Source organism: Streptomyces sp. SolWspMP-5a-2 (assembly GCF_900091845.1).
GTDB lineage: Bacteria > Actinomycetota > Actinomycetes > Streptomycetales > Streptomycetaceae > Streptomyces > Streptomyces doudnae.
On record NZ_FMCI01000204.1, the window covers coordinates 1 to 56,781 of the forward strand.

Sequence of the window (56,781 nt, forward strand, 5' to 3'; positions counted from 1 at the left end):
GGGGTCACTCGTCGATACCGGCGGTGGCCAGGGCCGCCAGGTCGACCTTCTCGCCCCGTGCCTCGTCGCGGAAGAAGGCGATCGCCGCGACACCGGCGATCGCCATCAGCACGGCGGCGATCTGGAAGGCGAGCTGGAACCCGTCGGTGAGCGCGCTGTCGGGGCTCTGGCCGCCGCCCAGCAGGTCGCTGGTCTTCGAGGCGGCGACGGTGGAGATGATCGCGAGGCCGAGCGAACCGCCGATGGTGCGGGTCACGTTGACCATGCCGGAGGCGACACCGGTCAGCGCGGACTCGACGCCGTGGACGGCGGCGACCGTGATCGGGATGGAGGCCAGCGCCATGCCCAGGCTGAGGAAGAGCGACGGGACGATGAAGTTGCCCATCACGCCCTTGTCGATCGAGATCCCGGAGTACAGGTACAGGCCGACGCTGGCGATGGCGCAGCCGATGGCGGTCACCCAGCGCACGCCCAGCTTCGGCAGCAGCGGCGGGACGGCCGCGGCGAACAGCACGAGCGAGACCGTGCAGGGCAGGTAGAGCACGCCGGTCTTGATCGCCGAGTAGTGCAGGACCTGCTGCATGAACAGGGTGGCCACGTAGAACATCACGAAGAGGCCGGAGGTGGCCAGCGCCTGCACCACGTTGGCGCCGGTCACCGTCCGGTTCCTGAACAGCACGAACGGGACCAGCGGTTCCTTGCTGAAGACGTTCTCGTGGACCACGAAGTAGGCGAGCAGCGCGACCGCCGCGATCAGCAGGCCGATGGTGCGCCCGGAGGACCAGGAGTGGGTGCTCGTCTGCACCACCGCGTAGGTGAACACGCACAGGCCGAGGGTGGAGGTGATCGCGCCGACGACGTCGAAGTGCCCCTGGTTGCGGGCCGGTCCGTCCGGCGCCAGGTAGCGCAGCGCCCCGAGGACCATGAGCACGCCGATCGGGATGTTCACGTAGAAGACCCAGCTCCAGCCGGGACCGGCGACGAACAGGCCGCCGATGATCAGGCCGAGCGAACCGCTCACGGCGGCGACGGCGCCCCAGATGGCCACGGCCTTGTTGCGGGCGGGACCCTGCGGGAAGATCTGCGCCAGCATCGCGAGCGTCATCGGCGCGATGAAGCCCGCGGCCAGCCCCTGGAGGGCGCGCGTGCCCACCAGCATCCCGGCGTTCATCGACAGACCGCAGGCGAGCGACGCGACGGTGAACAGGGAGAGTCCGCCGATCAGCACCCGGCGGCGGCCCAGCAGGTCGCCCGAGCGGCCGCCGAGCAGCAGGAACCCGCCGAACAGCACGGTGTAGGCGTTGACGACCCACTGCAGATCGGCCTCGGAGAAGTCGAGGCTCGTCTTGATCGTCGGGAGAGCCACGTTGACGACGGTGACGTCGATGGCTTCGAGCATCTGCGCGGCGCAGAGCACGAGCAGGGCCATGACGTGCCGCTTCGTCCAGACGAACGCGCCGGCCTGACCAGGTGGCGACTCAGGCCCCAGATCCGGGGTGAGGGGGGTCTTGCTCGCCATGGTGGGCTCTCCATTCATTGAACACCCGTTGATTCAACGACCATAGAACGAAATTGTCAGCTCGGTCAACGGCTGTAGAATCAAGGTATGGCGAACGATCCCGCACGAGTGACACGTGCTCAGAAGCGCTGGCAGACCGAGTCGCGCATCCTGGTCGCGGCTCGTGAGGGCTTCGCGCGCTCCGGCTACGAACGCACCACCATCAGGGCCGTCGCGGAGGCCGCGCAGGTCGACCCGGGCCTGGTCATGCACTACTTCAACTCGAAGAAGGAGCTGTTCCTCAAGGCCACCGCCGTCTCCGACGACGAGACGGTGAGCGACGCGTCGCCCGACGTCGCCGAGGCCCTGCTCGCCTCGCTCACCGACCGGCTGGTGACGGAGCCGACGGCCTCGCTCGCCCTGCTGCGCTCGATGCTCACCCACGAGGAGGCGAGGGAGGGGGTGCGCCGGGTGACGGCCGATCAGCTGGAGCAGATCAGCCGGTCCATCGACAGCGACGACGCGGAGCTGCGCGGAAGCCTGCTCAGCGCCACCATCCTCGGGGTCATCCTGGGCCGCCACCTGCTGGAGCTCGACGGGCTCAAGGACGCGCCGCCGCAGGAGATCATCGACCTGCTGCGGCCCGTCGTGCGCGGACTCGCCGCCGCCGACCGGGACCCCGGGAACCGCGGGAGCTGAGGGCGCCGCGCGCGGGCCCGACTCGCTCCGAGGCGGTGGAAAGCGGCGCCCTAGAACGGTGCAAGGCGGGCTGGGTAGCGTTCACCTCGCCCTGGTCACGGGGTTTCGGTGCCGCCCGGGTGCGGGTGCCGTCGGCGGCCGGGGCGAGGCCGTGCGGCGTGGACGCCGGACGGCCGCACCTCTGAACCCACCTTGATCCCCAGGGTGCGCTCCCTCGGCACGTGACAAGGCGCGGCGTCGTCGTCCCCGGCGGCCGGAGCGTCCCCGGACGCTCCGAAGGAGTCTGTATGCCCATCACCGTCGCCGTCGTGGGGGCCGGTCCGGTCGGCCTGATGCTCGCCGGCGAACTGAAGCTGGCCGGCGTGGAGAGCGTGGTCCTCGACCGGCTCCAGCGGCCGAGCGGGCAGTCGCGCGCCCTGGGGTTCAACGCGCGCACCGCCGAACTCCTGCACCAGCGCGGCCTGTTGGAGCGCTTCCTGGCAGAGGGCAGGCCGGTGCCCGTCAGCCACTTCGCCGGGCTGCCGATGGACCTGACCAAGCTGGACAGCCGCCACAAGTACACGCTGTCCATGCCGCAGTTCAAGGTGGAGCGGCTGCTGGAGGAGCACGCGGTCGCGTCGGGCATCGAGATCCGGCGCGGGCACGAGGTCGTCGGCCTCCGCCAGGACGACGACGGCGTCGCCGTGGACGTCGTCGGCCCCGACGGGGAGTACGAGCTGCGGTGCGCCTACCTGGTGGGCTGCGACGGCGGCGGCAGCACGGTGCGCGGGCTGGCCGGGATCGGCTTCCCCGGCACCGGCCCCAAGGTGCACGGCATCCTCGGCGACGTGGAGTCGATCGAGACGTCCGTCGAGTACCGGACGCCGCTGAGCTACCCCGGCGGCATCTTCGGCGTGGCCCCGATCGAACCCTCGGGCTTCCGGGTCACCACCGTCGAGTACGAGGTCACGCCCGGGGAGCAGGACACCCCCACCCTGGACGAACTGCGGGAGTCCATCCGCCGGGTCACGGGGGAGGAGGTCGAACTGGGGCAGGCGCGCTGGCTCTCGCGGTTCAGCGACTCGGCCAGGCTCGCCGACCGCTACCGGGCGGGCCGGGTCCTGCTCGCCGGTGACGCGGCGCACATCCACTACCCGCAGAGCGGCCAGGGCATGAGCCTGGGCATCGCGGACGCGGCGAACCTCGGCTGGAAGCTCGCGGCGGTCGTCCTGGGCCGGGCCCCCGAGAGCCTCCTCGACACCTACCACTCCGAACGGCACCCGGCCGGGCGGTCGGTCCTGACCAACACCGAGGCGCAGAAGGCGATGACGTTCCCGGCGGACTGGGTGCGCGACCTGCGCTCCTTCTTCCAGGAGCTGATGGCCTACGACGACGTCCACCGGCACATCATGGAGGAGGTCACCGGCGTGGGCGTGCGCTACGCCCTGCCGGGGGAGCCGTCCGACGGCGGGGACCGGACGTCGCTGCCGGGACGCCGGATGCCCGACCTCGACCTCGTCACCGCGGCCGGGGAACCGGTCACGGTCGCCGAACTCCTGCGCGGGGGACGGGGTCTGCTGCTCATCCTCTCCGACGGCGTGACGCTGCCCGGCGCGGCCCGGGGCTGGGCGGACCGCGTCGACCTGGTCACCGCGAAGCCGGTCGAGCCCGCACCCGCGGCGGCCGTGCTGGTCCGCCCGGACGGACATGTGGCCTGGGCGGGCGACGCGACGGACGGCGAGCGGCTGCTGGCGTCGCTGACCACCTGGTTCGGGCCCGCGCGCGGGTGACCGCGCCAAGCCCCTGAACACGGAACGGGCGCTCCGCGGACCGAGGTCCGCGGAGCGCCCGTCCGCCGTCGTTCACCGGAGATCGTGCCCCGGCGGCAGCCGGTGCCCCGGCCGGAGCCGGGGCAGCGGACTCAGCCGCAGAGGACGAACGCCAGCTTGAACAGGAAGGGGTTGGTGACGTCGTAGAAGAACTCGTAGCCCCTCTTGCCCTTGTAGCGGCCGCTGGTGCCGACCGCCGGAACGACCTGCCACTCGTGCGCGAGCGTGGAGGTCAGGTCGTAGTTGCCCTCGGCGTGGATCGAGCCGTCGTTGAGCTTGAAGTCCTCGACACCGTGGACGAGGAAGTGCCCGTTGGGCGCCTGGGCGTAGACGTCGGTGGTGCCGTCGCGCTGCTCACCGATGACCTCACCGGCGGCGTTGTAGACGCGCATCGAGTAGACGCCGTGCTGCCCGATCTGCGGCTTCGTCGGGTCGGGACCGGCACCGGTCACCGTGCCCTCGATGAACTGCTCGGTCAGGCCGGTCATGACCACACAGCCCCGCTTCGAGCCGCGCACGGACTCGATGAGGGACGTGAGGGACGACGGGACGTGCGACGCTCCGGCCGACGTCCTCGACGCGGTGGACCGGGCGGGCGCCGAGCTGTCGGCCGAGGCCACGCCGACGGTGAGGGTGCTCGCGAGGAGCGCGATCGCCGCTGTGGTGAGGATGCGCGGCTTTTTTGCCGTGAGGCGCATATTCGGCCCTTCTCTCCTATAGTTTTAACACTCTCGCGCCCATACTCGCCATCGCCTCTAAACGGCTACTAACCTGCGTCTGGTTTTTGGCTTGGGCAGTCGTTTCCCGCCGCACGGACGTCGCCCACCAGGAGCTTTACCGACGCTTGAACACCGAATGGAGTCGGGGGCAAGGTGCGATGCGTCAAGTTTTTAGGATGCGCTCCGAGTATGGGTGCCATGCCATCCTCTGAGATCCGCATCCTTTCGGTCGGAACCGCACTCCCGGGCGAGCCTGTCGACACCGCGATGCTCGCGAAGGCGTTTCGAATGGACGCGCTCTGGCAGCAATGGGTCGACACGTTCATCGAGACGCGGACCCGCCACCTGGCGACCGACCTCGGCACCGGCGAGCAGTACTGCTCGCTCGCCGACCTGGCGACGTCCGCCGCCGAGCGGGCCCTGGCCGCGTCCGGGACGTCCGTGGACGACATCGACCTGGTCGTCATGGGCACCGCCATGCCGGACATGCTGATGCCGGCCACCGTCAACGTCGTCGCCGACCGGCTCGGCGTGAACAACGTGCCGACGTACCAGCTCCAGTCCGGGTGCTCGGGCGCCGTGCAGGCCATCGAACTCGCCCACGACCTGCTGAGCACCGGCCGCTACCGCACCGCGCTGGTCATCGGCGGCGAGGTCACCGCCAAGCACTTCGACCTCAAGCGGGACCTGCGGGCGCTGCCGCCGGGCCAGTTGGTCAACCTGGTCCTCTTCGGCGACGGCGCCGGGGCCGCCGTGCTGAGCAGGGACGCGGACTCCGGGGCGGCGGCGATCCGGCGGGTGTTCACCCGGCTCACCGGGCTCGGCCGCGAGTCGGGCCAGTCGCTGGAGTGGTACGGCGCGGCGGACCGCGGCGGCGAGCGCAACCCGGCGAGCGAGAACTACAAGATGATCGAGGACTCCGTCCCCGGGATGGCCGTCGAGATCCTGGAGGAGCTGCTCGACGACCTCGGCTGGAAGCGGGCCGACATCGACTACCTGCTGCCGCCGCAGCTCTCCGGCCGCATGACGCCGCGGATCGTGGAGCGGCTGGCGGTGCCGGGGGCGGAGGAGGTGTCCGTCGTCGACGTGACGGGCAACACCGGCAACTCGCTGCCCTTCCTCCAACTGGAGAAGGCGTTCGCGGAGATGGCGCCGGGGGAGCGCGGCCTCTGCGTCGCGGTCGAGTCCAGTAAGTGGATCAAGGCGGGGCTCGTCTTCGAACGGATCTGACCCCGCGTTTCCTCTGGCGCCCCGTAACGGGGTGATGGTTATTGTTGTCGAGTGACAAGCACTTCCGAAGAGGCTTGCGGCGACATCTCGCCTTCGGCTTCCAGTGGGTCTGTTCAGTTGGCGGAGAAATGAGAGATCAGCGGTTCCGGAGAGGCTCTTCTTGGCTTCCTGTCGTAACTGATGCCTAAGCGGGTCATAGCTCCCACTGGAGAGATTATGCGTTACGAAATTTTAGGATCATTTTGCGTTGTCGTCGGTGACGAACAGGCGCTCCTGGAGTCACGCAAGCTGGAGATCCTGCTCGCCGTCCTGCTGATCCGCGCCGACCACGTGGTCAACTGCCGTTCCCTGATGACGGAGTTGTGGGACGCGGAGCCGCCCACCCGGGCAGCCGCGGGCATCCACGTCAACATATCCAGGCTCCGCAAGTTCCTTAAGCAGCGCAAATGGGCCGGAGGGCAGATCATCACCAGGTCCCCCGGCTACATGCTGCAACTCGGGTCCGACGAGGTCGACGCCCGCACCTTCGACAAGATGGTCAATTCCGGGCGGGAGCAGCTGCGCAGACAGGAATATGCCGCCGCCTCGACGGTCCTGAGATCCGCCCTCGGCCTGTGGCACGGTTCCTCGCCTTTCGGCGGGCTCCAGGGCGGCCCCATTCTCGCCGGGTATTCCCGGCGGATGGAGGAGTCACGGCTCGAATGCCTGGAGATGATGATCGAGGCGGAACTCGCGCTCGGCCGGCACCGCGAACTCGTCAGCGAGCTGTACGCGCTGACCACCGAGCACCCGCTCCAGGAGACCTTCTACCGGCAGTTGATGCTGGCGCTCTACCGCTCCGACCGGCAGGCCGACGCCCTCTCCACCTTCCACAGCGCCCGCCACGTGATCAACGCCAACCTCGGCCTCGAACCGTGCCAGGCCCTGCGCGACCTGCACCACGCCATCCTCGTCGAGGACCGGCGCCTCGATCCGCTGTCCGACCCCGCCGGACTGGCGGCGGCCACCCGGTGACCTCGGCGCCCACCGGCGCGACCCGCAGGAGACCGCCCGCGGGCCGGCGCTCCCGACCCCGAAGGATGCCATGAACAACGTCGAGGAACTCAAGCAGTTCGCGGTCTCGCACGCCCGCGCCCAGCGCGTCCCCCAGGAGCGCACCGCCGCGGTGCTCGCCCGCATCGAGCACGACGGCGAGGGCCCCGGGTCCTGGACCGCCGAGTGGTCGGCCGCCGCCGCGGAGTCCGAACGCGGGGGCAGACTCCAGGAGGCGTGCAGCCTCTCCTACATAGCCAGGTTCCCGTTCGTCGACGGACCCGGCCGGGAAGCCGCGCTGACCCACAGCCAGGAGACCTTCGCGCGGTGGATCCGCGAGTCCGGCGCCCCCCTGGAACACCTGGACCTCGAACTCCCCGAAGGCCGCGTCCAGTGCTACACCAACGGCCTGCCGATCCGCGGCGACCGGCCCTGCGTCATCCTGATGGGCGGGATCGTCAGCACCAAGGAGCAGTACGCGCCGATCCTGCTGCGCCTCGCGAAACTGGGCCTCACCGGGATCGCCACCGAGATGCCGGGCACCGGCTCCAACACCGTCCCCTACGGCCCCGACAGCTGGCGGATGCTCAGCGGCGTCATCGACGCCGTCGAGGACTGGGTGGGCCGCTCCCGCATCTACGCGATGGCCCTCAGCTTCAGCGGCCACATGGCCCTGCGCTGCGCCCTCGAAGACCCCCGGATCAGCGGCGTCGTCACCATGAGCACCCCCGTCAGCCACTTCTACACCGACCCCGAGTGGCAGCGCGCCCTGCCCGCCGTCACCGTCGACACCCTCGCGCACATGGCGGGCACCTCCTCCGACAAGGTCGGCCACCACATGCGCGACTGGGGCCTGACCGAACCGCAGCTCCAGGCCCTCGAAGCGCCCGTCGCCTACGTGTCGAGCCGCCGCGACGAGATCATCCCCGTCGCCGAGACCGACCTGCTGCGCCGCACCGTCCGCCGGCTCACCGTGCTCGACATCGACGACGTGCACGCCGCGCCCGCCTTCCTCGACATGTCCGGCCCCTGGCTCACCCTCTCCCTGCTGCGCATGCACGGCACGCACCTGCCCCAGCGGGCGGCGCTGCGCTCCGTCGTCTCCCTGGCCGGGCTCCGGCACCGGCTGGCCGGTCACGGCGACGTGCGCGTGCACCGCTCCACCGGGATCTGAGCGTTCACCACCCATCACGTACGTGAGGACGATGACCGATGGCCGACGAGCAAGAACTGACCGACGCCCTTCGGTGGATGGCGGCCGACCTGCACCGGACCCGCCAGCAGCTCGCCGAGGCCGAGGCGAAGGCGCACGAGCCGATCGCCATCGTCGGCATGGCGTGCCGCTACCCCGGCGGCGTCCGCAGCCCCGAGGACCTCTGGGACCTCGTCGCCACCGGACGGGACGGCACCGGGGACTTCCCGGCCAACCGTGAGTGGGACATCGACCGGCTCTACGACCCCGACCCCGACGCGAGCGGCACCAGCACCACCCGCCGCGGCGGATTCCTGCACGACGCCGACCAGTTCGACGCCGCCGCCTTCGGCCTGAGCCCCCGCGAGGCGACGGCCATCGACCCGCAGCAGCGGCTGCTCCTGGAGACCGCGTGGGAGGCGTGCGAGCGGGCCCGCATCGACCCCGCCGCGCTGCGCGGCAGCGACACCGGCGTCTTCGCGGGCGTCCTCTACAACGACTACGCCACCCGGCTGCGGCAGATCCCGCCCGAGTACGAGGGCTTCGTCGCCAACGGCAGCACGGGCAGCGTCGCGTCCGGCCGGATCGCCTACACCCTGGGCCTCGAAGGCCCCGCCGTGTCGGTCGACACCGCCTGCTCCGCGTCCCTCGTCGCCATCCACCTCGCCTGCCGGGCCCTGCGCGGCGGTGAGGTCTCCCTCGCCCTGTCCGGCGGGGTCACCGTCATGTCGACCCCGCGGATGTTCATCGAGTTCAGCCGCCAGCGCGGCCTGTCGCCCGACGGCCGCTGCAAGTCCTACGCCGCCTCGGCCGACGGCACCGGCTTCGGCGAGGGCGTCGGACTGCTGGTCCTCGAACGCCTCTCCGACGCCGTCCGCAACGGCCGCCGGGTCCTCGCCGTCATCCGCGGCTCGGCCACCAACCAGGACGGCGCGAGCAACGGCCTGACCGCGCCCAGCGGACCCGCCCAGCAGCGCGTCATCAAGCGCGCGCTCGCCGACGCCCGCCTCGAACCGGGCGACGTCGACGCGGTGGAGGGCCACGGCACCGGCACCCTGCTCGGCGACCCCATCGAGGCCCAGGCGCTGCTGGCCACCTACGGCCGCGGGCGCCAGGGCGCCCCGCTCTACCTCGGCTCCGTCAAGTCGAACATCGGGCACACCCAGGGCGCCGCGGGCGTGGCGGGCGTCATCAAGATGGTCATGGCGATGCGGCACCGCACCCTGCCCTCCAGCCTCTTCGCCGAGAAGCCCACGGACCAGGTGGACTGGTCGGCGGGCGCGGTCTCCCTGCTCACCGAGGCGCGACCCTGGCCCGGCACCGGACGTCCGATGCGCGCGGGCGTCTCCGCCTTCGGCATCAGCGGTACCAACGCCCACGTCGTCCTCGAAGAGGCCCCGGCGCCCGCACCGCCGGCGCCCGCGGCCGACGGCGACGGCGAACCCGCCGTCCACGCCCCCGTCCTGCCGTTCGTCGTCTCCGCCCGCGACGGCGAGACGCTGCGGGCCCGCGCCGTCCACCTCCGCGACCTGGTGCGCGCCCAGCCCGCCCTCGACCTGGGGTCCCTCGCCCGCTCGCTGGCCACGACGCGCTCCCTGCTCGACGAGCGCGCCGCCGTGGTCGCCGCCGACCGCGACGAACTCCTGCGCGGGCTCGACGCCCTCGGCCGCGACGAGCCCGCGGCGGGACTGCTCACGGTCGCCGGACGCTCCGCCAAGTCGGCCGCGTCCGGCCTGACCGCCTTCATGTTCACCGGACAGGGCAGCCAACGCCTGGGCATGGGCGCCCAGTTGTACCGCCACTTCCCCGAGTTCGCCCGGCACTTCGACGCCGCGTGCGCCCACCTCGACGCCCGCCTCGAACGCCCGCTGCGCGACGTGGTGTTCGCCGCGCCCGGCAACGCCGCCACCGCCGAACTGGACCGGACCCTCTTCACCCAGCCCGCCCTGTTCGCCTTCGAGACCGCGCTGTTCAGGCTCTACGAGAGCTGGGGCATGGTCCCCGACTACCTGATCGGCCACTCCATAGGCGAGTTGGCCGCCGTGCACGCCGCGGGGGTGCTCAGCCTGGAGGACGCCTGCGCCCTGGTCGCGGCGCGCGCCCGCGCCATGCAGGACGCCACGCCCGGCGGCGCGATGGTCTCGGTGCGCGCCTCGGAGTCCCAGGTCATGGAGCACCTGGCCGGACACGAGGACCGGGTGGGCGTCGCGGCCGTCAACGGACCCGAGTCCGTCGTGCTCTCCGGAGACCGCGAGACCGTGCTCGACATCAGACGGCGGCTGCGCGAGGCCGGGCTCAAGACCAAGCAGCTGCGGGTGAGCCACGCCTTCCACTCACCGCACATGGACGGCGCCCTCACCGCCGTCACCGAGCTGGCCGCGACCCTCACCCACCGGCCGCCGCGGATCCCCGTCGTCTCCAACCTGACCGGCGAGGTGGCCTCCCTGGACGAACTGCGCTCGCCGGGCTACTGGGCCGACCACGTCCGCCGGGCCGTCCGGTTCCACGACGGCGTCCGCCACCTCGACGGCCTCGGCGTCACCGCGTACGTCGAGATCGGGCCCGCCCCCGTGCTCGCCTCGCTCGTCCCCGACATCCTGGCCGGACAGCGCGCGGGCGACCGCGCCGCGGTGATCCCGTCGCTGCGCGAGGGCCGACCGGAGGAACGGGCCGTGATCGACACGCTCACCCTCGCCCACCTCAAGGGCCTGGCCGCCGACCTCTCCCGGCTGGTGCCCGGCGCCGCCCTGGTCGACCTGCCGACCTACCCCTTCCAGCGCCGCCGCTACTGGCTCGACTCCGGCGACGCCCCGGGCGCCGCCGGGTCCACCGGCGCGGCCGACGGCGAACACGACTTCTGGTCCGTGGTCGACGGGCAGGACGCCGGGCGGCTCGCCGCGGTGCTCGGCGTCGGGGAACCCGAGCACACCGCGCTCGCCACGGTGCTCCCGGCGCTGTGGGCATGGCACCGGCAGGGCTCCTGGCGCTACCGGATCGGCTGGGAGCCGCTGCCCGACCGGGTCGCCCCGCTGCGCGGACGGTGGCTGGTGGCGGCGCCGGACGGCGCCCCCCGACGAGGCCGCGGTCGCCGCCGCGCTCACCGAGTGCGGCGCCCGCGTCGCACGGATCGCGCTGGACGCCGGGCGCGACGGCCACGACGAGGCGCTGCGCCGGCTGCGCGCCGTGCTCGACGGGGAGCCCACCGTGGACGGCGTCCTCGTCCTGCTCCCCGCGCAGCGGAGCCCGCGGGAGACGCCCGGTGACCCGGCGGCCCTCCTGCTCGTCCTCGCGGAGGCCGGGGTCAGGGCGCCGCTGTGGGTGGCCGCCGACGCCGCCCGCCTCGGGCACACGGACGCCCGCGCCCTGGGTGCGGGACACGCCGGGCCGGGCGGGATCGGCGTCGTCGAACTGCCGCCGAGCACGGACCAGCGCACCTGGCGGACGGTCGCGGCGGTCCTCGCGGCCGGGCCGTCCGGGGAACGCGTCCGCGTCGACGGGGCCACCGCGTCCGTCCGGCGCCTGGTCCGCGCCCCGCTGGGCCGGGGACCGCGCACCGGCGGATGGCAGCCGACCGGTTCCGTGCTGGTCGTCGGTGGCACCGAGGGGCTGGGCGCGCACGCCGCCCGCTGGGTGGCCCGGAACGGCGCGTCCCACCTGGTGCTCACCGGCGCCCGGCCGGGCGACCCCGCGAGCGCGGTCCTCGAAGCCGAACTCGCCACGCTGTGCGCCAGGGTCACCCTGCTGGAGGGCGGCCTGTCCGCACCCGGCGCCGCCGCGCGGATCGAGGCCGCCGTGCCCGGAGGAGAGGCCCTCACCGCCGTCGTCCACGCCACGGCCGACCCCGCGCTCGCGGACCTGGCGAGCGCGGAGGAGTTCGCCGACTCCCGCGACCTCGACGCGTTCGTGGTGTTCACCCCGTTCGCCGACGTCTTCACTGACGCGGCCCGCGCGGCGGCCGTCGCCGACCTGGTGGCCAGGCGCCGGGGTGGGGGACGGCCCGTGCTCGCCGTGGCGTGGGGCCCGTGGGACGAGGGCGACCAGGCCGTCGCGGCGGGCCTCGGGCTGCGCCCGGTCGTGCCCTCCCTCGCGGTCTCCGTACTGCGCGAGGCGGTGACGACGCAGGAACCGTTCCTGGTGGTCGCCGACGTCGAGTGGGAACGCTTCGCCAAGGCCACCGCGGACCGGACCGACCCCCTCTTCTCCCACCTGCCCGAGGTCGTGGCGGCGCTGGCGGACACGGCGGACGGGCCCGGCTTCTCCTCCGAGATCCTGCACCGGCTCGCGGAGGCCGACAGGGCCGGGACCGAGGCGCTCCTCGTCGACCTGCTGTCCCGGCACGCGGGCGCCGTCCTGGGCCACACCGCCGAGGACACCGTCGACCCGGACACCAGCCTCCTGGACCTCGGCTTCTCCTCGCTCACCCTGCTCGAACTCACCAACCGACTGCGCGAGGCGACCGGGATCGGCATCCCCGCCACCGTCGTCCTCGACCACCCGACACCGGGCGGGCTGGCCCGCTACCTCGCGGACGAGCTGGCCCGCGCGGGGGCGCCCGAGGCGGTCGCCGGGGCCCGCTCGTAGGGGCCCGCGGGCAGCAGCGAGGCCGGTTCCGTCACCCGACGGCGGAACCGGCCTTCGCCGTGCGGGAACGAGCACGGTGCCCGTCATCGGTGACGCGAGCATGCCGGACGTGACGCGGGCACGCCGGGGTCGTGACGCGGGCACGCCGGACGGGCGGCACGGGACCGCTGTCCACCCGTGCCGCCCGTTCGTTCCGGACGTCCTCGCGAGGTGTACTTCCGACCGAGCGGCCGGTGTGTCAGGACCGCACGGAGACCGCGCCCGCCGGGCAGAGGTAGGCCGCGTCGGCGGCGGCCTCCCGCTCCTCCTCGGGGACGTCCGGCCCCACCAGGACGACCAGGCCCTCCTCGTCCTGGTCGAAGACCAGCGGAGCGCGCAGCACGCACTGCCCCGCGCCCTGGCACAGATCCCGGTCGACGGTTACGTCGAAGGTCATGCGGCTCTCCCGCCCCTACCAGGTGACGGGGAGCGAGGTGAGCGTCTGCACGCCTCCGGCGGCGGACATCTCCAACTCCTCGACGGGGACGGCCAGTCGCAGTCCGGGCAACCGCTCGAAGAGGGTCCGCAGGGACACCTCGAGGATCAGCCGCGACATGTTCTGCCCGATGCAGTTGTGGACGCCGTGCCCGAACGCGAGATGGTTGCGGGCGGACCGGCCGACATCGAGGACGTCGGGGTCCTCGAACGCCGCCGGGTCCCGGTTGACGAGGCTGTTCGGGATGATGACGCCCTCGCCGGAGCGGATGACCAGGCCGTCGATCTCGATGTCGTCCGCGGCGACGCGCCGGGTGCCGAGGTCGGCGACGGACGTGAAGCGCAGCAGCTCCTCCAGCGCGCCGGTCCACATCTCCGGGTCGGCCTGGAGCCGGGCCAGCTCAGCCGGGTTCTCCAGCAGCGTGAGGACGCTGCTGGTCAGCGTCGAGGAGGTCGTCTCCTGGGCCGCGACCAGCAGCACGAGCGCCATGGAGACCAGCTCGCCGTGCTCCAGGGTGCCGCCCGCGACGCGCTCGGACGCCAGCAGACCCAGCAGCCCGGGACCCGGCTCGCGCTCCTGCTCCGTGACGAGCCGGTCGAGGTAGCCGTGGATCTGCCCGATGGCCTGCCGGAACTCGTCCGCGCTCAGGGTGCCGCGGTCCTGGGTGATGCGCTGGGTCAGGGCCTGGAAGAACTCGTGGTCGTCGTAGGAGACGTCCAGGAGGCGGCAGATGACCATCGAGGGGACGTGCACGGCGAACTGGCTGACCAGATCCGCCGAAGGGCCCTTCTCGATCATCGCGTCCAGCCGGCCGTCGACCGTCTCCTGCACCTGCGGCCGCAGCTCCTGGATGCGCCGCACGGTGAACGCCGGGATGAGCATCCGGCGGTGCACGTCGTGGTCGGTGCCGTCCATCTCGGTGAGGCTGCGGAACGGCCGCGGCGCCCGTTCCGCGGGGCTGATCGCGGGGAACCCCGGGCGGGTCCGCTCCGAGGAGAGCCGCGGGTCGCTGAGCAGCCGGCGGGCCAGCGAGTGCTGCGTCACCACCCATGCCTCGCCCCCGTCGAACAGCGTCACCCGCTGCATGGGGAGCCCCTCGGCGCGCATCCGCGCGTAGCCGTCCGGGAGTTGGTGCGGGCACTTGCGGGGGATCGGGAACGAGGGGACCGCGGGGGACTCGGCCCCGGCGATCGCGGTGCTGTCGGTCATCTGTCGTTCTCTCCTAGCTGACTGGCCGTTGCGGTGGCGTCCCGTCCGGGGTCCGCCGCCCGAGCGTGGTGAAGGCGGACAGACGCTCCCGCAGCGCCGCGACGACGTCGTCCGCCCTGCCGTTCAGGAAGAAGTGGTCGCCGCCGAAGACGAGCAGCTCGAACCCGCCGGGGGCGTGCTCCTGCCACGCCGCCGCCTCCTCCAGGGACGTCCGCGGGTCCGCGTCGCCGGTGAGCGCGGTCACCGGGCACCGGACGGCCGCCCCCGGCCCGTGCCGGTAGGTCTCGGCGGCCCGGTAGTCGCTCCGCAGCGCGGGCAGCACGAGCTGCCTCGTCTCCGGATCGGCGAGGATCTGCGGACTCGTGCCGCCGAGCGCCACCACCTCGCCGATCAGCCCGTCGTCGCTCAACTGGTGGACGGACTCGTCACGGTGGTGGGTGGGCGACCTGCGGCCGGACACGAACAGGTGCACCGGCCCGGCCCCGCCCGCGGCCGCGAAGTTCCGCGCGACCTCGTACGCCACCATGGCGCCCAGGCTGTGCCCGAAGAGGGCGAACGGCCGGTCGTCCCCGTCCCGCAGCGCCAGGGTGCTGAGACGCGCGAGTTCCTGGACGCTGTCCACGCACGGCTCGCGGTAGCGGTCCTGGCGCCCCGGGTACTGGGCCGCGAGCACCTCCACGTCCGGCGCGAGCGCGCGGGCCACCGGGTGGAAGTAACTGGCCGAACCGCCGGCGTGCGGAAAGCACACCAGGCGGACGGCGGCATCGTCCGACGGGGCGTATCGCCGGAACCAGAGCTGCCCTGGTGGGGACGCGTTGTTCATGGTCGCCGAGTGGCCCTTCGCAGTCGTCGCGGAAACAGCTCTCCTGCATGTCCGGCGATCACTGTAAGGACGGCCCCTTGCAGGGAGCTTGGGGCCGGGGCGGTCCCGGGACCGGGCCCGGTGGGGCGGGGGAGGCCCGGGTCAGTCGTCCGGGGGCGCGGCGGCGCGGAACGGGCCGGTCGGCGCGGTCACAGGAAGCGGCGGAGGGGCTGGACGGCGGCCTCCCGGGCGCGCTGCAGGATCGGGCGCCTCTTCCACCGGCCCCGGCCGATGAGTTCGCTGCGCGCGATGTCGGAGTCGAAGTGCTCGTCCAGGGTGGAGGTGAACTCCGGGTCGAGGACGGCCAGCATGACCTCCTCGTCGTGGTCCAGGGAGCGGCGGTTGAAGTTGGTGGAGCCGATGAGGGAGGCGATGCCGTCCACGGTGATGACCTTGGCGTGCATCATCGTCGGCTGGTACTGGTGGATGCGCACCCCGCAGGCGGTCAGGTCCTCGTAGTGGTGCTGGCCCGCGAGCTGGCAGACACGCTTGTCCGTGTGGGGGCCGGGCAGCACGATCTCCACGTCGACCCCGCGCCGCGCGGTCTCGCAGAGGAGCTCCACGAAGTACTCGTCCGGTGAGAAGTAGGCGGTGCAGAGCCGGAAACGCTCCTCGGCGGATTCGAGCATGACGCGGATGAGGGTCTGCATGTCCTGCCAGCCGAAGCTGGCGGAGCCGCGCACCACCTGCACCACGGCGTCCCCTTGCGGGCGGTGCTCGATGAACCGGTCCTCATCGGTGAGGAGTTCGCCGTGGCACTCGGCCCAGTTCTGGGTGAAGGCGGCGGCGATGCCGTCCACCGCGGGCCCGTGGACCTGGACATGGGTGTCGCGCCACTCGGTCTCGTCGCGGGCGTCGCCGCACCACTCCTCGGCGATGCCGACCCCGCCGGTGAAGGCGGTCTCCTCGTCGACCACGAGCACCTTGCGGTGGCAGCGGTGGTTCTGCTTGAGCGGGGAGAGGTACAACGGCTTGCGGAACCAGGCCACTTCGACCCCGGCCTTCTCCATAGCGTCGAGCTGCTCGGTCTCGATCAGCCGGCTGCCGAAGCCGTCGAGGAGCAGCCGCACCCGCACTCCGGCGGCGGCGCGCTCCGCCAGCGCCTCGGCGAACTCGCGCGCGATGTCGCCCTTCCAGTACACGAAGGTCATCATGTCCACGGTGTGCTCGGCCTCGCGGATCGCCCTGAGCATGGCGGCGAAGATCTCGTCCCCGTTGCGCAGCGGGACGAGCCGGTTGCCCTCGGTGGCGGCTATGCCGATCAGTCTCTCCAGCCGCCGCCGGATCTGCCGCACCCGTTCCGCGTCGGAGGGGTGCGGGTCGCTCTCCAGCAGGGTCGGATCGGTCGGTTCCTGGACACTGGTCATCGTTTCACCGGGCCGGAACAGGCAGGAGATCCTTGGGGCCGCGGTGCCCTGTCCGGCACAGGCCGAGCGGCGAGCCGAACGTACCCCGTCCCCACTCCTGTATTCCCGGGGCGGGAAGCGGGGCCGCCCGGCGCCATGAAGGGCCCGGCACCCGACCCCGCCGCCCGCGCGCCCGGGGGACCGTGCCGGAACGCCCCGGGAGCGGGAGCCCGCCGCGTCCGCCGCCTCGGTACCGTGACGTCGCATGACCGACACCGGCACCGACACTGAGATCGAGATCACCCCGGGCCTGGTCCGCGAGCTGCTCCGCGAGCAGCACCCGGACCTCGCAGGACTGGCGGTCCGGGACGTGCCGGGAGGCTGGGGCAACCAGATGTGGCGCCTCGGGGACGAGCTGGCCGTGCGCATGCAGCGCATGGACCCCACCCCGGAACACCAGCTCAAGGAACGGCGCTGGCTCCCCGTGCTGGCCCCGCGCCTGCCGCTCCCGGTGCCGACCCCGGTGCGGTCCGGCGAACCGTCCGCGCGCTTCCCCAGGCACTGGACCGTGATGACGTGGGTCCCCGGCGAGCCCCTCGACCTCTGCGCGATCAGCCGCGGCGCCCACGCGGCCGACACCCTGGCGGGCTTCCTCCGGGCACTCCACGAGGAGGCGCCCGCGACAGCGCCCGGCTCCACGGACCGCGGCCGCCATCCGAAGGACTGCACGGAGGGCTTCGAGACCTTCCTCCGGGCCGTCGCCCCCGACGGCATCACCGCCGAGGTACGGGACGTCTGGGACGACGCCGCCGCGGCCCCCGCGTGGGACGGGCCGAGGGTGTGGGTGCACGGCGACCTCCACCCCGCGAACGTCGTGGTCGCGGACGGGACGCTCTCCGGCGTCGTCGACTTCGGCGACCTGTTCGCCGGGGATCCCGCGTGGGACCTCGCCGCCGCGTGGGTGCTGCTGCCCGAGGGCACGGCCACGCGGTTCTTCGACACGTACGCGCACGCGGACGAGGCCACGATCCGGCGCGCCCGCGGGCTGGCCGCGATGAAGAGCCTGTTCCTGATGCTCATGGGACAGAACGGCGACCGCGGCCTCCCCGGCGGCAAGCCGCACTGGGGACCCGCGGGCCGTGCGGCGCTCGACCGCGTGCTGAAAGACCTTTGAACCGTGTGCTGAAAGGCCGTCGAACCGCGTCCGGAGGGCCGTTGAACCGCGTCCTGAAAGGCCCTCTGTACGAGGTCCCTTGAAGGTCCGACCGCGAACTGCCCCGCAGGGGCCTACCCTTGGCCACGCCGTGCGTCGCTGTGATCTTCGCGTCGGCGTGATCAGCGAGGGGGAGTCAGCCGATGCCGGACGAGGTTTCCGCGTTCACGTTCCGGACCTGGCTGCGCGCCGGGAACGCCGAGGAGTGGGAGCCGGGCCACCGACTCCTGCTGTACGTGGACGACGGCGGCAACGCGGCCCCGCAGGCGGTCTCCTGGGGCACGGTGGACGGCGCCCAGTCCTCCCTCGCCCTGTCGCGCGATCTGGCGAGTTGCTCCGGCCACCACGTCACCGCCGCCGGGGACGTGAGGGAGATACGGGGCGAACTCCAGGACCGCGCGAGCGATCCCCTCGACGTCGAGCGGGCCGGCGGGCACGAGTTCGACACGGAGACCGAGGGCACCGCCGGGTGGCGTCCGGCCGACCGGCTGCGACTGCTGATCGACGACGGGACCGAACTGCCCCTGCGCCGGGCGGCCTGGCGTGACCGGGCGGGCAACGCCGCCTCGGTGGCCCTGCGTTCACCGAGCCCCTCCGGCAACGCGGACGTCACCGACATGGTGACCACCGTGTGGGCCAGTGCCGAGCACCGGGCCGCGGACGAGGTGGCCGCCAACCTCGTCGACGGAACGCACAGCACATGGTTCGCGCCGCGGAACGAGGCATCTCTGGAATTCCGGTTCCCGCGACCTGTCGTCATCGACCAGTACGTCCTCACGTCGTCCGGCGACGCACCCGACCGCGATCCCAGGTCCTGGGTGGTGCACGGCTCGACGGACGGGAGACTGTGGCGCGTGCTGGACTCCCGCGGGGGCGAGTCGTTCGACGACCGGCACGAGTCCCGGCCCTATCGGATTTACGTCGAACCCCGCGCCTACGACCGCTACCGCTTCGACATCCACGCGAGCAACGGCGATCCGCACCTGCGACTCCAAGCCGTCCGCTTCCTCGCCCAGAGCAGCGGTTTCACCGGCTACCGTCACCCCGCGGGCCACGATCCCGTCGCGTACCGGGGCGGCGGGTCGCGAAGGAACCACCGGCCGTGCGGATGGGCCCCCTTCCGGAGGGCCTGCCCACGGTCACGGAGTCGTACAGCGCGCGGGACTTGGCGCGGCAGCGGCGTGCCGAGCCGATGTCCGCTTCCGGCGCCGGGCCGAGGAAGGAGAGCGAGGGTGACGAGACCGCGCCACGCCCCGAGCCGGGGCCGTCGACCGTCACCGAGTGGCGCGCGTTCCTCAGTGACTGCGGCTCGGCGTTCCCGGACGAGGACCGTCTCCGCGAGGCCGGGTCGGACGGCAGAGCGAAGCACCCGCTGAGCCAGACGCAGCGGGAGACTCGTCGGCCCGGCCGCGAACCGGCGAGCGAGCAGGCGGTGCTGGCCGCGGAAGCGCGGCTCGGCGTCAGGCTGCCACCGGCGTACCGTAACTTCCTGCTGACCAGCAACGGCTGGACCACCATCGGCCGTCTCGATCTGCTCGGGGCCGAGGAGATCGGCTGGTTCCCCGACCTGGACCCCGGACTCCTGGAAGCCTGGGAGTCCGCGGGGTTCCCGGACGTCACCGGGACCCTCGAACGGTCCCTGCTGATCACGAACGACGACGGCGGCAGCGGCGGCCACTGGCTGCTGGACTCCGGCCGCGTCGCAGAGGACGGCGAGTGGATCGCGTACGAGTGGTGGCCGGGCGAGGGCGGAGATCTCGAAGAGCACGACAACTTCGGGGACTTGGTGGCGCGTGCGGTGGAGGCGTCCTCTTGAGATCGCGCCCGGCGAGCTGAGTTGACGTGGCGGACACGATTCCTGGTTCGCGCCCACCCGGGGGGACAGCGACGCGAGCCGACCGCGCCCCGCGTACGTCCCGACCGCCACCAGCGCGCCAGGGCCTAGGAGTTGACCTGGCTCAGCAGGCGGCCGAACGACGTCCTGCCGAAGATCAGGTCGCGCTGGGCGCCCTGGATCCACGTGCCGTTGACGGCGACCGCGGGAGTGCCGGGGCCGAGCGGGTCGTCGCCGCCCGCCCGTTCGTACCGCTGCTGCGACGCCGTGACGAAGTCCGCGTACTTCATCGTCGACACGGCGGAATCGAAGGTCGCGCTCCGCAGCCCCGGTACCTGAATGGCGAGGTTCAGCAGGTCCTCGGTGGAGAAGCCACCGGCGTGTTCGTTCTCCCGCATGTGCGCGAACACCACGGCGCGGTATTCGGTGAACTTGCCCGCCTCCAGCGCCGCACGGAGCGCGTTGACCGCACGCTTGGATCCGTCGCCGCCCACCCGGTCGTCCCGGAAGGACGCGAGGACGTACTCGGTCCTGGTCTCACGGCGCAGTGTCATGCCGTGCAGGGCGGGTGCGCCGGTCGCCTCGAACTCCTCGACGATCGGGCAGCGCGGGTCCTCGTACAGCCGGACCGTGGTTGGCGCCGCCGGGTCGCCCACCACGATGGTGGTGCCGTCCGCGGCCAGTCTCTCCGGCAGTTGACCGACCTCCTTGTAGGCCGCGGGCAGAGGCGTGCCGTCGCTCGCGTAGTGCGGCCTCTGCCCACACCCCGTCATCACCAGCGCGGCCAGCGCGGCAGCGGTTGCCCCGGCCAGCGGTCTTCTTACGTTCCCCACCTGTGGAACCCCCCTTTTTTCGATGATCGGATCCTAGACTTCCCATGTCACCGATCGCGCAGGGGTTTTCGACCGCAGCGGCGCCAACTGCCCACGCCCCGACCGGCCGCGGTCTTCGGCCAGCACTGGCCCGATGCCCTGGTCGAGAAGGCACGGCAGATCACGATCCGGGTCGAGTTCGCCACGCAGTGGGACGACGAGCACATTCCGCGGGAGGCGGCTCTCGCGCTGTTCGCCGCCTTCGCCTCGAAGGAGAAGACGCTGCACGCCAATTCGGGCAGGCACAAGGATCTGCCGAGGTTCGAGCCCGACAGCGCGGTCCGCTTCTTCGCCCGCCACTTCGGTCGAACGGTGACCTCGTCGTCCTGACGGCCCGGCGACTGGACCGAACGTCGGCCCCGGCGGCCTCTCATCCTGGGCTCTCGGGCCGAACGTCGGCCCCAGCGGCCTGACATGAGCGTTCGCGGCGGACTGACCTGAGCGGTCGCGGCGGCGGTGCGTCGACCGGCGTCGGACGGCTGGTCGACGGGGGCGGTAGCGGGGACGGCGGCGCGGGGGCGGTAGCGGGGAGAGCGTGGCGGGGGCGGCCACCGTCCCCGCCACGCTCTCCACGTCAGCCCTGCTCCGCCCTCCCCTCCTCCGCGTCCTCACCGGCCAGGAACGGACGCAGCAGGGCGAGCAGGGCCTGCGGCCGGTGCAAGGGGATGATGTGGCCGCAGTCCTCGATGACGTGCCCGGTGAGATCGTCGGCCACCGGGCGGAGTTGACGCTCCAGCGTGCCCCCGATGGGATGTGCGCCCAGCGCCATCGTCGGCACCGTCAGACGAGCGGTGGCGACCGCCCGCGTGAGTTGTGCGGCGCTCTCGGGCAGGGCCCGGTAGGAGGAGAACGCGCGGCCCAGCGCTTGGCGCCCGGTGTAGGCGCGGACGAACGCGTCCCGCAGGGCGGGGCGCACACCGTCGCCGAGCGTGCCGGAGTTCAGGAACCAGTCGATGTATTCGGCTTCGTGGCCTTCCAACACGGTCTCGGCGAGGCCCGGTTGGGCGGAATGGAAGCCGAACCACCAGGGCGGCCCGTCGGCGAGGAAGTCCTCGGCCCCCGGCAGCCCGCCCAGGACCGCCTCCATGACGACCAGGCGCCGGACGAGATCAGGGCGGCGCAGGGCGAGGAGGAAGGCGGGCGCGGTGCCGACGTCGATGCCCACCACCGAGGCCGAGGACACGCCGAGCGCGGCGAGGAGCGAAGCGGCGTCCTCGGCCAGGGTGCCCGCGTCGTACCCGGAGTCGGCCCGGCCGCTCGCGCCGAACCCGCGCAGGTCAGGGGCGATGACGCGGTGACGGTCGCACAGATCGGCCATGACGTCCGTCCACACCTCCCAGGTGTGCGGGAAGCCGTGCAGCAGCAGGACGGCCGGGCCCGATCCGGCGAGGGCGACGTTCAGTTCGACACCGTTGACGGTGACGCGGCGCAGCTCGGGCATGGCAGGACTCCAGAGGGTCGGTGAGAAAGAGTGACCAGGTCACGTTAGGGAACTACTGTGGTCTGCCCAAGACGGCACTTTCCCCTCAGGTGGTGAGCCCCAGGTGACCACGTCGAGCCCCGGCGCAGATGACCGGCGCCCAGGAGAGCGCGGCGACCTGCTCGACCCGCGCTGCCCGACCCGCCAGTTGCTCTCCCGCATCGGTACCAAGTGGACGTCGATGACGGTCAAGGTGCTGGCCGGGGAGGCCCCGGACGAGCTGCGTTTCGCGGAGCTGCGGCGCCGGGTCCCGGGCATCTCGCAGAAGATGCTCTCCGTCACGCTGCACAGCCTGGTCCGCGACGGTCTGGTCGAGCGCCGCGTGGAGCCGACCGTCCCGCCCGCCGTGCACTACCGGCTCACCGAGCTGGGCCTCTCCCTCGAAGTCCCGCTCTCCGCCCTGCGGATCTGGGCCGAGAAGCACATGCCGGAGATCGACCGCCACAACCGGCTGGCAGACGCGGCCTCGCCTACCGACGAGAGTCCTGACACTGACCAAGACGCTGGCATCGACGAGACTGCTGGTCGACGCCTCGAAGCTGCGGGCTGAGGCCGCACGTTCCGGGGGACATGACGGAGTCCGGCGTCATCCGCAACCGCTGGGTGCCGCGTACAAGACGACCGCGCTTCCGACAACGTTGTCGGAAGCGCGGTCGACCCGGCCCTACGAGACGCGGCAGGTGCCGAGGGGGTACCGGACGCCGGGAAGCATGCCCGGACTACGGCGTGCGGGGACTACGGCGTGTAGGTGGCGTCGCTGCCGTACAACTCCCTGGTGAACGCGGAGACATCGGCGCTGCGATTCGCGGCGTCGAGGTTGTACGTCAGAAAGACGCCGTACCCCTCGCTGACCGTGCGTCGGGCCAGGCTGGTCACCGTGCTCTGCGAGGTCCTGCCGATCTCGACGGCCGCCGGCGACAACTTCGCCTTGGGCAGGGCGATTCCGGGGACCTGCCAGCTGCCGTAGTACGGGTTCCAGGCGTAGTCGAACTTGGACGAGACGTCGACGCCACCGTAGGAGAGGCGCGATGCGGCGGGCCCGATGTTGTAGAGGCTGATGATCTTGTTCGGCATGTTGGAGCGCAGTGCCGAGACCAGGTACACGAACGAGCTGGCGTTGGGCTGGCCGGTGCCGTTGTTGCCGTACTCGGCGTACTCGTCGTCGAAGTCGATGCCGTCCAGACCGTACTTGGTGACGGTGTCGGAGAGTTGCTTCGCGAACGTCGAAGCCGCCTGCTGGGACGGAAAGTTGGCGAACCCCGCACCCTGGTGGTTGCCGAGCACCGAGAGGACGACCTTGATGCCCTTCTGCTGCAACGGCCGTATCTGAGTCGCGGCGTTGTCGAGGACGCGTTGCACGTTCTCGTTGAAGTACAGCGTCGCTGCCTTCGTGCTCGTGTCGTAGTTGATGTTCGCCGCGAAGATCACGGCGACGTCGAAGACGTTTCCACCTCCGTTGGCGAGGGTGTACTTGCCGACGTTCAGCATGCTGTTGTTGTTCACCTCGACGTACGCCACCGAGGTGGGACCCTGTTTCGCGACGGTGGCAGCGGGAGCGGGCGCCGCTGCCGCGCCGGTCGTTCCGGCCGCACCCAACGTGAGGGCCGTGCAGGCCGAGAGCGCGAGCACGGCCGTGCGTATTCTGCTCCGCACCGGAGTGAGCATCGTTGATCGGTCTCCCATCGCATGGAGCGGCGTCCGACCGGTTCGCGGGCGCCGAGAAAGCCCCCCCGGATCCTTCAGTTCCCACGGCTGACTCTCCAGAATCATCCGGAGACTTCTCACGACTCCCGTGCGCACCCGTCACACCGTGACGACGGCCCCGGAGGGTAGCCACCAGAACGCCGCGCTGCCGTGTCGCCCCGGGTCGGAGACTGCCCGACCAGTCGACGGACGCCAAGTCCTCAGCTGCGCGCAGCATTTCGGGCGAGGGCGAGGGCGAGGGCGTTGGTGACGGCGACGGACAGAATGCGATGCGACGGGCGTTGACCTGGACGCGGCGTAACCGGATGCGGAGATCAGACAGAGGCCAGCTTCTTCACCATGACGCGATCCTCGCCGATGCCACCGGGCAGAGGAGCGCCGGTCTCGCCTCGGTACGTGAAGCCGTGCCGCGCATAGAGGGAGATTGCCTTGTGGTTGTCCGGCATGACAGACAACCGCAGCGTCGTGGCGCCGCGTTCCACCGCCCACCGCTCGACCGCTCGGATCAGGCAATCGCCCACGCCCTTGCCGCGGGCCGTGGGGTCGACCCACATCGAGATCAGCTCAAGGGTCTGCGCCGCCTCGCCCGGGACTCCACTGGCCATGCCCACCGGAAGGTCGTCGAGGAACGCGACGAGATCGCACGCGCCGTGAATCAAAAGACGGGCCCGCCAACGGTCCTCCCGATCGCCGGAGCCCCGCCACTGCGCCAGCGTCGAGCCGAACGCGGAGGGCGCCTCGGCGAGCGCGGCCAGCCGCAACTCCCGCCAGAGGAGCCAGTCGTCAGCCGCAAGGACCCGCACTTCGAGCATGATCCAGACCTTGCACGCGCGGCGGTGAGGGCGGCAACTCGATTACAGCCGGGCAGGCCGCGCTGCCCACCTGACTGACTACTGCCTGCCTGCCGAAAGGGGCGGCCACTCCGAACGCTCACTGCGCCACGCAGACCGAATGTCGCGCTCGGACAGCGGACGGCAAGGGCGCCTGACGGGAGATTCCCCGGTTCAGGCGCCCTTCCCCTGAAGCTCTAGAAGAAGCCCAGCTTCTTCGGCGAGTACGAGACGAGCAGGTTCTTCGTCTGCTGGTGGTACAGGCCGCGTAAGTCGCTGACCAGCACGAACGGCAGCCAGATGGAAGGTTGGACGGAGGCTGGCCCGCGTATGGTCCAGATCTTGGTCGCCGGTGTCGTCACGAGATCCCATCCCTGCTTTCGTGCCTCTGCTCGTGCTGGAGCAATTCCCGGGCAGTTCGGCTGGCCTGTCTCCGGCCACGGTCATGCGGCTGACCCAGCGGTGGTGGGCTGACCACGCCGCGGTCATGTACTGCAGGGGCCAGCTATGTGTCTGGATGGGCCGACGGCATCCACCTCAATGTCCGCCCGGAGAAAGCCATAGCCTGCTTACTCGTCCTCGTCGATGTATGGGCCGTCGGCGGCGAGGAACTGGTCGCGCTCGAGGACGGCTATCGCAAGTCGGGCCAGTCCTGCGCGGGCCCGCTGCGCGACTGCGCCCGGCTGAGGATGCGTACTGGTCCTGGCTCGGTGACGGGGCTTTTGTTTCTTGAAGGCCTTGGCTGAGCTTTTCCCGTCACCCGGCATCAAGGGTGCTGGGGTTCACAAGACGGCCAAGGTGTTCAACGCTCTGCCCAAGTCTGGCTAAGCCCAGCGCTCACAAGGCGCAACATGGCGTCTAAGGCTTCGCTTGTGTAGCGGTATGCCGTCGCAGTGCCGATCCCGAGCCCGCCGGCGGGCTGGGCGTAGGTGTCACCGCACCGCAGATGAGTCAGGGCGAGGAAGGCCTGATGGTCGGCGGTCAGTCGCCGTCACCGGGTCCCGATCTCCCCTCGCCGAGCAACAAGTCGTCCGGTCAGGTACCGCAGGATGACGCCTACTCGGTCCTGAGTGCGGCCGGCTCCGCCGGTTTCGGCGGCGATGGGCCCGCGGCGGCGCCGCCGCGAGTACCGCGTCCGTCAGCCCGGCCCCCGACCTCGTAGGCTTGCCCGATGCCACAGCAATCCGGCCCGGACGTCCCCGCAGAACCGCTGAAGACCGAGAACGTGACGCGCATCGTGCTGCGCCCGATCGCCAGCCCGCTCCCTCTGGGCTTCTTCGCCCTGGGCATGGGCAGTACGCTCCTTTCCTCCCTCCAACTCGGCTGGGTGCCGACCGGGCAGAGCAGCGTTCTGCTTCTGCTCGTCCTCATCTTCGTCGTGCCGCTCCAGTTCGTCGGCGGGACCTTCGCCTTCCTGGCCCGCGACGCCGGATCCGGCACGGCGCTGCTGCTGCTCGGTGCCGCCTGGGCGGGAACCAGCGTCACGTCCTTGAGATCCCCGCCCGATGAACCGTTGGTCATCCAGGCGGTGTTCCTTCTGGCGCTCGTGCCCTTCGTGCTTGCGCTCGCCGGGGCGGCCGCTCAGTCCAAGCCCCTGTTCGCTGTCCTGCTCAGCCTCACCGCGGTGCGTTTCGCCCTCACGGGCCTCTACGAGGCAGGTCTCGGGAACGCGTTCCAGATCGCCGCGGGCTGGACCGGTCTCGGCATCGGAGCCTTCGCGCTCTACGGCGGTCTCGCTCTTCTGGTCGAGGACGGCAAGCAGCGCACCGTGCTGCCGCTCTTCCGCCGCGGGAAGGCCCGCGAGTCGATCGAGGGTGATCTGCGCGCACAGCTCACTGAGGCGCAGCAGGAGGCCGGGGTCCGTCACCAGCTGTGACGGCGCGCTGCCCGTCGGAGGGAGCCGTCCGGGAAGCGATGTGTGTCCCTTTTGTCGGAATCTCTGCAAGTGGCAGAAACAAGGCCGCTGCACCGGTAAACCCGCTGGTCACGGAGTCTGCTCCCCGCACCCGCGGGGATGGCCCTCGAGGGGCGCGTACAGGCTGATCCCGCCGTCCCTGCTCCCCGCACCCGCGGGGATGGCCCCTCGCCGCATCCGCGGGGGGCCAGCGCGAAGTGCTGCTCCCCGCACCCGCGGGGATGGCCCCTGTTGGCGCCGGTGCCAGGTGAAGCCGACTTGCTGCTCCCCGCACCCGCGGGGATGGCCCCGTCCTCGCCGCGGTCTCTTGAGGGCGGCCGTACTGCTCCCCGCACCCGCGGGGATGGCCCCCGCCGTCCAGACCGAGACCGACGACCAGGGCGCTGCTCCCCGAACCCGCGGGGATGGCCCCGGCGTGAGCAAGCCGCAGGCCGCGGGCACCGCCTGCTCCCCGCACCGCGGGGATGGTCCCCGCCTGGTACATGGCGGTAGGTCGCAGTGGGACATATCGGGATTTAATTTGTACCTCACCCTGCGGCTCGGATGCACGCCGGGAAGGGCGCCTGGCAGGTGAAATACCTGTTCAGGCGCCCTTCTTGGCGTCTAGAAGAAGCCCAGCTTCTTAGGCGAGTACGACACCAGAAGATTCTTCGTCTGCTGGTAGTGCTCCAGCATCATCTTGTGGTTCTCCCGCCCGATCCCCGACTGCTTGTACCCTCCGAACGCCGCGTGCGCCGGGTACGCGTGGTAGCAGTTCGTCCAGACGCGACCCGCCTGGATCGAACGGCCCGCCCGGTACGCCGTGTTCATGTCCCGGGTCCACACCCCCGCGCCGAGACCGTACAGCGTGTCGTTGGCGAGCTTGATCGCGTCGTCGAAGTCGTCGAAGGACGTCACCGAGACGACCGGCCCGAAGATCTCCTCCTGGAAGATCCGCATCCGGTTGTCGCCCTCGAAGATGGTCGGCTGGACGTAGTACCCGCCCTTCAGCTCACCCTCGTGCTCGATCCGTTCGCCGCCCGTGAGGACCTTGGCGCCCTCCTGCTTGCCGATGTCCAGGTAGGAGAGGATCTTCTCCAACTGGTCGTTGGACGCCTGCGCGCCGATCATCGTGTCCGTGTCCAGCGGATGCCCCGGCTTGATCAACTCGGTGCGGGCGACGGCCGCCTCCATGAACTCGGCGTAGGCGCCACGCTGCACCAGCGCCCGCGACGGGCACGTGCACACCTCACCCTGGTTGAGCGCGAACATCGTGAAGCCTTCGAGGGCCTTGTCGCGGAAGTCGTCGTCCTGCGCCCACACGTCGTCGAAGAAGATGTTCGGCGACTTACCGCCCAGTTCCAACGTCACCGGCTTGATGTTCTCCGAGGCGTACTGCATGATCAGCCGCCCCGTCGTAGTCTCGCCGGTGAACGCCACCTTCGCCACCCGCGCGCTGGACGCCAGCGGCTTGCCCGCCTCCGCCCCGAACCCGTTGACTATGTTGACCACACCCGGCGGCAGCAGGTCCGCGATCAGGCTCATCCAGTAGTGGATCGACGCCGGTGTCTGCTCGGCGGGCTTGATGACGACCGAGTTGCCCGCTGCGAGGGCCGGAGCGAGTTTCCAGGTCGCCATCAGGATCGGGAAGTTCCACGGGATGATCTGCGCGACGACGCCCAGCGGCTCGTGGAAGTGGTAGGCGACCGTGTCGTCGTCCACCTCGCCGAGCGACCCCTCCTGCGCGCGAATCGCCCCGGCGAAGTACCGGAAGTGGTCGATCGCGAGGGGGATGTCGGCGGCCAGGGTCTCGCGCACCGGCTTGCCGTTCTCCCAGCTCTCCGCGACGGCGAGCTTCTCGAGGTTGGCCTCCATCCGGTCCGCGATCTTCAGCAGGATGCCGGACCGCTCCGTCACCGACGTACGGCCCCAGCCCGGCGCCGCAGCGTGTGCCGCGTCGAGCGCCCGCTCCACGTCCTCGGCCGTGCCGCGCGCGACCTCGGTGAACGGCTGCCCGTTCACCGGCGACGGGTTCTCGAAGTACTGCCCCCGCGCCGGAGGCACGTACTCGCCCCCGATGAAGTGGTCGTAGCGCGCCTGGTAGGAGACGATCGAGTCCTCGGTGCCGGGCGCCGCGTAACGAGTCATGCCGGTCTGCCTCCTTCAGATGCGCTGCCCGTCGTTGGGTAGCGTTCGCCGCGACGCTAGCCATCCGAACGTTGCAACTACGTTGCCACCGGTCCGCACGACTTGCTGGTCCGCCGGGCGGCACGGCTGCTGCTCCGCAGTTCGACTGGTCCGTACGGCCCGCTTGTCCGCCAATCCGCACAGCCGCTCGTCCGCCGGACGGACACCCCCCAAGACCGTCAGTCCGTCGGTCGGCTGTTCCCGCAAAACCGCAAGACCGCAAGTGCGCCGGTCGGCCAGTCCGCAAGGACCGTAAGTCCGTCAGTTGGTTAGCCCGCAAGCCCGCTGGTCCGCCGATGCGCCCGTCCGTTAGGTCGCAAGACCGCAAGGCCGCCAGTCCTCTGGGCCGCCATCACCCCGCGGCTACGGCCCGCACCCTTCCCAGCCCCTCGGTGCCGACAGTTCCGACTCCAGGGCCGTCAGCCGGGCGCGGACCGCCGCTGTCGGGCGGGCCGCCGCCAGCGCGCGCCACACGCCGATGTCGTCCTCGCCCCACGGCGCGTGTGCCCAGGCGGCGAGCAGGTCCGGGTCGCCGCCGGTGATCAGTGCCGTCCGCAGACCGTCGGCCAGGCGCTGTCTGAGCCGTACCACCGCCGGGGCCTGCGAGGTCGGGAGCAGCGGGCCCGGGTACGCCGCCGCTGCCGACGTCACCGCGCCGCTCTCCAACCTCCGCTCCACGACGGCCACATCGCACTCGACCGGTGTCGTCAACCGGTAAGGGCGCGATTCCAGCAGCCCCGGGCCCAGCACTCGGCGCAACCGGGCCAGCTCGGCCCGCAGCGTCACGGGCGTCACCGACTCGTCCTCGTACAGCGCGCACAGCAGCTCGTCGCCGGTCAGGCCCTCCGGGTGCCGCGCGAGCAGGACGAGGATCTCGCTGTGGCGACGGCTCAGCCTGATCTTGCGTCCGTGGGCGAGCAGCAGTGCCTCGTCACGGCCGAGCACCGACAGCTCCGGTGCCCCCGTGGCGGACTGCACGGGCGGTGCGAGCAGTGCCAGGTGCGACTCGGCGGCCCGCGCCACGGCCTGCACGAATCCCAGACTGTGCGGGTGTGCCAGTCCGTTCCCCCCGGTGATGTCTATGGCGCCGAGCACCCGCCCGGTCCGTGGGTCGTGGACCGGGGCCGCGGCGCAGGTCCACGGCTGGACCTGGCGTATGAAGTGCTCGGCGGCGAAGACCTGCACCGGGCGGTTCAGGGCGATGGCCGTTCCGGGCGCGTTGGTGCCCATGGCCGTCTCCGCCCACCGGGCCCCGGGCACGAAGTTCATCCGCTGGGCCCGCCGTCTGGTCGTGGGGTGCCCCTCGACCCACAGGAGCCTGCCGTTCGCGTCACACACCGCGAGCAGGTGCTCGCCGTCGGACGCGAACGTGCCGAGCAGCTCGCGGACGACCGGCATCACCCTGGCGAGGGGGTGCTCTGCGCGGTAGGCGCCCAGTTCACCGTCGACGAGGTCCACGTCCGCCGTGCCGTCGGGCCCGACGCCCGCCCGCGCGGAGCGTCGCCAGGACTCGGCCACCACGGAGCGCACCGGGCGGGGCACGGTCCCGACCGCGGTGAACGTCTCGTGCGCCCGCCGCAGCACCCGCGCGTGTTCGGCGGGGTCGGCCCCCGGTTCCAGGGCGACCCACGGATCGGTCAATTCGGCCTCCCCGGAGAACGATGCGGCTGGGGACATCGTCACTCCGGGTACCGGCGCGGACAACCTTTTCGACCGGGGTCACCCGAACGAATTCCGTGAAGGGCAATTTCAGGCGAAGTTGACGAGTCTGATGTAGCGCGTCCAGTCCCAGTTCGGGCCGGGGTCGGTGTGGTCGGTGCCGGGTACCTCGTAGTGCCCGATGATGTGAGCCCGGTCCTTCGGGATGCGGTAGGTGTCGCAGACGGCCGCCGTGAGTCTGGCCGACTGCTCGTACAGAGTGTTCGTGAAGTAGGCCGGCTGGTCCACCCACCCTTCGTGCTCGATGCCGATGCTGCGCGTGTTGTAGTCCCAGTTCCCCGCGTGCCAGGCGATGTTCGCCTCGCGCACGCACTGCGCCACGTGTCCGTCGGCCGAGCGGACCACGTAGTGGGCGGAGACCTTCTTCGCCGGGTTCTGGAAGATGGACAGGGTGTTCGGGTAGGTTTCCTGGGTGACGTGGATGACGACGTAGTCGAGCGGATACGTGGTCGGGCGGTTGGAGACGGTGTAGTTGCCGCTGTTCGCCGGCTGCCACTCGGCGAGGGGGTAGTCGACGGCCTGCGCGGTCGCTCCCGCCCGCGCGTCGGGGAGCAGCGCGTACGGCACGGCGGCGAGGGCGGTGCCCCGCAGGAATCGTCGCCGGTTGAGTCCTGGCCTCGGTCTGTCCATGGGATGCCGCCTTCCGGGTGGGGGAGCCGTTCGGTTCCGGGGCCGCCGGCGACGTGTCCGCCGCCGTCAGGCGTGCGCCGCGACGGGAGCCCGGCACCGCCGCCCGCGTGCCACGCCGCGTGTCCGCCGCCGCGGGGCGCTGTGCCGTACGTCCGCCGTCGCCGCGTGGGCACCGTGCCGGGCGTCCGTCGTGGCCGGGCGGGTGACCCCGCGGAGCCGGGAGTGCGTCGTGACCGCGCGGGAGATCCCGCGGTGAGCAGGGAGTCCGTCGTGGCCACGCTGGTGGCCCCGCGGTGAGTGTCGCCCGGCGGCGGGCACTCTTCGCGGATCTTCGCGAGAGGAGGGGAGAGGGTGTCGCGGTGAACGGTGCCGCAGGGGTCGACCGGCAGGTGTTCGTCCGCCGTGCCGTCGGCTCCCGTTCCGTCTCCGCAGTCATGGGTCCCCCTCAACGCACCCCGTGCCGAACTGTGCTGTCGGCCCGTCAGGAATGCCCCGCGTGATTCACGGTACGGCGCTCGGGGGTCCGGCAGAAGGGCGTGACGGGGTTCCGTGGACAGGGGCCCGATTGTGGACAACGCGCTCACTCGCGCGGGTGAATCGACTCCGCACACAGGGGAGACCGAGCGGGGCTCAGGCGCGTTCGCCCACCGTCGCCGGGTCGTCGAGGACCGCGCGCACCACCGAGTGCGCGGCGCCGAGCAGCGGACCTTCCGGGCCGAACCGGGAGACCGTCACCGGGCAGGCCGGGCCCGCCGTACGCCGGTCAAGCTCCTGCTCCAGCGCCGGGAGCAGCCAGGGCGCGAGACCCGAGAGCGCGCCGCCCAGGACCACGCCCTGCGGGTCCAGCAGGTTCACCGCGCCGGTCAGCGCGATGCCCAGCGCCGTGCCCGCGTCGCGCAGAGCCCGCCGTACGTCCTCGTCGCCTTCGGCGGCGCGGTCCGCGAGCAGGCCGACCCGGTCCTCGCCCGGCTCCAGACCGGCCGCCCGCAGCACCGCTTCCTCACCGGCGTACTGCTCCAGACATCCGCGTCCGCCGCACGGGCAGGCGGGCCCCTCCGGACGGACCGGGACATGGCCCAGTTCGCCCGCGAACCCCCTGGTCCCGCGCAGCAGCCCGCCGTCGACCACGACCGCCGCGCCGATGCCGATCTCCGCCGACACGTGCAGGAAGTCGGGTGGTGTCTCCTCGCCGAGCCACAGTTCGGCGAGGGCGCCGAAGTTGGCCTCGTTGTCGACCGTCAGCGGGAACCCGCTCGGCAGCAGCGCGCCGAGATCCGTGTCCCGCCAGTCGAGGTTGGGCGCGCGCACGACGGTCCGGGCGTCCCGGGCGACCAGCCCCGGCACCGCGACGGCGAGCCCGGCGGGCCACAGTCCCGCCCGCTCCGTCTCCCGCACGACACGGCGTACCAGCGCGGTGAGTTCGGCGAGCACGGGCGCGACCTGGCGTCCCCGGTTCGCGCCGTGCCGCACGCTTCGCGCGCGTACCTCGCCGCGCAGGTCCACCGCGCACACCGCGAGGTGGTCGACGCCGATCTCCGCGCCGATCCCGGCCGGGCCCTGACCGCTGACGGCGAGCGCGGATCCGGGGCGTCCGACCCGCCCCGGCCGCTCAGGGCCCAGCTCCTGGAGCAGTCCGGAGCGGATGAGTTCGTCGACGAGGCTCGACACGGCCGCTCGGGTCAGGCCGATCCGGGAGGCGACGGCGGCCCGGGACAGCGGCCCGCCCGCGCTCACGGCGTGCATCACCCGGGACAGGTTGCGGCGGCGCATGCCCTGCTGCGTGTCGGGCAGCGCCCGGCCCGGCCCGGCCGGGTGCGCCTCGTGCGGCGGTGCGGTCATGCCTGCGCCCTCAACGGCCGTCGTCGCCCCGCTCCAGCAGCGGGGCCGCGTCGGAGAGTACCCCGGAGATCCTGGCGAGCGCCGCGTCGTCCCGCTCGACCGGGTCCAGGACCGGGCCGGCCGCGGTGTTCCAGCGCCGGGCGACCGCGGCCGGGTCCTCGCCGGTCAGCAGCCCCGCCGCCTGCGCCGCCGCGCCCAGGGCGACCAGTTCCTTCGCCTCGGGGATCCGCACGGGACGGCCCGAGAGCCGCCGGACGGTCTGCTGCCAGGCGGAGCCGCGCGCGCCGCCGCCGATCAGCAGGAGCGGGACCGAGCGGTCGGCGTCCTCGTCCAGGACCAGGTCGAGCGCGCCCAGCAGCGCGTGGACGGCGCCGTCGTAGGCGGCCTGGAGGAGCTGGCCGCCCGTCGTGTCGTGGCGCAGCCCGTGCAGCAGTCCCGAGGCGTTGGGCAGGTTCGGGGTGCGTTCGCCGTCGAGGTAGGGCAGCAGCGTCACCCTGGAGGCGGGCTCCACGGCCTCGCGGTCCAGGTTCAGCAGGGCCGCGACACGGTCGACGGCGAGCGTGCAGTTCAGCGTGCACGCCAGGGGCAGCCAGTCGCCCTGCGCGTCGGCGAAGCCCGCCACCGTGCCGGTCGGGTCGGCGGGCCGCCGGGTGGAGACGGCGTACGCCGTGCCCGACGTGCCGAGGCTGAGCACCGGCACCCCGGGGCGCAGGCCGAGACCGAGCGCCGCCGCGGCGTTGTCGCCGGTGCCGGGCGCGACCAACGTGCCCTTGGAGAACGGCAGGTCGTGACTGTCGCGCACGGTGCCCGCGACCTCACCGGGCCGCACCACACGCGGCAGCAGCGCGGGATCGAGACCCACGTGCGCGAGGGTCTCCGCGTCGTACGACTCCTCGGCGGCCGCCCACCAGCCGGTGCCGGAGGCGTCACCGCGATCGGTGGTGCCCTGGCCGGTCAGCCGCTCGGTGAGGTAGTCGTGCGGCAGCCGTACCGCCTTGGTGGCGCGCACCGCGTCCGGCTCGTGCTCCGCGAGCCAGGCCCACTTCGTGACCGTGAACGACGCTCCGGGGACGCTGCCGGTGCGCTCCACCCAGCCCTTGGGGCCGCCGAGTTCGTCGATGAGACGGCGGGCCTGCGGTGCCGAGCGCACGTCGTTCCACAGAAGGGCGGGACGCACCGGCTCGCCGTGCCCGTCCAGCGTCACCAGGCCGTGCTGCTGACCGCCGATGGACACCGCGGCCGCTTCCCGTGCCGCGTCGCCGCACTGGCGCAGCGCCTCGCCGAGGGCGTCCCACCACTGACGCGGGTCGCTCTCGCGCCCCGCTCCGGTCGTGACGGTGTGCGGCGCCTGACCGCTCGCGACGACCTGCCCCGTGGCCACGTCGACGACGAGCGCCTTGGTGGACTGGGTGGATGTGTCCACACCGACGACGAGCGGACCCTCGGCTGCTGACATCGGGCTCTCCCTTTTCCGCGGCTCTGCGGCTCTAAGGCTCTGACCTGCTGTTTCGAGGGTGCTCCGGCCATGCGGGCCGGGACCTCACTCCTTCGGGGACATCTTGTCCCTTCCCAGAGGTGCATCGGCATACTAATTTGTAAACCGCCATGACGAAATAGTCGCAAGCGAGCGAGGAGCCGCGGCATGAGCTACCAGCCCACCCCCGAGGACAGGTTCACCTTCGGCCTGTGGACCGTCGGCTGGCAGGGAAGGGACCCGTTCGGCGACGCCACCCGGCGCGCTCTCGACCCGGCCGAGTCGGTGCAGCGCCTCTCCGAACTGGGCGCGCACGGCGTGACCTTCCACGACGACGACCTGATCCCCTTCGGGGCCTCCGACACCGAGCGCGAGTCGCACATCAAGCGCTTCCGCCAGGCCCTCGACGCGACCGGCATGAAGGTGCCGATGGCGACCACCAACCTCTTCACGCACCCCGTCTTCAAGGACGGCGCGTTCACCGCCAACGACCGTGACGTGCGCCGCTACGCGCTGCGCAAGACGATCCGCAACATCGACCTCGCCGTCGAGCTGGGCGCCGAGACCTACGTCGCGTGGGGCGGCCGCGAGGGCTCCGAGTCGGGCGGCGCCAAGGACGTGCGGGCCGCGCTCGACCGCATGAAGGAGGCGTTCGACCTCCTCGGTGAGTACGTCACCTCGCAGGGCTACGACATCCGCTTCGCGATCGAGCCCAAGCCGAACGAGCCGCGCGGCGACATCCTGCTGCCCACCGTCGGCCACGCGCTCGCGTTCATCGAGCGCCTGGAGCGCCCCGAGCTGTACGGCGTCAACCCGGAGGTCGGCCACGAGCAGATGGCCGGGCTCAACTTCCCGCACGGCATCGCGCAGGCCCTCTGGGCGGGCAAGCTGTTCCACATCGACCTGAACGGTCAGTCCGGCATCAAGTACGACCAGGACCTGCGCTTCGGCGCCGGTGACCTGCGGGCCGCCTTCTGGCTCGTCGACCTCCTGGAGACGGCCGGGTACGAGGGTCCGCGCCACTTCGACTTCAAGCCGCCGCGGACCGAGGACCTCGACGGTGTGTGGGCGTCGGCCGCGGGCTGCATGCGCAACTACCTCATCCTCAAGGAGCGCGCGGCCACCTTCCGCGCCGACCCCGAGGTGCAGGAGGCCCTGCGCGCCTCGCGCCTCGACCAGCTCGCCCAGCCGACCGCCGAGGACGGCCTCCAGGCCCTGCTCGCGGACCGCACCTCCTTCGAGGAGTTCGACGTCGAGGGCGCAGCCGCGCGCGGGATGGCCTTCGAGCGTCTCGACCAACTGGCCATGGACCACCTGCTGGTGGCCCGCGGCTGACCGTCCGCGCGTCCCGACACCCGCGTCCACGCGCGCGTCCCGGCCCGGCGACGACCGTCGTCGGGCCGGGCGCGCTCCGTCGCCACCGACACCCCGAGCGGTCCCGCGCGGCCCTCAGCCGGCCCCTAGGCCTCCTCGCCGTCGGGCGCGGCGCAGGCGCTGAGGGCGGTCGCCGGGTCCCGCGCGGGTCCGCCCGCAGGCACCCAGCGGCCCTGCTCGTTCCGGTAGGGCCACCAGCGCCCGTCCCGCCCCAGCCGCAGTTGCGCCCCGCCCCCGACGACCGTCCAGCGGTTCGCCTCGGCCCGCAGCGACGGCCGCTCGTCCGGCTCCCAGGCGGCCTCCAGCGCCGCACGCGCGCGTGCCATCGACGCACCGGGGACGGTCCACGTCCCGTCCCACACGTCGAGCGCGTCGGCACCGCCCTGCCGCCAGGCGAGCACCCCGTCCGCCAGCCCCTGACGGCCGAGCCCGGAGCCCTCGGCGAGCCGCTCCAGCAGGGCCGGGTCCGAGACCCCGGCGGCCAGCCGCACCGCGTCCCGCGCGACCGTCAACTCCTCGCGCGGCGACGGCCCCTCGTAGCCCCGGAGCGCCTCGGCGAGCAGACGGTCGGCCTCGAACGCGGTCAGCGCGGCCAACTCGCGTACGCGCGCGGGATCGACGCCGGGCGCCGGTGGTGTCCCGGTCTCGAAGTACGGCGGGCTCCCGGGTGCCGACGGCCGTTCCGGCGGCGGGGGCAGCGGCGGCAGCACGGCGGCCGTCGCGTAGATCTCGACGGCGTCGACCCCCGTCGCCCCGGTCTCCACGGGATCGCCGGTCGCGCCGAGCGTCCGCAGGCCCTCCAGAAGGGCGCGTTCGCCCCGCCCGCGCATCAGCAGCAGGGCGAAGGGGTCCTCGTCCAGAAGGCGTGCCATCTGGTAGCACAGGGCCGCCGTGTGCGCGCAGTGGTCCCACGCGCCACAGTCGCACCGGGGCTCCAGATCGCCCATGCCGGGCAGCAGTCCGACGCCCGCCGACTCCGCGTCCTCCACCAGATGCGGAGGCATGTCGTGGTCCAGCAGCGCGGCGACATGTCCCGCCCGCTCCGCCGACATGGCCAGGAACCGGTCCCACTGGCTGCCGGACAGCTCCGCCAGCAGGACGTCGGCCCGGTGCGTGTCGCCGTCGCCGTCCCTGACCACCGCCGTGATGCGTCCGGGACGCACCGAGACGGCGCCGACGGCCCCCGCGCGCGCGTGCTTCCGTCCCGCCTTCAACTGACGTGAGTCGAGCGCCGAGTCCTCCAGGGCCTTCAACCAGGCCAGACCCCACCAGGTGCGCGCGAAACCGCGGCCCGGCGAGGGAGGCAGCGCCGCGAACGTGCGCTCCAGGTCACCGTCGTCGATCATCATGCTCCCCCTCGCAGCTCGACCAGGTCGGCCAGCTCGGCGTCCGTCAGCTCCGTCAGCGCGCTCTCGCCCGCCCCGAGCACCGCGTCGGCCAGCGCCCGCTTGCGATCGAGCAGAGCGGCGATACGGTCCTCCACGGTCCCCTCGGCGATCAGCCGGTGCACCTGCACCGGCCGGGTCTGACCGATCCGGTGCGCGCGGTCGGTCGCCTGTGCCTCGACCGCCGGGTTCCACCAGCGGTCGTAGTGCACGACGTGCTCGGCGCGGGTCAGGTTCAGGCCGGTGCCCGCCGCCTTCAGGGACAGCAGGAACACCGGGATCTCGCCGTCCTGGAAGCGCCGCACCATGGACTCGCGCGCGGCCACGGGCGTGCCGCCGTGCAGCAGTCGGGTGGGCACGCCCCGTGCCGCCAGGTGCCGTTCGAGGAGCCGCGCCATGCGCACGTACTGGGTGAACACCAGGACGCCCGCCCCCTCGGAGAGGATCGTGCCGAGCAGCTCGTCGAGGAGTTCCAGCTTCCCGGAGCGTCCCGCGATCCTGGGCTCCTCCTCCTTGAGGTACTGCGCCGGGTGGTTGCAGATCTGCTTCAGACCGGTCAGCAGCTTCACGACCAGCCCGCGCCTGGCCATGGAGTCCGCTGCGGAGATCTCCGCGAGCGTCTCGCGCACCACCGCCTCATACAGCGCCGCCTGTTCGGCCGTCAGCGCCACCGCGCGGTCCGTCTCGGTCTTCGGGGGCAGCTCCGGGGCGATTCCCGGGTCGGACTTCCGCCGACGCAGCAGGAACGGCGCCACCAGCCGGGAGAGGCGCTCGGCCGCGGCCGGGTCATGGCCGCCTTCGACGGCGTGCGCGTAACGGGCCCGGAACGTCCCCAGGCGCCCCAGCAGTCCGGGGGTCGTCCAGTCCAGGATCGCCCACAGCTCCGACAGATTGTTCTCCACAGGCGTCCCGGTGAGCGCCACGCGCGCGCGGGCACCGATGGAGCGCAGCCCGCGCGCGGTCGCCGAGTGCGGGTTCTTCACGTGCTGCGCCTCGTCCGCGACGACCATGCCCCACGCCACCGCCGCGAGCCGCGCGGTGTCGAGCCGCATCGTCCCGTACGTCGTGAGCACGAACTCGCCGTCGGAGAGGTCGTCCAGCGCGCGTCCGGCTCCGTGGAAGCGGCGTACGCGCGTGCCCGGCGCGAACTTCTCGATCTCGCGCTGCCAGTTGCCCAGCAAGGACGTCGGACACACCACGAGCGTGGGTCCGGCCGTCGAGTCGTCGGACTGGCGGTGCAGGTGCAGCGCGATCAGCGTGATCGTCTTGCCCAGGCCCATGTCGTCGGCGAGGCAGCAGCCGAGGCCCAGCGAGGTCATGCCGGCCAGCCAGTTCAGGCCGCGCCGCTGGTAGTCGCGCAGGGGAGCGGCGAGCGCGGCGGGCTGCGCCACCGGCCGCTGCGCCTCAGGGGCCGCCAACCGCTCCCGCAGGGCCGCCAGCCAGCCCGTGGGCTGCACGTCGACCCGGTGGCCGTCGACCTCGGCGGAGCCCGTCAGAGCGGCACCGAGCGCGTCCAGGGGCGTCACCTTGCCGTCCTGCCGCGACCTGGCCCGCCGGACGTCCTCCGGATCGACGAGGACCCACCGGTCGCGCAGCCGCACCACGGGGCGCTCCGCCTCGGCCAGCCGGTCCAACTCCGCGCGCGTGAGCGGCTGGTCGCCCAGTGCGAACCGCCAGTCGAAGGCGAGCAGCGCGTCGGCGGACAGGAACGACGGCACGCGCGACGACGCACCCGCGCCTCGTGGTCCGTCGTCCGGCGGGCCGATCACCGCGCGCGTGGTCAGCTTCCGCGCCAGCCCTTCGGGCCAGTGGACCTCGACCCCGGCCGCCGCGAGCGCGCGGGCGCCCGAACCGAGCAGGTCGACGACCTCGTCGTCGGCGAGGTCGAGGGCGTCCGGAACGGCCGCGGCGAGCAGCGGAGTGAGCGCGGGCCAGGCGCGGACCGCCCGGCGCAGCGCCAGCAGCGCTTCCGTCCGCGCGCGTGCCGAGTCGTTCGTGGCCCCGGACCAGACCTCGCGTGCGTCCCGCACCGGCGCCTGATCGCCGACGGCGTGCACCTGGAGGACGGCCCGAAACACGGGTGACGCATCAGGCCGCGCCGGGTCGCCGAGGCCGACCGCCTCGATCCGCAGGGCGAGCCGCACCCCGGTGTCCTGGTCCGCCGCCAGCTCGGCGGCCCACGCGCGCTGCTCGGGCAGCCGCCGGGGCGCGCGATCCGCGTACGCGGGGCCTCCCGTGACGAGCGCGGCGGCGGGAGAGCGGGGGAGCGTGTCGGCCACCGCGTCCAGGAAGGCGCGCAGAAGGCGCTCGGGAACGGGCAGCCTCGGCGGCGCCGCGTCGTCCAGGGGAACCGCGTGGGCCCGCGGGGGCATGGACGCGGCCAGCCGTGCGACCCGGTCGACGTCCGGCGCGGACAGCGGGCCCACCCGCCAGGCGTCGTGATCACTCGCGGAGAGACCGGGCAGCAGCAGCCCGCGCGCCACGAACTGCAGCGCCAGCAGGGCAGCCGCGCCCCAGAACGCGGTCTCGGGGCTGCTGTGCGCGTCGGCACGCGCACGCGTGAGTACGGGCAGCGCCTCACGCACCGGCAGCACGACGGCGGACAGCTCGACCAGGCCGACACCGTCGTCACCCGGCAGGGCGACCGTCAGCTGCTCGACGGCGCCGACCGCGACCGGCGGCGGTGCGGAACCGTCGGCGCGCCAGAAGGCGACCGTGCCCGTGCGGGCCGGATCGCCCGGTGTGAAGACGGCGCAGCAGCGGGCCAGTTCGGAGATCTCGGAGGGTGTTGCCGCAGGGATCCTCTGCACGGGATGCCGCATTCCTCAAATTTGACTACTTGATCGGAGTCGCCGAGGGTACAGCACCGAGACCGGTCCGTGACGCCATCGTCCCCGTGAGGTGACCGCCCTGAAGATCTGGGCCGCACGGCGGCGGGGGAGGACCATATAAGGGACGACTAGGGGTCGCATGTCAGGGACGTCTCAGGGTCGCCGTCCGGAACCGTGCGTGGCGCGGAGCCGTTGTGAGAACAGAGAGCGGCCGTGGCCGCGGAGGAGGCGACGCACATGTCGATGAACACCAAGATCGCCGTGGGAGGCGTGGCCGTCGGGCTGCTTCTGTTGATCTGGTTGCCCTGGTGGGCGGCGCTGCTGATCGTTCTGGGCGTGCCCGCCGCCGCGTATCTCACCCTGGATCCCGCCCAGCGACGGAGGCTGCGCCGGGTCAGCCGGAAGGAGCTGGGCCGCTGATCCCTGTTCGCACGGGCGAGCCCCGGCGCTCTCAGAGGGGCCGGACGGCCACCTTGTCCAGGCCTTCCAGCAGGCTGGGCAGCTCCGGCCCCCGGCCCACCGGCAGCACCTCGCCGGGCTCCTCGTCCAGCAGCACGAACGCGATGTCGTCGGTCCTGGCCACCAGCGACCAGCCGGGCCCGTCGGCACGCAGGGTCCGCGCGTCACCCGGCGCGAAGGAGGAACGGACCCGCCCCAGAGGCGGAGGCGCCTCCACATAGGCGCGCGCCTCTGCCAAGACCCGCCGGACACCGCCATGGCCCTTTGCCGCCGAGCCGCCCGGCCCGGTGCCCCGAGCGCCGTCCGTGCCCTGGTCGCCCCCGTCGGCCGAGTCGGGGGTGTCGGCGCTCGCGGACGTCGGGAAGTCCGTCGCGTCGAGCTGCTCACGCCACACCGCCCACTGCAGGGCGATCTCGTCCGCGCCCAGGCGGCGCTGGGCCGGACCCCACACCGAGGTGTCCGGTGGCGACAACACCGGGCCGTCCGCGATCTCCGGGGCGGGATCGTGCGGCGCCGGGACGTGCGGGGCTGCGACGGCGACCGCGAGCGGCCAGCCGGGGAGCGCGGCGACGACCGTGCGCTCGCCGGGCGACAGGTCGTACTCCATGCCGCAGTCCCAGGAGGCTATGGCGACGGCGACCAGCGAGACGTCGTCGACCACGACGGTCCACCGGGCCCCGCCCTCGTCCTGGCCCAGCACCAGCCCGTATCCGTCGGCGAGCGGAGCGAGGCCGAGCGCCGCGCAGGCCTCCGGATAGTCGTCGCCCAGCACGCTCGGGAACTTCGCCGGTGTCAGGAGCACCGCCGTGAGTACGTAGAGCGCGTCGTCCGCGGCGGCGACGGTGTCCTCGTCCGTCCCGGCCATCCCAGCCTCCTCATCCGTTCGACCAACCGCGCGCACCCTAGTGCGCACGCGAGCCCGTTGTCACGACTTCCAGAGGCACACCCGGGACCGCGGTTCTCCGAGGGGACACGGCACATCGGGCCCAGGCGGTGCCGCGGCTCGCCGCCGACGGCCGATGGCGCTCAGGTCAGGGCGTCCGCACGGCCAGGGCCAGGAAACGGGAGTCCTCGTCCACGTAGGACGTCATCCGCCACCCCGAACCGGCCAGCAGCGGACGGAGGTTCGACTCCGCCCGCAGGTCGTCCGGTGTGATCCGGCGGCCCTGACGTGCCGCGAGCGCCGCCCGGCCGATGGGGTGGAACAGCGCGAGCGTGCCCCCTGGGCGCACCACCCGCGCCAACTCCCGCAGGTTCTCCTCCGGATGCGGCAGATGCGCGATGAGCCCGGCCGCGAACACCGCGTCCAGCGACCCGGGCCGCAACGGCAGCGCGGCCACGTCCGCCAGCAGCAGTAGGCCGTCGCCGTCCCGGCCCGCCGCAACGGCTGCCGCCAGCATGGCCGGTGTCAGATCCGCGCCGAGCACCAGGCCCGACGCGCCGACAGCGGCCCGCAGGGGAGGCAGCGCGCGCCCGGTGCCGCAGCCCGCGTCGAGCACCCGCCCGCCCTCGCGCAGGCCCAGTTCGGCGACGGCGGCCGCGTAGGCGGGTCCGTCGTCGGGGAACCGGCGGTCCCAGTCGGCCGCGCGGGGTCCGAAGAACTCCTGGACATGGGTGTGGTCGTCGCTCATGGACCGCATGATCCCGCACCATCGCCCGGTCCGCCGGTCCGCCGGTCCGCCGGTCCGCCGGTCCGCCGGTCCGCCGGTGCGCGGCGACGCGTCCTTCGCGCCGCAGCGCACCGTGTCCTGCGGAAAGCGGCCGGTCAGCTCGCCACGGCCCGCTGGGCGAGCACCTTCTCGACCCGCAGCCGGACGAGCAGTTCACCGGGGACGCCGTTGCGGGCCCCGAACTCCTCCGCCCTGTCCTCGCCCATGTACCGCCCGCCGATCCGCGCCGACCAGAGCCGCAGCTCGTCCGGGTCCTCCGAGATCGCCACCCGGCCTTGCACCACCACGAAATCGAACGGTGGACGGTCGTCGTCCACACAGAGCGCGGCCCGTCCGTCGCGGATCAGGTTCCGGCCCTTCACCGTCGTGGCGCCGGTGTTGAACACGATGTCGTCCCCGTCCAGCAGGAACCAGATCGGGGCCACGTGCGGACTCCCGTCGGACCGCACGGTCGACAGCTTTCCGGTGCGGGTTCCCTCCGAAACGAAGGCCCGCCATTCCTCATCGGTCATCTTCTGTGCCATGGCTTCCATCCTGCTTGTCCGCGCGCCCCGGGTGGGGAAGGCTTGCGGAGAGATCCTCCAGCCAGGGGGAGTCGGCACACGGGGAGATACAGGGACCATGGGGCAGAACCAGAGACTCGGCTGGCTGCTGGACGATCTGACGGAGCGCGTCGAACACGTGCGTCACGCACTGGTGCTGTCCAACGACGGACTGGTCACCGGGGCGAGCACGGGCTTACGGCGCGAGGACGCGGAGCACCTCGCCGCGGTCTCCTCAGGGCTGCACAGCCTCGCCAAGGGATCAGGCCGCCACTTCGGCGCGGGCGGCGTCAGACAGACCATGATCGAATTCGATGACGCGGTGCTGTTCGTCACCGCGGCGGGCGACGGCAGTTGCCTGTGCGTGTTCAGTGCGGCGGAAGCGGACATCGGCCAGATCGCCTACGAGATGACCCTGCTCGTCAACCGGGTCGGCGAACACCTCGCCGTCGAGGCCCGCGAGCCCGAACGCACCCCGGCGAAAGACTCCTGACCTGCACTTTTGCAACCTCCCGTGGGGTTATCCACAGGCCGCCACGAGATCCGCGCGAGCGGCTACGGTTTTTCCGAGGCCGCGCGAACGGCGCGGACCACGTACTCCACGGGGGAGAGCGACCATGGCCGCAGAGAACGTCCCGACACCGCAAGGACCGACCTACGCGCCCGCCAGAGCGGCCCGGGAACTGGCGCTCAGGCGAGGCGAGTTCGACCTGGCCGTCCGGCTCGGCCACATCAGGACCGTCCCCGACGAAGGCGGTGGCGGACGCCGGGTGAGCAGCGCCGAGATCGACCGGTTGCGTGCGCGGACCGGGTTCCCCGAGGCCCTGCGCGGTCGCGTCGAGACGGTCGGGACCCGGGAGGCGGCGGAGCTTCTGGAGATCTCACCGGGCAGGTTCACCCGCCTGGCGCGGCTGGGCGTCGTGGTGCCGGTGACCTTCTACCTCAACCGGTATCGCGCGGTCGTCTGGCACTATCTGGCCGAAGAGCTGCGGCAGTTCGCCGCCACTGACGACAACAAGCCACTCCTGACAGGACGGACCCCGACCGGACTGCGCGAGCAACTGGCCGAGGGGCTCGACCTGCGGGCCCGCAACTGGCGGGGACGGCAGCTCGGGTTCCTGCTGCGCGAGGCGGACGGCCGGCCGTGGGCCCGCGCGGCGGCCCTGGCCTCCCTGCTCGACCCGGCCCACGTCGCCGAGATCGTCCCCGACCCCGACGAACGCGCCCGCCTGAGCCGCTCCCTGCCCCGGACGATGCCCCACGGCGCACCGGGCTCGGCCACCGCCCAGGTCGCCGAGCGGATCACCACGGCCGTCGAACCGGACGAGATCGGCTGGCTGCGGGCCGACCTGGCGCAGACCGTGGCCGAGGCCCGCGCCCGGCACCCCCTGCTCCGCCCGGAACCGGGGGCGACCGTCCCGGCAGCGGCGCCACCGCCGCTCGCCGTACCCCGGACCGGGGCACCGCACCGACAGGAACAGCCCCGCCACCCGCGCGGACTGCTGGGCCGCCTGCGCCGGGCGGGCCGCAGGACCGCGCCGCACCGGGAGACCGAGCACGTGTGATCTACAGGGACCGGAACAGGCCCTCCTGGACCACGGACACCAGCAGCCGCCCCTCCAGGTCGTAGATCCGCCCGCGGGCGAGTCCCCGGCCGCCGGTGGCGATGGGCGACTCCTGGTCGTACAGGAACCACTCGTCCGCGCGGAACGGACGGTGGAACCACATCGCGTGGTCCAGGGACGCCATGTCGAAGCTCCGCGGACCCCACAGCGGCTCGACGGGGATACGGACCGCGTCCAGCAGCGTCATGTCGCTGGCGTACGTCAGCGCGCAGGTGTGCACGAGCGGGGCGTCACCGAGCGGCCCGACCGCGCGCATCCACACGGCGCTGCGCGGCTCGGCGCCCTCGATGTCGTCGGCGTTCCAGCGCAGCCGGTCCACATAGCGGATGTCGAAGGGCTGACGGCGGGCCATCCGCTCCAGCTGCTCGGGGAGCGCGCCCAGATGCTCCCGCACCTCGTCCACCACCGTCGGCAGGGACTCGGGATCGGGGACCTTCCGGGCCGGCGGCAGCTGATGTTCGAACGGACCCACCTCGGGCTTGTGGAAGGAGGCGGTGAGGTTGAAGATCGTGCGGCCCTGCTGCACCCCCGTGACCCGCCGGGTCGTGAACGACCGGCCGTCCCGTACCCGCTCCACCTGGTACACGATGGGCACGCCCGGCCGACCCGGACGCAGGAAGTACGCGTGCAGCGAGTGCACCGGGCGGTCGCCGTCGGTGGTGCGGCCCGCGGCGACCAGCGCCTGGCCCGCCACCTGGCCGCCGAAGACCCGCTGCAGCGACTCCTGCGGGCTGCGGCCACGGAAGATGTTGACCTCGATCTGCTCCAGGTCGAGCAGATCGACCAGTCTCTCGGCCGGGTTCGTCATGCGGGAATGTCTCCTTGGCTCAGAGCTGACCGACAGCGGTGACCCGCAGCACGGCGCGGCCCTCCGCGTCCGAGGCCGCGAGGTCGACCTCCGCGCTGATGCCCCAGTCGTGGTCGTCGTTCGGGTCGTCGAAGATCTGCCGGACCCGCCAGACGCCGTCCTGCGGCGCCTCCTGGATCACCAGCAGCTTGGGGCCGCGGGCGTCGGGGCCCGTCCCCAGGTCGTCGTACTCGTCCCAGTACTTGTCCATCGCCTCGCCCCAGGCGTCCGCGTCCCACCCGGCGTCGGCGTCCATCTCCCCCAGTTCGTCGACCTGGTCGAGGGCGGCCAGCTCGACCCGCCGGAACAGGGCGTTGCGGACCAGGACCCGGAAGGCGCGCGCGTTGGTGGTGACCGGCTTGACCTCGTCGGCCCTCTCCTGCGCCTCCTCGGCGGTCATCACCTCCGGGTTGGCGAGCTGCTCCCACTCGTCCAGCAGGCTGGAGTCGACCTGGCGCACCATCTCGCCCAGCCACTCGATCAGATCCTGGAGGTCCTCCGACTTGAGGTCGTCCGGGACGGTGTGGTCCAGGGCCTTGTAGGCGCCCGCCAGGTACCGCAGCACGATGCCCTCGGTGCGCGCCAGCTCGTACAGGGAGACCAACTCGGTGAAGGACAGCGCCCGTTCGTACATGTCCCGCACGACGGACTTCGGCGACAGCGGGTGGTCGCCCACCCAGGGGTGGCTCTTGCGGTAGGTGTTGTAGGCGTGGAAGAGCAGCTCCTCCTGCGGCTTCGGGTAGCCGATGTCCTGGAGCCGCTCCATCCGCTCCTCGTACTCGACACCGTCCGCCTTCATCAGGGCGACGGCCTCGCCCCGCGCCTTGTTCTGCTGGGCGGCGAGGATCTGCCGGGGATCGTCCAGCGTGGACTCCACCACCGAGACCATGTCCAGCGCGTACGACGGCGACTCGGGGTCGAGGAGTTCGAAGGCGGCCAGGGCGAAGGTGGACAGCGGCTGGTTCAGCGCGAAGTCCTGCTGGAGATCGACCGTGAGGCGCACGACACGACCCGTCGCGTCGGGCTCGTCGAGCTTCTCGACGATGCCGCCGTCCAGCAGCGAGCGGTAGATGGCGATGGCCCGCCGGATGTGCCGCAACTGCGCCCTGCGCGGCTCGTGGTTGTCCTCCAGCAGGTGCCGCATCGCGTCGAAGGCGTTGCCCGGCCGCGCGATCACCGACAGCAGCATCGTGTGCGTCACCCGGAACCGGGAGGTCAGCGGCTCCGGCTCGGAGGCGATGAGCTTCTCGAAGGTGTTCTCCGTCCAGCCGACAAAGCCCTCCGGGGCCTTCTTGCGCACCACCTTGCGGCGCTTCTTCGGGTCGTCGCCCGCCTTCGCGAGCGCCTTCTCGTTCTCGATCACGTGCTCGGGAGCCTGCGCGACCACGAAACCGGCCGTGTCGAAACCGGCCCGGCCCGCCCGTCCGGCGATCTGGTGGAACTCGCGGGCGCGCAGCGTGCGCACCCGGTTGCCGTCGTACTTGGTGAGCGCGGTGAACAGCACCGTGCGGATGGGGACGTTGACGCCCACCCCGAGGGTGTCCGTACCGCAGATCACCTTCAGCAGACCGGCCTGCGCGAGCTTCTCCACCAGCCGCCGGTACTTGGGCAGCATGCCCGCGTGGTGGACACCGATCCCGTGCCGCACGTACCGGGAGAGGTTCTGACCGAACTTCGTGGTGAAGCGGAAGTTGCCGATCAGGTCGGCGATCCGGTCCTTCTCCTCGCGCGAACACATGTTGATGCTCATCAGCGCCTGCGCCCGCTCCACGGCCTGCGCCTGGGTGAAGTGCACGATGTAGACGGGCGCCTGTTTCGTCTGGAGCAGCTCGGTGAGGGTGTCGGTGAGCGGGCTGAAGCGGTACTCGTAGGACAGCGGCACCGGGCGGGTCGCCGAGCGGACCACCGAGGTCGGCCGGCCGGTGCGCCGGGTGAGGTCCTTCTCGAACATGGAGACGTCGCCGAGGGTGGCCGACATCAGGATGAACTGCGCCTGCGGCAGTTCGAGCAGCGGGATCTGCCAGGCCCAGCCGCGGTCCGGCTCCGCGTAGAAGTGGAACTCGTCCATCACGACCTGGCCGATGTCCGCGTCCTTGCCGTCGCGCAGTGCGATCGACGCGAGGACCTCGGCGGTGCAGCAGATCACCGGGGCGTCCGCGTTCACGGACGCGTCACCGGTCAGCATGCCGACGTTCTCGGTGCCGAACAGCTTGCACAGCTCGAAGAACTTCTCCGAGACGAGCGCCTTGATCGGCGCCGTGTAAAAGGTGACCTCGTCCCTGGCCAGCGCCGCGAAGTGCGCGCCCGCCGCGATCATGCTCTTGCCGGAGCCGGTCGGCGTCGACACGATCACGTTCGCGCCCGAGACGACCTCGATCAGCGCCTCCTCCTGGTGGGAGTAGAGCGTGAGACCGCGCTCCTCGGCCCACGACTCGAAGGCTTCGTAGAGGGCGTCGGGGTCTGCGGTCGGCGGCAGCTGATCGATGAGGGTCACAGACCCATCTTGCCTGGCCTCACCCGCCACCGGGGAATCGGCTGCCCGGCCGAAGATCATGACCGATACGCTGGGGCGCCGACGGAGCGTCAGCGCACCCGGTCAACTGGACAGCGGCACAAGAGGAATGGGGCGGAGAACGGCCATGATGGGACCAGCACACTCACTGTCGGGCGCGGCGGCGTGGCTCGGGATCGGCGCGGCGGCTGCCGCGGCCGGACACGCGATGCCCTGGCCGGTCCTCCTGGTCGGAGCGCTGATCTGCGCGGGCGCCGCCCTGGCGCCCGACCTCGACCACAAGGCGGCGACCATCTCGAGGGCGTTCGGCCCGGTCTCGCGCTGGCTGTGCGAGATCGTCGACAAGCTCTCCTACGCCGTCTACAAGGCGACCAGGAAGCCCGGCGACCCGCGCCGCTCGGGCGGTCACCGCACCCTCACCCACACCTGGCTGTGGGCGGTCCTGATCGGCGGCGGCGCCTCGGTCGCGGCGATAACCGGCGGACGATGGGCGGTGCTGGGCATCCTCTTCGTCCACATGGTGCTCGCGATCGAGGGCTTGCTGTGGCGGGCGGCCCGCGGCTCCAGCAGCGACGTCCTGGTCTGGCTGCTCGCGGCGACCAGCGCGTGGATCCTCGCGGGCATTCTGGACGAGCCCGGCAACGGCGCGAACTGGCTCTTCACCGCGCCTGGCCAGGAGTACCTGTGGCTGGGCCTGCCGATCGTGCTGGGCGCCCTGGTGCACGACATCGGGGACGCGCTGACCGTCTCGGGCTGCCCGATCTTGTGGCCGATCCCGGTCGGCCGCAAGCGCTGGTACCCGCTCGGCCCGCCGAAGGCCATGCGCTTCCGGGCGGGCAGCTGGGTGGAGCTGAAGGTGCTCATGCCGGTGTTCATGGTGCTCGGCGGAGTGGGCTGCGCGGCCGCGCTGAACTTCATCTGAGGACGGAGTGTCCCGGTGCGGGCGGGCACACCCGCACCGCCCGGGGCACCCGCCTCGGCGGGACGGCCCGGGGTGTCCCGCCGGCGGACTCAGCCCGGAGCGCCTGGTGCCTCGCCGGTTCCGCCGCCGTAGCGCCGTTCGAACTGGGCGATGCGGCCCTCCGAGTCCACCGTGCGGGCCTTGCCCGTGTAGAACGGGTGGCTCTCCGAGGAGATCTCCACGTCCACAACCGGGTAGGTCTCGCCGTCGTCCCACTCGATGGTCCGCTCGCTCGTCGCGGTGGACCGGGTCAGGAAGGCGTAGCCCGCGGCGCGGTCACGGAAGACGACCGGGCGGTACTCCGGGTGCTTGTCCTGCTGCATGTGCGCTCCTCCTCAACCGGACAGGGCGTCCTCGTCGACGATGTGCACGGCGGCCTCCTCGGCCGAGGCACCGGCGCCGTCGACACCCACGTCCGTCGCGATCAACGCGCTCTCCTCGTCCTCGTGGGCTCCCTCGTCGGGGGCCACGAGCCGACCGGAGCGGACCGCCCCGACCTCGTCGTCCAGCGGCTCGCCGTCGGTGTCCCCGCTGTCGCCGATGCCGTCGCCGTCGGGTGCGGTGACGTCCGGCCGCTCCTCGGCCAGCCTCTGGTCCAGCGTCTCGCCCCGGTGCCCCTCGGCCGCCGTGACGCCGCTGTGCTCCACCGCCCACGGCCTCTCGGGCGGCGACCAGCCCCGGTCGAGCGGATCGTCGACACCGTCGTCGTCCAGGGTGTCCTCGGCGTCGAGCAGCCCCGCGTCGTCCTGCACCTCGGAGCCGTCGGGCTGGTAGACGTCGTCCCCGCGTCCGTCGGAGCTGTTCACGGGTGCCTCCATGAGGTGCGGACGGTTCTCTTCCCGCCGGGGCGGGAGGGCGCTGCCCGAGTCGGTGCCGCTCTCCACCCTTCCACCCCCTTTCGGGACCGCGCAACGCCACGCGACGGGGGCACGGTGCGCGAAGGGCACCGGAGCCCGCCCCGCGCAGGTTCGTCCACCGCGATGCCCGGGACCTGGCGAGGGGCCGCGGACCGCCTCGCGGCGGGCTGGGAGGGGGCCGGTCGTCCCGCCGTCTCCGCCGCGGGACGAACCTCGGCGGATCCCATGCGACCGGCGGTGACCGCGGGCGGGGAGGGGCGCCGGCCGCACCGACGATTCCGCCGAGGGACCGGCCTCGACGGACGCCGAGCGACCCGCGGTGGCCGTCCCGCGACGGTGCGTGCGCGGGTATCGGCCGGCGGTGTCCGCTCTGCGCCGGTGCGGGTGCCGGTCGGTGGCGGACACCACGGACCGACGCATGGCGCGCGGGCCTCGGTCGGTGGTGTCCGGCGGACGACGGTGCGCGCACGCGTGACGGTTGCTCGGCGGCGTCCGCTTCGGCCGATCGGGGCGGTCCGCCCCGGAACCGTCAGGTCCGGGGCGGACTCCACTGCTCGCTCACCCGTGCCAGGACCGCCACAGCGCCGCGTACGCGCCGTCCGCCGCGACCAGCTCGTCGTGGCTGCCCAGCTCGGTGATGCGTCCGCTCTCCACGACGGCGATGACGTCCGCGTCGTGCGCCGTGTGCAGGCGATGGGCGATCGCGACGACGGTGCGGCCGTCCAGGACGCGGGCCAGCGACCGCTCCAGATGCCGGGCCGCGCGCGGATCGAGCAGCGAGGTCGCCTCGTCCAGGACCAGCGTGTGCGGGTCCGCCAGCACCAGACGGGCCAGCGCGATCTGCTGCGCCTGCGCCGGGGTGAGCGCGAGCCCGCCCGAGCCGACCTCCGTGTCCAGGCCGTCGCCCAGGGCCCGCGCCCAGCCGTCCGCGTCGACGGCGCCCAGGGCCGCCCACAGCTCGGCGTCCTCGGCGTCGGCCCTGGCCAGCAGCAGGTTGTCGCGCAGGGCGCCCACGAAGACGTGGTGCTCCTGGTTGACGAGGGCGACGTGGGAGCGGACCCGCTCGGCCGGCATCCGGGACAGCTCGGCGCCGCCCAGGGTGATCCTGCCGTCCCGGGGCGCGTAGATCCCGGCGAGCAGCCTGCCCAGCGTGGACTTCCCCGCGCCGGACGGGCCGACCAGGGCCAGCCGGGTGCCCGGGGCGACCTTCAGGGAGACCTCGCGCAGGACGTCGACGCCCTCGCGGTACCCGAAGTGGACCCGGTCGGCGTGCACGTTCCGTCCGTCGGGGACCACCGAGGCGTCACCGGCGGCGGGCTCGATGTCCCGGACCCCGACCAGCCGGGCCAGCGACACCTGGGCCACCTGGAGCTCGTCGTACCAGCGCAGGATGATCCCCACGGGGTCGACGAGCATCTGCGCGATGAGCGCGCTCGTGGTCAGCTGGCCGACGTCGATCCAGCCGTGCAGCACGAACACCCCGCCGATCAGGAGGACCGACGCGAGCACGGCGACATGGGTGACGTTGATGAACGGGAAGAGCACCGAACGCAGCCACAGGGTGTACCGCTCCCACGCGGTCCACTCCTGGACGCGCCGGTCGGAGAGCGCGGTGCGGCGGTCGCCGAGGCGGTGCGCCTCGACGGTGCGGCCCGCGTCCACGGTCTCCGCGAGTGCCGCGGCCACGGCGGAGTAACCGGCGGCCTCGGAGCGGTAGGCGGACGGCGCCCGCTTGAAGTACCAGCGGCAGCCGACGATCAGCAGCGGCAGGGCCAGCAGCACGGCGGCGGCCAGCGGAGGAGCCGTCACGACCAGACCGCCGAGCAGCAGCACGACCCAGACGACGCCGATGGAGAGCTGCGGCACGGCCTCGCGCATCGCGTTCGCGAGCCGGTCGATGTCGGTGGTGATCCGGGAGAGCAGATCACCGGTACCGGCCCGTTCGAGGACACCCGGCGGGAGTCCCACCGAACGGACCAGGAAGTCCTCGCGCAGGTCGGCCAGCATCCGCTCGCCGAGCATCGCCCCGCGCAGCCGGACCTCGCGGACGAACACCGCCTGCACGATGAGCGCGCCGACGAACAGGGCGGCCGACAGCTCCAGATGGAGGTCACGCGTCTGGTCCGAGACCCGTTCCACGAGGTCGCCCAGGAGCCAGGGGCCCACCATCGAGGCGACCACGGAGACCGTGTTGACCGCCATCAGGACCAGCAGGGCCCGGCGGTGCCGCCGGAACAGCTCGGTCACGTAGGCGCGTACGGTCGCGGCGGCGCCGACGGGCAGCGTGTTCGCCGTCGTCGGGGCCGCCGGGTCGTACGCCGGTGGCGCCACGCCGATCATGCCGTCTCCTCGATCTCTTCCAGAACGCCCCGCAGGGTCGTTTCGTCGTCCATGTCCAGCGGGGTGGTCCCGTCGTCGGTCTCGCGGGTCACGACCGCCCGGTACCTGGCGTCGCCGAGCAGCAGCGTGCGGTGCTCGCCCTCGGCGGCGACCTCGCCCCCGTGCACCAGCACCACCCGTTCCGCCTGGTCGAGCAGGAGCGGCGAGGAGGTGAAGACGACGGTGGTGCGCCCCGCGCGCAGGTCCTTCAGACCCGCCGCGATCCTGGCCTCGGTGTGGGAGTCGACCGCCGACGTCGGCTCGTCCAGGACGAGCACCTCGGGGTCGGTGATCAGCGACCGGGCCAGCGCGAGCCGCTGCCGCTGCCCGCCGGACAGGGACCGGCCGCGTTCGGTGATCCGGGAGTCCATCGGGTCGGCCGCGTCGAGCGAGCCCTCGACCAGCGCGGCCAGCACGTCGTCGCACTGGGCGGCGGACAGCGCGGCCTGCGCGCCGACGGCACCGGAGGCGGGCACGTCGAGCAGTTCGCGCAGGGTCCCGGAGAGCAGGACCGGGTCCTTGTCCTGGACCAGCACGGCGGCACGGGCCGCCCCGATCGGCAGCTCGTCCAGCGGCACACCGCCGAGCAGGACGGACGCCTCGTCGGCGCCCACGGCACCCGGGGACGCCGTCCTCTCGGACACCGGAACGCTCCCGCCGCCGGCCTCCTCGGGCACCGGCTCGTCCCCGGCCACCGAGCCCTTGGACGTCGACGCCGAAGCACCGGATGCCCCGGCCCCCGCCCCCTCGTCCCCGGGGGCCACCGCCTCGCCTGCGTGTCCGCCCAGCCGTTCCGCCAGGCGGCCCGCCGCGTCGGGGTCCCCGCACACCACGGCCGTGAACAGGCCCTCGGGGGCGAGCAGTCCGGTCACCGGGTCGTACAGATCGCCCGAGAGAGGACCCTCGTCCCGGGAACCGCCGACATGTGTGGTTCGTTCCAATGACAGGACGCGCGCCGCCCGTTGGGCCGAAGGCCGGGAGAAGGAGTACGCCATGGCGATCTCCTCGAAATGCCGCAGAGGATAGGTGAGGACCATGACCGAGCTGTAGACCGTCACCAGTTCGCCGACGGTGATCCGGCCCTGCCGTGCCAGATGGACGCCGTACCAGACCACGGTGATCAGCAGCAGCCCCGGCAGCAGCACCTGGATCGCGGAGATCAGGGCCCACATCCGCGCGCTGCGCACGGCGGCGTGCCTGACCTCCTGGGAGGCCCGGCGGTACCGGTCGAGGAAGAGTTCCTCGCCGCCGATGCCCCGCAGGACCCGCAGTCCGGCCACGGTGTCCGAGGCGAGTTCGGTGGCCCGCCCCGCCTTCTCCCGCTGGAAATCCGCGCGCCGGGTGGCGCGGGGCAGCAGGGGCAGCACGGCCAGCGCCAGCACGGGCAGGCCCACGGCGACGACCACACCGAGGGCGGGCTGATAGATCACCAGCGCGACGCAGACCAGCACGATGGTGACGGCGGCCGCCGTGAAACGGGAGATCGCCTCCACGAACCAGCCGATCTTCTCGACGTCACCGGTCGACACGGCCACCACCTCACCCGCCGCCACCCGCCGGGTCAGCGCCGAACCCAGCGACGCGGCCTTGCGGGCGAGCAGTTGCTGCACCCGGGCGGCGCCGGTGATCCAGTTGGTGACGGCGGCGCGGTGCAGGAAGGTGTCGCCGACCGCGTTGCCGACGCAGGCGAGCAGCAGGAGGAGCCCGGCGAGGGCCAGGTGGCGGCCGGAGCGGTCGATGACGGCCTGGACGGCGACACCGACGCAGAACGGGAGGGCGGAGACGGATGCGAAGTGCAGCAGTCCCCAGGCCAGGGCCTTGGCCTGGCCGCCCAGTTGGTTGCGGCCGAGCCACCACAGGAAACGGGGACCCGAGCGGGCGTCGGGCACGCCCGGGTCTGCGTAAGGGAGGTCTTGAATCTGCATGACGGATGACGTCCAGGTGGCTCGTGTCAGGGGAGGGAGGAGAAGGGCCGGGGAGCAGGGAGAGAGGGCCGGTAAGGAAGGGGAGGCAGGTGTTCCGCGAGCGGCGGTGGCAGCAAACCGTGCAAGGTTCCCCGCGAGGCGGGGTCGGGGGCAAGGGGTTTTCCGTCGCCTCGTACGGAATCGGCTGCCGGGAGCACCGGCCCCTATCCACCGAACTGGGCGCAATCGTCCGGAACGTGGTGTCACTATGGGCCGATGCACAACGCACTGCGCGCGACGGTCGCGACGGCCGCCCTCGGGACCTTGCTGGCGCTGACTGCGGCATGCGGCCCCGCCGGAGGCACCAGCGACGGCGGCACCGCCCACCCGGAAGCCACCGCCCGCACTGACGGGACGGGCAGCACCGGCGGCACCCGAGGGACGGCAGAGGGACGACGAGGAGAGGCGGGCCCCAGCGGGTCGGGGACGGTGAAGGGCCCGCCTGCGGACGCGACGTCCCCCGGGGCGGGCGTCTGGACCGGAGCCGCCGTCACCGAGCAACTGCCGGGGATCGGAGCCTGGTTGCGGCACCGGATTCCCGCAAACACCCGGCAGGTCGTCGCCGTCTACGGGAGCGGATCCGACTCGGCGGACTCGACGGTCGTGCTCTACACGAAGCGGGGAGCGGCCTGGGCCAGGACCTCGTCCTGGCCCGCGCACAACGGGAAGCGGGGGTGGACCATGGACCACCACGAGGGCGACAGGCGCAGCCCGGTCGGGGTGTTCACGCTCACGGACGCGGGCGGTGTGCTCCCGGACCCCGGGTCCAGGCTGCCCTACACCCGCTCCGCGTCCTTCGCCGCCCCGCGCTGGTGGGCCGAATCCCACTGGCACGACTTCGACTACGTGATCGCCATCGACTACAACCGGGTCAGGGGGAACCCGCCCGACGATCCGACCCGTCCCGAAGGGGAGTCCCGGGGCGGCGGGATCTGGCTGCACATGGACCACGGCAGCGGCACCTCGGGCTGCGTGAGTCTGTCCGAGGACGGGATGCGGTCCCTGCTGCGCACCCTCGATCAGGACCGCCACCCCGTGGTGGTGATGGGGGACAGGGCGTCTCTCGCGGCGCGGGAGGAGTGACGGGCGGGGGCCGGGAGGAGGGGCGGGGGAGGCGGCATTGCGGAGGTCGGCGGCACCCCGTAGAACACGGCCATGAAGAGACGATTAATCATGTCCATGCTCACCGGCACGCTTCTCGTCGTGGGCACGCTGTTCGGGACGGTCCCGGCCCGAGCGGTTGACGTCCCGGCCGAGTTCGGCACCGACTGGCACGACCCGGTGACGGCGGCACCGGCCGTGGGCAAGCCCGCCGGGAAGTCCTGCCGGGTGACGCTCGTCCGGGCGGCGTTCCGCGACTTCACGCCCTACCGGGGGACCTACACCCCGCCCACCGGGTGCGGCACCCGGTGGAGCAAGGTCGTGCTGCGGCTCGACGGGAAGGTCAAGGGACGGCAGTACGACCGGCTCGGATACCTCCACGTCGGCGGGGTGGAAGTGCTGCGCACCTCGACACCGGAGCCCTCGCCCGACGGCATCGCGTGGTCGGTCGAGAAGGACGTCACGCGCTACAGCGACACCTTCCGGGGCGCCAGGGACGTCGAGATGCTCATCGGGAACGTCGTCGACGACATGTACACGGGCGTGATCGACGTCGAGGTCACCCTGACCTTCTACGCCGGGCGGCCCACGGCAGCCCCCGACCGGGCGCACGGCCTCGCAGAAGGTGCCCCCGACCGGGCACGCGGTCACGGCGAAGGCGTCCCCGACCGGGTGCTCACCCTCGGGGAGGGCGGCACCGTCACCACCCCGCGCAATAGCGAGCGCGTCGTCGCCGAGGTCTACGCGACCGGGTCGGGCGGCGGCTGCGAGGAGTTCTGGTACCTGACCGTGCCCGACTCCGCGCCCTACTCCTGCCAGGCCGACGGCGGGCCCTACCGCGAGGTGGACATCTCGGTCGACGGGCAACTCGCCGGGACGGCCGCGCCGTTCCCGCACGTGTGGACCGGAGGCTGGTCCAACCCCTTCCTCTGGTACGTGATCCCGGGCCCGCGCGCCTTCGACGTGCGGCCGATCGAGTACGACCTGACCCCCTTCGCCGGGCTGCTCAACGACGGGCGCCCGCACCGCGTCGAGGTCACCGTGGCCGGGGTTCCCGAGGGGCAGAGCGGGTGGAGTGCCCCGGTGAACGTGCTGGTGTGGCAGGACGCCGGCCGCGCGCACGTCACGGGGAAGCTGACCGCGCACCGGGCCGGGACTCTCGTCAACTCATCGACGTACACGCCCGGTTCGACGGAGCGGGTCGACACGGAGGGGGCGTACGGGCTGACGGTCGCCGGGTACGTGGACACCTCGCACGGCCGGGTCACCACCACCGTCACCCGCGCTCTGGCCACCACCTCCACGCACCGCTGGACGGACGGGGAGGACATGGACCGGCTCGACGGGCGTTGGAGCGACGACGAGTCGGTGACGGTGGACGACGGGCGGTCGCCGTCCCGGACCACCCGGACACACCGGACGTACACGATGAACGGCGTCACCACGGTCGGCGCCGACGCCCGGCTGCGGAGCGAGATGACCCTCGGCGACCGGGCCGCCGTGACCGAGTCGGCGGGTGGACGGCGGGTCGGCTGGTCGAGGCTCGACGACACCTACACGGGTGACGCGACGTACACCACCGGGGTGCCCCGCGAGGAACGGCACGCGGTCGGGACGACGCGGGAGCGCTACCGGCTCCACGGCTCCGACGGTTGCCACGACCGCACGGTGACCACCGTCCAGGGGGTGCTCACGCAGGACCGCGTCCGCTGCTGACCGACGGGTCGGCCGTCCCCTCTCCGGGAAGCGCACCGGAGGAGGGGACGGTCAGGGGCCCACGGCCGCTCGGCGAGCGGAGGCTCAGGAGGAGACGGAACCTGCCCGGCCCGGACGCCCTGCGTACGGCCGCGCCGCCGTGCCACCGGCCCACCTCCCGGCCTGACCCAGCGGCACGAGCCGCACTGACCCGTACCGCCCCACCCCGGCGTCGCGCCCCGCGTACGACCA

General features: G+C 72.3%; 46 protein-coding genes, 2 pseudogenes and 1 CRISPR repeat array. Of the genes and pseudogenes, 21 read left to right on the forward strand and 27 right to left on the reverse strand.

Annotated elements, in window-relative coordinates; genetic code table 11:
* Positions 1-4 precede the first annotated feature (4 nt).
* On the reverse strand, positions 5-1,519 hold the full coding sequence (locus tag GA0115242_RS20650; protein ID WP_161353201.1) for an MFS transporter: 1,515 nt from the start codon (positions 1,517-1,519) through the stop codon (positions 5-7).
* Between the two features lie 87 nt (positions 1,520-1,606).
* Here GA0115242_RS20650 and GA0115242_RS20655 point away from each other — a divergent pair, with 87 nt between their 5' ends.
* Positions 1,607-2,197: a TetR/AcrR family transcriptional regulator gene (locus GA0115242_RS20655; protein WP_093830608.1), complete on the forward strand. Its 591-nt coding sequence runs from the start codon at positions 1,607-1,609 to the stop codon at positions 2,195-2,197.
* Between the two features lie 287 nt (positions 2,198-2,484).
* Positions 2,485-3,966 carry an FAD-dependent monooxygenase gene (locus GA0115242_RS20660; protein WP_093830610.1) on the forward strand — a complete coding sequence of 494 codons (1,482 nt, stop codon included), beginning with the start codon at positions 2,485-2,487 and terminating at the stop codon, positions 3,964-3,966.
* Positions 3,967-4,097: 131 nt separating this feature from the next.
* Here GA0115242_RS20660 and GA0115242_RS20665 read toward each other — a convergent pair whose 3' ends face one another.
* The gene (locus GA0115242_RS20665) at positions 4,098-4,703 is read right to left on the reverse strand and encodes an allene oxide cyclase barrel-like domain-containing protein (protein ID WP_141721684.1); all 606 of its coding nucleotides are present in this window, start codon (positions 4,701-4,703) and stop codon (positions 4,098-4,100) included.
* Between the two features lie 219 nt (positions 4,704-4,922).
* Here GA0115242_RS20665 and GA0115242_RS20675 point away from each other — a divergent pair, with 219 nt between their 5' ends.
* From GA0115242_RS20675 to GA0115242_RS20695, 5 genes are all read left to right on the forward strand, one after another.
* Entirely contained in the window at positions 4,923-5,954 is a 1,032-nt protein-coding gene (locus tag GA0115242_RS20675; protein WP_093830729.1) for a 3-oxoacyl-ACP synthase III family protein, read from the forward strand.
* Positions 5,955-6,170: 216 nt separating this feature from the next.
* Positions 6,171-6,968, forward strand: a complete 798-nt coding sequence (locus GA0115242_RS20680) for an AfsR/SARP family transcriptional regulator (RefSeq protein WP_093830616.1) — start codon at positions 6,171-6,173, stop codon at positions 6,966-6,968.
* 70 nt (positions 6,969-7,038) lie between these two features.
* Positions 7,039-8,160: an alpha/beta fold hydrolase gene (locus tag GA0115242_RS20685; RefSeq protein ID WP_093830618.1), complete on the forward strand. Its 1,122-nt coding sequence runs from the start codon at positions 7,039-7,041 to the stop codon at positions 8,158-8,160.
* A 38-nt stretch (positions 8,161-8,198) separates the two neighbouring features.
* Positions 8,199-11,441, forward strand: coding sequence for a type I polyketide synthase (locus GA0115242_RS20690; protein ID WP_093830620.1), 3,243 nt, complete (start codon positions 8,199-8,201; stop codon positions 11,439-11,441).
* Positions 11,383-12,759 carry a beta-ketoacyl reductase gene (locus GA0115242_RS20695; RefSeq protein ID WP_141721686.1) on the forward strand — a complete coding sequence of 459 codons (1,377 nt, stop codon included), beginning with the start codon at positions 11,383-11,385 and terminating at the stop codon, positions 12,757-12,759. The genes GA0115242_RS20690 and GA0115242_RS20695 overlap by 59 nt, the downstream gene beginning before the upstream one ends.
* A 238-nt stretch (positions 12,760-12,997) precedes the next feature.
* On the opposite strand, the gene GA0115242_RS20700 is transcribed toward GA0115242_RS20695, so the two are convergent.
* The 4 genes from GA0115242_RS20700 to GA0115242_RS20715 form a co-directional block, all read right to left on the reverse strand.
* Entirely contained in the window at positions 12,998-13,195 is a 198-nt protein-coding gene (locus GA0115242_RS20700; protein ID WP_093830624.1) for a ferredoxin, read from the reverse strand.
* 15 nt (positions 13,196-13,210) lie between these two features.
* Positions 13,211-14,443 carry a cytochrome P450 gene (locus tag GA0115242_RS20705; protein WP_093830626.1) on the reverse strand — a complete coding sequence of 411 codons (1,233 nt, stop codon included), beginning with the start codon at positions 14,441-14,443 and terminating at the stop codon, positions 13,211-13,213.
* Positions 14,444-14,456: 13 nt separating this feature from the next.
* Positions 14,457-15,266 (reverse strand): thioesterase II family protein, encoded by an 810-nt coding sequence (locus tag GA0115242_RS20710; protein WP_093830628.1) that lies wholly within the window; start codon positions 15,264-15,266, stop codon positions 14,457-14,459.
* A 188-nt stretch (positions 15,267-15,454) separates the two neighbouring features.
* Entirely contained in the window at positions 15,455-16,672 is a 1,218-nt protein-coding gene (locus GA0115242_RS20715) for a phospholipase D-like domain-containing protein (RefSeq protein ID WP_093830630.1), read from the reverse strand.
* 244 nt (positions 16,673-16,916) lie between these two features.
* On the opposite strand from GA0115242_RS20715, the gene GA0115242_RS20720 reads away from it, so the two are divergent.
* From GA0115242_RS20720 to GA0115242_RS20730, 3 genes are all read left to right on the forward strand, one after another.
* Positions 16,917-17,825, forward strand: coding sequence for an aminoglycoside phosphotransferase family protein (locus GA0115242_RS20720; protein WP_093830632.1), 909 nt, complete (start codon positions 16,917-16,919; stop codon positions 17,823-17,825).
* A 182-nt stretch (positions 17,826-18,007) separates the two neighbouring features.
* Positions 18,008-19,240 (forward strand): hypothetical protein, encoded by a 1,233-nt coding sequence (locus GA0115242_RS41765; RefSeq protein ID WP_237549184.1) that lies wholly within the window; start codon positions 18,008-18,010, stop codon positions 19,238-19,240.
* Positions 19,237-19,680, forward strand: a complete 444-nt coding sequence (locus GA0115242_RS20730; RefSeq protein WP_256089488.1) for an SMI1/KNR4 family protein — start codon at positions 19,237-19,239, stop codon at positions 19,678-19,680. The genes GA0115242_RS41765 and GA0115242_RS20730 overlap by 4 nt, the downstream gene beginning before the upstream one ends.
* Positions 19,681-19,805: 125 nt before the next feature.
* Here the strand turns inward: GA0115242_RS20730 and GA0115242_RS20735 are convergent, their stop codons facing one another.
* A complete protein-coding gene (locus GA0115242_RS20735; RefSeq protein ID WP_256089481.1) occupies positions 19,806-20,531 on the reverse strand; it encodes a DsbA family protein in 726 nt (241 codons plus the stop codon).
* A gap of 105 nt (positions 20,532-20,636) precedes the next feature.
* Between GA0115242_RS20735 and GA0115242_RS41770 the strand changes: the two are divergent.
* Positions 20,637-20,900, forward strand: a pseudogene (locus GA0115242_RS41770) (alpha/beta hydrolase); the annotation flags it as partial.
* Between the two features lie 244 nt (positions 20,901-21,144).
* On the opposite strand, the gene GA0115242_RS20745 reads toward GA0115242_RS41770, so the two are convergent.
* Positions 21,145-22,011, reverse strand: a complete 867-nt coding sequence (locus tag GA0115242_RS20745; protein ID WP_093830638.1) for an alpha/beta fold hydrolase — start codon at positions 22,009-22,011, stop codon at positions 21,145-21,147.
* A 103-nt stretch (positions 22,012-22,114) separates the two neighbouring features.
* Here GA0115242_RS20745 and GA0115242_RS20750 point away from each other — a divergent pair.
* A pseudogene (locus tag GA0115242_RS20750) lies at positions 22,115-22,510 on the forward strand (winged helix-turn-helix transcriptional regulator); the annotation flags it as partial.
* 275 nt (positions 22,511-22,785) lie between these two features.
* On the opposite strand, the gene GA0115242_RS20755 reads toward GA0115242_RS20750, so the two are convergent.
* On the reverse strand, positions 22,786-23,715 hold the full coding sequence (locus tag GA0115242_RS20755) for an endo-beta-N-acetylglucosaminidase H (RefSeq protein ID WP_093830642.1): 930 nt from the start codon (positions 23,713-23,715) through the stop codon (positions 22,786-22,788).
* Between the two features lie 353 nt (positions 23,716-24,068).
* Positions 24,069-24,566 carry a GNAT family N-acetyltransferase gene (locus tag GA0115242_RS20760; protein ID WP_093830644.1) on the reverse strand — a complete coding sequence of 166 codons (498 nt, stop codon included), beginning with the start codon at positions 24,564-24,566 and terminating at the stop codon, positions 24,069-24,071.
* Positions 24,567-25,093: 527 nt separating this feature from the next.
* On the opposite strand from GA0115242_RS20760, the gene GA0115242_RS40355 reads away from it, so the two are divergent.
* The gene (locus GA0115242_RS40355) at positions 25,094-25,330 is read left to right on the forward strand and encodes a hypothetical protein (protein WP_141721688.1); all 237 of its coding nucleotides are present in this window, start codon (positions 25,094-25,096) and stop codon (positions 25,328-25,330) included.
* A gap of 56 nt (positions 25,331-25,386) precedes the next feature.
* Here GA0115242_RS40355 and GA0115242_RS20765 read toward each other — a convergent pair whose 3' ends face one another.
* On the reverse strand, positions 25,387-25,569 hold the full coding sequence (locus GA0115242_RS20765; RefSeq protein WP_093830731.1) for a transposase family protein: 183 nt from the start codon (positions 25,567-25,569) through the stop codon (positions 25,387-25,389).
* Between the two features lie 186 nt (positions 25,570-25,755).
* Here GA0115242_RS20765 and GA0115242_RS20770 point away from each other — a divergent pair, with 186 nt between their 5' ends.
* Positions 25,756-26,460 carry a GPR1/FUN34/YaaH family transporter gene (locus GA0115242_RS20770; RefSeq protein WP_093830646.1) on the forward strand — a complete coding sequence of 235 codons (705 nt, stop codon included), beginning with the start codon at positions 25,756-25,758 and terminating at the stop codon, positions 26,458-26,460.
* 117 nt (positions 26,461-26,577) lie between these two features.
* Positions 26,578-26,972: direct repeats of the CRISPR family, unit length 29 nt; unit sequence CTGCTCCCCGCACCCGCGGGGATGGCCCC.
* Between the two features lie 130 nt (positions 26,973-27,102).
* Here the strand turns inward: GA0115242_RS20770 and adh are convergent.
* From adh to xylB, 5 genes are all read right to left on the reverse strand, one after another.
* The gene (gene adh, locus GA0115242_RS20775) at positions 27,103-28,626 is read right to left on the reverse strand and encodes an aldehyde dehydrogenase (RefSeq protein WP_093830648.1); all 1,524 of its coding nucleotides are present in this window, start codon (positions 28,624-28,626) and stop codon (positions 27,103-27,105) included.
* 402 nt (positions 28,627-29,028) lie between these two features.
* Positions 29,029-30,342 carry a GAF domain-containing protein gene (locus tag GA0115242_RS20780; protein WP_093830650.1) on the reverse strand — a complete coding sequence of 438 codons (1,314 nt, stop codon included), beginning with the start codon at positions 30,340-30,342 and terminating at the stop codon, positions 29,029-29,031.
* Positions 30,343-30,414: 72 nt separating this feature from the next.
* Positions 30,415-31,014, reverse strand: coding sequence for an N-acetylmuramoyl-L-alanine amidase (locus tag GA0115242_RS20785; RefSeq protein ID WP_093830652.1), 600 nt, complete (start codon positions 31,012-31,014; stop codon positions 30,415-30,417).
* A gap of 630 nt (positions 31,015-31,644) precedes the next feature.
* Positions 31,645-32,853: an ROK family transcriptional regulator gene (locus GA0115242_RS20790; protein WP_093830654.1), complete on the reverse strand. Its 1,209-nt coding sequence runs from the start codon at positions 32,851-32,853 to the stop codon at positions 31,645-31,647.
* Between the two features lie 10 nt (positions 32,854-32,863).
* On the reverse strand, positions 32,864-34,309 hold the full coding sequence (xylB, locus tag GA0115242_RS20795) for a xylulokinase (protein WP_093830656.1): 1,446 nt from the start codon (positions 34,307-34,309) through the stop codon (positions 32,864-32,866).
* A gap of 186 nt (positions 34,310-34,495) precedes the next feature.
* Between xylB and xylA the strand changes: the two genes are divergently transcribed.
* Positions 34,496-35,662: a xylose isomerase gene (gene xylA / locus GA0115242_RS20800; RefSeq protein ID WP_093830658.1), complete on the forward strand. Its 1,167-nt coding sequence runs from the start codon at positions 34,496-34,498 to the stop codon at positions 35,660-35,662.
* A 125-nt stretch (positions 35,663-35,787) separates the two neighbouring features.
* Here the strand turns inward: xylA and GA0115242_RS20805 are convergent, their stop codons facing one another.
* Both GA0115242_RS20805 and GA0115242_RS20810 read right to left on the reverse strand, forming a co-directional pair.
* Positions 35,788-37,050: an SWIM zinc finger family protein gene (locus tag GA0115242_RS20805; protein ID WP_093830660.1), complete on the reverse strand. Its 1,263-nt coding sequence runs from the start codon at positions 37,048-37,050 to the stop codon at positions 35,788-35,790.
* Positions 37,047-39,896 carry a DEAD/DEAH box helicase gene (locus GA0115242_RS20810; protein WP_093830662.1) on the reverse strand — a complete coding sequence of 950 codons (2,850 nt, stop codon included), beginning with the start codon at positions 39,894-39,896 and terminating at the stop codon, positions 37,047-37,049. Before GA0115242_RS20810 ends, GA0115242_RS20805 begins: the two co-directional genes overlap by 4 nt.
* Before the next feature lie 258 nt (positions 39,897-40,154).
* On the opposite strand from GA0115242_RS20810, the gene GA0115242_RS20815 reads away from it, so the two are divergent.
* Positions 40,155-40,337: a hypothetical protein gene (locus GA0115242_RS20815; protein ID WP_093830664.1), complete on the forward strand. Its 183-nt coding sequence runs from the start codon at positions 40,155-40,157 to the stop codon at positions 40,335-40,337.
* A gap of 31 nt (positions 40,338-40,368) precedes the next feature.
* On the opposite strand, the gene GA0115242_RS20820 is transcribed toward GA0115242_RS20815, so the two are convergent.
* The 3 genes from GA0115242_RS20820 to GA0115242_RS20830 all read right to left on the reverse strand — a co-directional run bounded on the left by GA0115242_RS20820 (position 40,369) and on the right by GA0115242_RS20830 (position 42,570).
* A complete protein-coding gene (locus GA0115242_RS20820; protein WP_093830666.1) occupies positions 40,369-41,241 on the reverse strand; it encodes a hypothetical protein in 873 nt (290 codons plus the stop codon).
* Between the two features lie 166 nt (positions 41,242-41,407).
* On the reverse strand, positions 41,408-42,007 hold the full coding sequence (locus GA0115242_RS20825; RefSeq protein WP_093830733.1) for a class I SAM-dependent methyltransferase: 600 nt from the start codon (positions 42,005-42,007) through the stop codon (positions 41,408-41,410).
* 134 nt (positions 42,008-42,141) lie between these two features.
* On the reverse strand, positions 42,142-42,570 hold the full coding sequence (locus GA0115242_RS20830) for a PPOX class F420-dependent oxidoreductase (protein ID WP_093830668.1): 429 nt from the start codon (positions 42,568-42,570) through the stop codon (positions 42,142-42,144).
* A gap of 97 nt (positions 42,571-42,667) precedes the next feature.
* Here GA0115242_RS20830 and GA0115242_RS20835 point away from each other — a divergent pair, with 97 nt between their 5' ends.
* Both GA0115242_RS20835 and GA0115242_RS20840 read left to right on the forward strand, forming a co-directional pair.
* Complete coding sequence (locus GA0115242_RS20835; RefSeq protein ID WP_093830670.1) at positions 42,668-43,081, forward strand: roadblock/LC7 domain-containing protein; 414 nt, start codon at positions 42,668-42,670, stop codon at positions 43,079-43,081.
* Between the two features lie 124 nt (positions 43,082-43,205).
* On the forward strand, positions 43,206-44,153 hold the full coding sequence (locus GA0115242_RS20840; protein WP_093830672.1) for a DUF6397 family protein: 948 nt from the start codon (positions 43,206-43,208) through the stop codon (positions 44,151-44,153).
* Between the two features lies 1 nt (position 44,154).
* Here GA0115242_RS20840 and GA0115242_RS20845 read toward each other — a convergent pair whose 3' ends face one another.
* Together GA0115242_RS20845 and GA0115242_RS20850 are read right to left on the reverse strand one after the other, a co-directional pair.
* Positions 44,155-45,021: an acyl-CoA thioesterase gene (locus GA0115242_RS20845; RefSeq protein WP_093830674.1), complete on the reverse strand. Its 867-nt coding sequence runs from the start codon at positions 45,019-45,021 to the stop codon at positions 44,155-44,157.
* A 19-nt stretch (positions 45,022-45,040) separates the two neighbouring features.
* Positions 45,041-47,554, reverse strand: coding sequence for a DEAD/DEAH box helicase (locus GA0115242_RS20850; protein WP_093830676.1), 2,514 nt, complete (start codon positions 47,552-47,554; stop codon positions 45,041-45,043).
* Between the two features lie 145 nt (positions 47,555-47,699).
* Between GA0115242_RS20850 and GA0115242_RS20855 the strand changes: the two genes are divergently transcribed.
* On the forward strand, positions 47,700-48,494 hold the full coding sequence (locus tag GA0115242_RS20855; protein WP_093830678.1) for a metal-dependent hydrolase: 795 nt from the start codon (positions 47,700-47,702) through the stop codon (positions 48,492-48,494).
* Between the two features lie 89 nt (positions 48,495-48,583).
* On the opposite strand, the gene GA0115242_RS20860 is transcribed toward GA0115242_RS20855, so the two are convergent.
* From GA0115242_RS20860 to GA0115242_RS20875, 4 genes are all read right to left on the reverse strand, one after another.
* Positions 48,584-48,856, reverse strand: a complete 273-nt coding sequence (locus GA0115242_RS20860; RefSeq protein ID WP_093830680.1) for a type B 50S ribosomal protein L31 — start codon at positions 48,854-48,856, stop codon at positions 48,584-48,586.
* Between the two features lie 12 nt (positions 48,857-48,868).
* Entirely contained in the window at positions 48,869-49,339 is a 471-nt protein-coding gene (locus tag GA0115242_RS20865; RefSeq protein WP_093830735.1) for a DUF5709 domain-containing protein, read from the reverse strand.
* 609 nt (positions 49,340-49,948) lie between these two features.
* On the reverse strand, positions 49,949-51,730 hold the full coding sequence (locus tag GA0115242_RS20870; RefSeq protein WP_093830682.1) for an ABC transporter ATP-binding protein: 1,782 nt from the start codon (positions 51,728-51,730) through the stop codon (positions 49,949-49,951).
* The gene (locus GA0115242_RS20875; RefSeq protein WP_093830684.1) at positions 51,727-53,694 is read right to left on the reverse strand and encodes an ABC transporter transmembrane domain-containing protein; all 1,968 of its coding nucleotides are present in this window, start codon (positions 53,692-53,694) and stop codon (positions 51,727-51,729) included. The genes GA0115242_RS20870 and GA0115242_RS20875 overlap by 4 nt, the downstream gene beginning before the upstream one ends.
* Before the next feature lie 255 nt (positions 53,695-53,949).
* Between GA0115242_RS20875 and GA0115242_RS20880 the strand changes: the two genes are divergently transcribed.
* The gene (locus tag GA0115242_RS20880) at positions 53,950-54,816 is read left to right on the forward strand and encodes a L,D-transpeptidase family protein (protein WP_093830686.1); all 867 of its coding nucleotides are present in this window, start codon (positions 53,950-53,952) and stop codon (positions 54,814-54,816) included.
* 72 nt (positions 54,817-54,888) lie between these two features.
* A complete protein-coding gene (locus tag GA0115242_RS20885) occupies positions 54,889-56,550 on the forward strand; it encodes a peptide-N4-asparagine amidase (RefSeq protein WP_237549185.1) in 1,662 nt (553 codons plus the stop codon).
* Positions 56,551-56,781 lie beyond the last annotated feature (231 nt).

Excerpts from the sequence above, each read along its gene's own strand:
- GA0115242_RS20790 (WP_093830654.1), bottom strand. The coding sequence starts at position 32,853 with ATGACCGCACCGCCGCACGAGGCGCACCCGGCCGGGCCGGGCCGGGCG.
- GA0115242_RS20710 (WP_093830628.1), bottom strand. The coding sequence starts at position 15,266 with ATGAACAACGCGTCCCCACCAGGGCAGCTCTGGTTCCGGCGATACGCC.
- GA0115242_RS20845 (WP_093830674.1), bottom strand. The coding sequence starts at position 45,021 with ATGACGAACCCGGCCGAGAGACTGGTCGATCTGCTCGACCTGGAGCAG.
- GA0115242_RS20665 (WP_141721684.1), bottom strand. The coding sequence starts at position 4,703 with ATGCGCCTCACGGCAAAAAAGCCGCGCATCCTCACCACAGCGGCGATC.
- GA0115242_RS20840 (WP_093830672.1), top strand. The coding sequence starts at position 43,206 with ATGGCCGCAGAGAACGTCCCGACACCGCAAGGACCGACCTACGCGCCC.
- GA0115242_RS20705 (WP_093830626.1), bottom strand. The coding sequence starts at position 14,443 with ATGACCGACAGCACCGCGATCGCCGGGGCCGAGTCCCCCGCGGTCCCC.
- GA0115242_RS20780 (WP_093830650.1), bottom strand. The coding sequence starts at position 30,342 with ATGTCCCCAGCCGCATCGTTCTCCGGGGAGGCCGAATTGACCGATCCG.
- GA0115242_RS20805 (WP_093830660.1), bottom strand. The coding sequence starts at position 37,050 with ATGATGATCGACGACGGTGACCTGGAGCGCACGTTCGCGGCGCTGCCT.
- GA0115242_RS20820 (WP_093830666.1), bottom strand. The coding sequence starts at position 41,241 with ATGGCCGGGACGGACGAGGACACCGTCGCCGCCGCGGACGACGCGCTC.
- GA0115242_RS41765 (WP_237549184.1), top strand. The coding sequence starts at position 18,008 with ATGCCGGACGAGGTTTCCGCGTTCACGTTCCGGACCTGGCTGCGCGCC.
- GA0115242_RS20680 (WP_093830616.1), top strand. The coding sequence starts at position 6,171 with ATGCGTTACGAAATTTTAGGATCATTTTGCGTTGTCGTCGGTGACGAA.
- GA0115242_RS20745 (WP_093830638.1), bottom strand. The coding sequence starts at position 22,011 with ATGCCCGAGCTGCGCCGCGTCACCGTCAACGGTGTCGAACTGAACGTC.
- GA0115242_RS20755 (WP_093830642.1), bottom strand. The coding sequence starts at position 23,715 with ATGCTCACTCCGGTGCGGAGCAGAATACGCACGGCCGTGCTCGCGCTC.
- adh (WP_093830648.1), bottom strand. The coding sequence starts at position 28,626 with ATGACTCGTTACGCGGCGCCCGGCACCGAGGACTCGATCGTCTCCTAC.
- GA0115242_RS20700 (WP_093830624.1), bottom strand. The coding sequence starts at position 13,195 with ATGACCTTCGACGTAACCGTCGACCGGGATCTGTGCCAGGGCGCGGGG.
- GA0115242_RS20785 (WP_093830652.1), bottom strand. The coding sequence starts at position 31,014 with ATGGACAGACCGAGGCCAGGACTCAACCGGCGACGATTCCTGCGGGGC.
- xylB (WP_093830656.1), bottom strand. The coding sequence starts at position 34,309 with ATGTCAGCAGCCGAGGGTCCGCTCGTCGTCGGTGTGGACACATCCACC.
- GA0115242_RS20870 (WP_093830682.1), bottom strand. The coding sequence starts at position 51,730 with ATGATCGGCGTGGCGCCACCGGCGTACGACCCGGCGGCCCCGACGACG.
- xylA (WP_093830658.1), top strand. The coding sequence starts at position 34,496 with ATGAGCTACCAGCCCACCCCCGAGGACAGGTTCACCTTCGGCCTGTGG.
- GA0115242_RS20685 (WP_093830618.1), top strand. The coding sequence starts at position 7,039 with ATGAACAACGTCGAGGAACTCAAGCAGTTCGCGGTCTCGCACGCCCGC.
- GA0115242_RS20760 (WP_093830644.1), bottom strand. The coding sequence starts at position 24,566 with ATGCTCGAAGTGCGGGTCCTTGCGGCTGACGACTGGCTCCTCTGGCGG.
- GA0115242_RS20650 (WP_161353201.1), bottom strand. The coding sequence starts at position 1,519 with ATGGCGAGCAAGACCCCCCTCACCCCGGATCTGGGGCCTGAGTCGCCA.
- GA0115242_RS20720 (WP_093830632.1), top strand. The coding sequence starts at position 16,917 with ATGACCGACACCGGCACCGACACTGAGATCGAGATCACCCCGGGCCTG.
- GA0115242_RS20860 (WP_093830680.1), bottom strand. The coding sequence starts at position 48,856 with ATGCAGCAGGACAAGCACCCGGAGTACCGCCCGGTCGTCTTCCGTGAC.
- GA0115242_RS20715 (WP_093830630.1), bottom strand. The coding sequence starts at position 16,672 with ATGACCAGTGTCCAGGAACCGACCGATCCGACCCTGCTGGAGAGCGAC.
- GA0115242_RS20835 (WP_093830670.1), top strand. The coding sequence starts at position 42,668 with ATGGGGCAGAACCAGAGACTCGGCTGGCTGCTGGACGATCTGACGGAG.
- GA0115242_RS20825 (WP_093830733.1), bottom strand. The coding sequence starts at position 42,007 with ATGAGCGACGACCACACCCATGTCCAGGAGTTCTTCGGACCCCGCGCG.
- GA0115242_RS20830 (WP_093830668.1), bottom strand. The coding sequence starts at position 42,570 with ATGGCACAGAAGATGACCGATGAGGAATGGCGGGCCTTCGTTTCGGAG.
- GA0115242_RS20875 (WP_093830684.1), bottom strand. The coding sequence starts at position 53,694 with ATGCAGATTCAAGACCTCCCTTACGCAGACCCGGGCGTGCCCGACGCC.
- GA0115242_RS20855 (WP_093830678.1), top strand. The coding sequence starts at position 47,700 with ATGATGGGACCAGCACACTCACTGTCGGGCGCGGCGGCGTGGCTCGGG.
- GA0115242_RS20815 (WP_093830664.1), top strand. The coding sequence starts at position 40,155 with ATGTCGATGAACACCAAGATCGCCGTGGGAGGCGTGGCCGTCGGGCTG.
- GA0115242_RS20655 (WP_093830608.1), top strand. The coding sequence starts at position 1,607 with ATGGCGAACGATCCCGCACGAGTGACACGTGCTCAGAAGCGCTGGCAG.
- GA0115242_RS20885 (WP_237549185.1), top strand. The coding sequence starts at position 54,889 with ATGAAGAGACGATTAATCATGTCCATGCTCACCGGCACGCTTCTCGTC.
- GA0115242_RS20660 (WP_093830610.1), top strand. The coding sequence starts at position 2,485 with ATGCCCATCACCGTCGCCGTCGTGGGGGCCGGTCCGGTCGGCCTGATG.
- GA0115242_RS20675 (WP_093830729.1), top strand. The coding sequence starts at position 4,923 with ATGCCATCCTCTGAGATCCGCATCCTTTCGGTCGGAACCGCACTCCCG.
- GA0115242_RS20690 (WP_093830620.1), top strand. The coding sequence starts at position 8,199 with ATGGCCGACGAGCAAGAACTGACCGACGCCCTTCGGTGGATGGCGGCC.
- GA0115242_RS20880 (WP_093830686.1), top strand. The coding sequence starts at position 53,950 with ATGCACAACGCACTGCGCGCGACGGTCGCGACGGCCGCCCTCGGGACC.
- GA0115242_RS20770 (WP_093830646.1), top strand. The coding sequence starts at position 25,756 with ATGCCACAGCAATCCGGCCCGGACGTCCCCGCAGAACCGCTGAAGACC.